Annotated in this window: 40 protein-coding genes and 5 pseudogenes (1 of these 45 cut by a window edge); 25 read left to right on the top strand and 20 right to left on the bottom strand. The window is 66.8% G+C overall.

Features of this window, described 5'->3' with window-relative positions; translation table 11 throughout:
- A pseudogene (locus ACWCP6_RS28885) lies at nucleotides 1-100 on the top strand (IS481 family transposase); the annotation flags it as partial.
- A 1,378-nt stretch (nucleotides 101-1,478) separates the two neighbouring features.
- Here the strand turns inward: ACWCP6_RS28885 and ACWCP6_RS28880 are convergent.
- From ACWCP6_RS28880 to ACWCP6_RS28870, 3 genes are all read right to left on the bottom strand, one after another.
- Nucleotides 1,479-1,913: a DUF2267 domain-containing protein gene (locus ACWCP6_RS28880; protein WP_450935505.1), complete on the bottom strand. Its 435-nt coding sequence runs from the start codon at nucleotides 1,911-1,913 to the stop codon at nucleotides 1,479-1,481.
- 68 nt (nucleotides 1,914-1,981) lie between these two features.
- Nucleotides 1,982-2,377 (bottom strand): DUF2267 domain-containing protein, encoded by a 396-nt coding sequence (locus tag ACWCP6_RS28875; RefSeq protein WP_450935504.1) that lies wholly within the window; start codon nucleotides 2,375-2,377, stop codon nucleotides 1,982-1,984.
- 106 nt (nucleotides 2,378-2,483) lie between these two features.
- On the bottom strand, nucleotides 2,484-2,915 hold the full coding sequence (locus tag ACWCP6_RS28870) for an Hsp20/alpha crystallin family protein (protein ID WP_450935503.1): 432 nt from the start codon (nucleotides 2,913-2,915) through the stop codon (nucleotides 2,484-2,486).
- 127 nt (nucleotides 2,916-3,042) lie between these two features.
- Between ACWCP6_RS28870 and ACWCP6_RS28865 the strand changes: the two genes are divergently transcribed.
- A complete protein-coding gene (locus ACWCP6_RS28865) occupies nucleotides 3,043-3,675 on the top strand; it encodes a type III effector protein (protein ID WP_450935502.1) in 633 nt (210 codons plus the stop codon).
- A 164-nt stretch (nucleotides 3,676-3,839) separates the two neighbouring features.
- On the opposite strand, the gene ACWCP6_RS28860 is transcribed toward ACWCP6_RS28865, so the two are convergent.
- Together ACWCP6_RS28860 and ACWCP6_RS28855 are read right to left on the bottom strand one after the other, a co-directional pair.
- Nucleotides 3,840-4,184 (bottom strand): MerR family transcriptional regulator, encoded by a 345-nt coding sequence (locus ACWCP6_RS28860; protein WP_450935501.1) that lies wholly within the window; start codon nucleotides 4,182-4,184, stop codon nucleotides 3,840-3,842.
- 1,267 nt (nucleotides 4,185-5,451) lie between these two features.
- Nucleotides 5,452-5,607, bottom strand: coding sequence for a DUF305 domain-containing protein (locus ACWCP6_RS28855; RefSeq protein ID WP_450935500.1), 156 nt, complete (start codon nucleotides 5,605-5,607; stop codon nucleotides 5,452-5,454).
- A gap of 191 nt (nucleotides 5,608-5,798) precedes the next feature.
- Between ACWCP6_RS28855 and ACWCP6_RS28850 the strand changes: the two genes are divergently transcribed.
- The 7 genes from ACWCP6_RS28850 to ACWCP6_RS28820 all read left to right on the top strand — a co-directional run bounded on the left by ACWCP6_RS28850 (nucleotide 5,799) and on the right by ACWCP6_RS28820 (nucleotide 10,183).
- Nucleotides 5,799-6,146: a hypothetical protein gene (locus ACWCP6_RS28850; protein ID WP_450935499.1), complete on the top strand. Its 348-nt coding sequence runs from the start codon at nucleotides 5,799-5,801 to the stop codon at nucleotides 6,144-6,146.
- 9 nt (nucleotides 6,147-6,155) lie between these two features.
- Nucleotides 6,156-7,286 (top strand): sigma-70 family RNA polymerase sigma factor, encoded by a 1,131-nt coding sequence (locus tag ACWCP6_RS28845; RefSeq protein WP_450935498.1) that lies wholly within the window; start codon nucleotides 6,156-6,158, stop codon nucleotides 7,284-7,286.
- Nucleotides 7,283-7,465, top strand: coding sequence for a hypothetical protein (locus ACWCP6_RS28840; RefSeq protein ID WP_450935497.1), 183 nt, complete (start codon nucleotides 7,283-7,285; stop codon nucleotides 7,463-7,465). Before ACWCP6_RS28845 ends, ACWCP6_RS28840 begins: the two co-directional genes overlap by 4 nt.
- 332 nt (nucleotides 7,466-7,797) lie before the next feature.
- The gene (locus tag ACWCP6_RS28835; protein ID WP_450935509.1) at nucleotides 7,798-8,487 is read left to right on the top strand and encodes an alpha/beta fold hydrolase; all 690 of its coding nucleotides are present in this window, start codon (nucleotides 7,798-7,800) and stop codon (nucleotides 8,485-8,487) included.
- A gap of 314 nt (nucleotides 8,488-8,801) precedes the next feature.
- On the top strand, nucleotides 8,802-8,963 hold the full coding sequence (locus ACWCP6_RS28830; RefSeq protein ID WP_450935496.1) for a hypothetical protein: 162 nt from the start codon (nucleotides 8,802-8,804) through the stop codon (nucleotides 8,961-8,963).
- Between the two features lie 170 nt (nucleotides 8,964-9,133).
- Nucleotides 9,134-9,733, top strand: coding sequence for a hypothetical protein (locus ACWCP6_RS28825; protein ID WP_450935495.1), 600 nt, complete (start codon nucleotides 9,134-9,136; stop codon nucleotides 9,731-9,733).
- 210 nt (nucleotides 9,734-9,943) lie between these two features.
- The gene (locus ACWCP6_RS28820; RefSeq protein WP_450935494.1) at nucleotides 9,944-10,183 is read left to right on the top strand and encodes a hypothetical protein; all 240 of its coding nucleotides are present in this window, start codon (nucleotides 9,944-9,946) and stop codon (nucleotides 10,181-10,183) included.
- A 174-nt stretch (nucleotides 10,184-10,357) separates the two neighbouring features.
- Here ACWCP6_RS28820 and ACWCP6_RS28815 read toward each other — a convergent pair whose 3' ends face one another.
- From ACWCP6_RS28815 to ACWCP6_RS28800, 4 genes are all read right to left on the bottom strand, one after another.
- Nucleotides 10,358-10,573 (bottom strand): hypothetical protein, encoded by a 216-nt coding sequence (locus tag ACWCP6_RS28815; protein ID WP_450935493.1) that lies wholly within the window; start codon nucleotides 10,571-10,573, stop codon nucleotides 10,358-10,360.
- A gap of 490 nt (nucleotides 10,574-11,063) precedes the next feature.
- A complete protein-coding gene (locus tag ACWCP6_RS28810; protein ID WP_450935492.1) occupies nucleotides 11,064-11,528 on the bottom strand; it encodes a DUF6228 family protein in 465 nt (154 codons plus the stop codon).
- 31 nt (nucleotides 11,529-11,559) lie between these two features.
- A complete protein-coding gene (locus ACWCP6_RS28805; protein WP_450935491.1) occupies nucleotides 11,560-12,189 on the bottom strand; it encodes a class I SAM-dependent methyltransferase in 630 nt (209 codons plus the stop codon).
- 430 nt (nucleotides 12,190-12,619) lie between these two features.
- The gene (locus ACWCP6_RS28800) at nucleotides 12,620-13,204 is read right to left on the bottom strand and encodes a hypothetical protein (protein WP_450935490.1); all 585 of its coding nucleotides are present in this window, start codon (nucleotides 13,202-13,204) and stop codon (nucleotides 12,620-12,622) included.
- A gap of 1,122 nt (nucleotides 13,205-14,326) precedes the next feature.
- Between ACWCP6_RS28800 and ACWCP6_RS28795 the strand changes: the two genes are divergently transcribed.
- Together ACWCP6_RS28795 and ACWCP6_RS28790 are read left to right on the top strand one after the other, a co-directional pair.
- Nucleotides 14,327-14,611, top strand: coding sequence for a hypothetical protein (locus ACWCP6_RS28795; protein WP_450935489.1), 285 nt, complete (start codon nucleotides 14,327-14,329; stop codon nucleotides 14,609-14,611).
- Nucleotides 14,612-15,051: 440 nt separating this feature from the next.
- Entirely contained in the window at nucleotides 15,052-15,522 is a 471-nt protein-coding gene (locus ACWCP6_RS28790) for a hypothetical protein (RefSeq protein WP_450935488.1), read from the top strand.
- Between the two features lie 213 nt (nucleotides 15,523-15,735).
- Here the strand turns inward: ACWCP6_RS28790 and ACWCP6_RS28785 are convergent, their stop codons facing one another.
- Complete coding sequence (locus ACWCP6_RS28785) at nucleotides 15,736-16,143, bottom strand: DUF6193 family natural product biosynthesis protein (protein WP_450935487.1); 408 nt, start codon at nucleotides 16,141-16,143, stop codon at nucleotides 15,736-15,738.
- A gap of 137 nt (nucleotides 16,144-16,280) precedes the next feature.
- Between ACWCP6_RS28785 and ACWCP6_RS28780 the strand changes: the two genes are divergently transcribed.
- Nucleotides 16,281-16,709 (top strand): DUF5959 family protein, encoded by a 429-nt coding sequence (locus tag ACWCP6_RS28780; protein WP_450935486.1) that lies wholly within the window; start codon nucleotides 16,281-16,283, stop codon nucleotides 16,707-16,709.
- 918 nt (nucleotides 16,710-17,627) lie between these two features.
- On the opposite strand, the pseudogene ACWCP6_RS28775 reads toward ACWCP6_RS28780, so the two are convergent.
- A pseudogene (locus ACWCP6_RS28775) lies at nucleotides 17,628-17,974 on the bottom strand (transcriptional regulator); the annotation flags it as partial.
- 591 nt (nucleotides 17,975-18,565) lie between these two features.
- Here ACWCP6_RS28775 and ACWCP6_RS28770 point away from each other — a divergent pair.
- On the top strand, nucleotides 18,566-19,270 hold the full coding sequence (locus ACWCP6_RS28770; RefSeq protein ID WP_450935485.1) for a nucleotidyltransferase domain-containing protein: 705 nt from the start codon (nucleotides 18,566-18,568) through the stop codon (nucleotides 19,268-19,270).
- Nucleotides 19,271-19,340: 70 nt separating this feature from the next.
- On the opposite strand, the gene ACWCP6_RS28765 is transcribed toward ACWCP6_RS28770, so the two are convergent.
- A complete protein-coding gene (locus ACWCP6_RS28765) occupies nucleotides 19,341-19,751 on the bottom strand; it encodes an NUDIX hydrolase (protein ID WP_450935484.1) in 411 nt (136 codons plus the stop codon).
- A 22-nt stretch (nucleotides 19,752-19,773) separates the two neighbouring features.
- Nucleotides 19,774-20,122: pseudogene (locus ACWCP6_RS28760) on the bottom strand (FAD-dependent oxidoreductase); the annotation flags it as partial.
- A gap of 471 nt (nucleotides 20,123-20,593) precedes the next feature.
- Here ACWCP6_RS28760 and ACWCP6_RS28755 point away from each other — a divergent pair.
- Nucleotides 20,594-20,983 (top strand): hypothetical protein, encoded by a 390-nt coding sequence (locus ACWCP6_RS28755; RefSeq protein ID WP_450935483.1) that lies wholly within the window; start codon nucleotides 20,594-20,596, stop codon nucleotides 20,981-20,983.
- A 275-nt stretch (nucleotides 20,984-21,258) separates the two neighbouring features.
- Here the strand turns inward: ACWCP6_RS28755 and ACWCP6_RS28750 are convergent, their stop codons facing one another.
- Nucleotides 21,259-21,501 (bottom strand): DUF6332 family protein, encoded by a 243-nt coding sequence (locus ACWCP6_RS28750; protein WP_450935482.1) that lies wholly within the window; start codon nucleotides 21,499-21,501, stop codon nucleotides 21,259-21,261.
- Between the two features lie 369 nt (nucleotides 21,502-21,870).
- Between ACWCP6_RS28750 and ACWCP6_RS28745 the strand changes: the two are divergent.
- Nucleotides 21,871-22,303, top strand: a pseudogene (locus ACWCP6_RS28745) (DnaB-like helicase C-terminal domain-containing protein); the annotation flags it as partial.
- On the opposite strand, the gene ACWCP6_RS28740 reads toward ACWCP6_RS28745, so the two are convergent.
- Nucleotides 22,248-22,583 carry a DUF6193 family natural product biosynthesis protein gene (locus ACWCP6_RS28740; protein WP_450935481.1) on the bottom strand — a complete coding sequence of 112 codons (336 nt, stop codon included), beginning with the start codon at nucleotides 22,581-22,583 and terminating at the stop codon, nucleotides 22,248-22,250. The pseudogene ACWCP6_RS28745 and the gene ACWCP6_RS28740 overlap by 56 nt on opposite strands.
- Nucleotides 22,584-23,140: 557 nt before the next feature.
- On the opposite strand from ACWCP6_RS28740, the gene ACWCP6_RS28735 reads away from it, so the two are divergent.
- The gene (locus ACWCP6_RS28735) at nucleotides 23,141-29,815 is read left to right on the top strand and encodes an IPT/TIG domain-containing protein (RefSeq protein WP_450935480.1); all 6,675 of its coding nucleotides are present in this window, start codon (nucleotides 23,141-23,143) and stop codon (nucleotides 29,813-29,815) included.
- Between the two features lie 7 nt (nucleotides 29,816-29,822).
- Entirely contained in the window at nucleotides 29,823-30,212 is a 390-nt protein-coding gene (locus tag ACWCP6_RS28730) for a hypothetical protein (RefSeq protein WP_450935479.1), read from the top strand.
- 243 nt (nucleotides 30,213-30,455) lie between these two features.
- Here ACWCP6_RS28730 and ACWCP6_RS28725 read toward each other — a convergent pair.
- Nucleotides 30,456-30,725, bottom strand: a pseudogene (locus ACWCP6_RS28725) (tyrosine-type recombinase/integrase); the annotation flags it as partial.
- Nucleotides 30,726-30,851: 126 nt separating this feature from the next.
- On the opposite strand from ACWCP6_RS28725, the gene ACWCP6_RS28720 reads away from it, so the two are divergent.
- The 8 genes from ACWCP6_RS28720 to ACWCP6_RS28685 all read left to right on the top strand — a co-directional run bounded on the left by ACWCP6_RS28720 (nucleotide 30,852) and on the right by ACWCP6_RS28685 (nucleotide 39,193).
- Nucleotides 30,852-31,013: a DUF4259 domain-containing protein gene (locus tag ACWCP6_RS28720; protein WP_450935478.1), complete on the top strand. Its 162-nt coding sequence runs from the start codon at nucleotides 30,852-30,854 to the stop codon at nucleotides 31,011-31,013.
- A 23-nt stretch (nucleotides 31,014-31,036) separates the two neighbouring features.
- On the top strand, nucleotides 31,037-32,131 hold the full coding sequence (locus ACWCP6_RS28715) for a Dyp-type peroxidase (protein ID WP_450935477.1): 1,095 nt from the start codon (nucleotides 31,037-31,039) through the stop codon (nucleotides 32,129-32,131).
- A gap of 545 nt (nucleotides 32,132-32,676) precedes the next feature.
- Nucleotides 32,677-32,889 (top strand): hypothetical protein, encoded by a 213-nt coding sequence (locus ACWCP6_RS28710; RefSeq protein WP_450935476.1) that lies wholly within the window; start codon nucleotides 32,677-32,679, stop codon nucleotides 32,887-32,889.
- Between the two features lie 592 nt (nucleotides 32,890-33,481).
- A complete protein-coding gene (locus ACWCP6_RS28705) occupies nucleotides 33,482-33,739 on the top strand; it encodes a hypothetical protein (RefSeq protein WP_450935475.1) in 258 nt (85 codons plus the stop codon).
- Entirely contained in the window at nucleotides 33,739-35,868 is a 2,130-nt protein-coding gene (locus tag ACWCP6_RS28700) for a hypothetical protein (RefSeq protein WP_450935474.1), read from the top strand. Before ACWCP6_RS28705 ends, ACWCP6_RS28700 begins: the two co-directional genes overlap by 1 nt.
- A gap of 695 nt (nucleotides 35,869-36,563) precedes the next feature.
- The gene (locus ACWCP6_RS28695; RefSeq protein ID WP_450935473.1) at nucleotides 36,564-37,553 is read left to right on the top strand and encodes a phosphotransferase; all 990 of its coding nucleotides are present in this window, start codon (nucleotides 36,564-36,566) and stop codon (nucleotides 37,551-37,553) included.
- Between the two features lie 358 nt (nucleotides 37,554-37,911).
- On the top strand, nucleotides 37,912-38,634 hold the full coding sequence (locus ACWCP6_RS28690) for a transposase family protein (protein ID WP_450935508.1): 723 nt from the start codon (nucleotides 37,912-37,914) through the stop codon (nucleotides 38,632-38,634).
- On the top strand, nucleotides 38,543-39,193 hold the full coding sequence (locus ACWCP6_RS28685; RefSeq protein ID WP_450935472.1) for a transposase: 651 nt from the start codon (nucleotides 38,543-38,545) through the stop codon (nucleotides 39,191-39,193). The genes ACWCP6_RS28690 and ACWCP6_RS28685 overlap by 92 nt, the downstream gene beginning before the upstream one ends.
- 9 nt (nucleotides 39,194-39,202) lie before the next feature.
- On the opposite strand, the gene ACWCP6_RS28680 is transcribed toward ACWCP6_RS28685, so the two are convergent.
- The 4 genes from ACWCP6_RS28680 to tap form a co-directional block, all read right to left on the bottom strand.
- Nucleotides 39,203-39,481: a hypothetical protein gene (locus ACWCP6_RS28680; RefSeq protein WP_450935471.1), complete on the bottom strand. Its 279-nt coding sequence runs from the start codon at nucleotides 39,479-39,481 to the stop codon at nucleotides 39,203-39,205.
- A 130-nt stretch (nucleotides 39,482-39,611) separates the two neighbouring features.
- On the bottom strand, nucleotides 39,612-39,884 hold the full coding sequence (locus ACWCP6_RS28675; protein WP_450935470.1) for a hypothetical protein: 273 nt from the start codon (nucleotides 39,882-39,884) through the stop codon (nucleotides 39,612-39,614).
- A 142-nt stretch (nucleotides 39,885-40,026) separates the two neighbouring features.
- Entirely contained in the window at nucleotides 40,027-40,584 is a 558-nt protein-coding gene (gene tpg / locus ACWCP6_RS28670; protein ID WP_450935469.1) for a telomere-protecting terminal protein Tpg, read from the bottom strand.
- A 3-nt stretch (nucleotides 40,585-40,587) separates the two neighbouring features.
- A protein-coding gene (gene tap, locus ACWCP6_RS28665; protein WP_450935468.1) for a telomere-associated protein Tap crosses the window boundary here: on the bottom strand, nucleotides 40,588-41,933 show its 3' portion. It continues 763 nt past the right edge of the window; only the last 1,346 of its 2,109 coding nucleotides appear in the window; its start codon lies beyond the right edge, outside the window — the gene reads right to left on this strand; the stop codon is at nucleotides 40,588-40,590.

Below are 41,933 nucleotides of genomic sequence, written 5' to 3'. Positions count from 1 at the left end.
CGACTGGCTGGACTGGTACAACTACCACCGACCCCACACCGGAATCAGCGGCCACACCCCAGCCAGCCGCGTCACCAACCTGTCCGGACAGCACACCTAGGCGCCCGGTGAACAGCCTCCTGGCCGACGTCTCGCCGTAACGCCAGCACCTTGCCAGCAGGCGTCGACAGCTCTTGCCAGGAGATCATCCGGTGAGGGACCGTGGGATTCTCGGACAATGCGGCCAGCCCGATGCCACTGGCGAGCGGCAAGCTCCAGTCCCCGGATCGGCAATCCGTCCGCCCCGCCGAAGAAACTCGCTGCGTCCTCGCACATCTCGGCTAGGTCGTCGAAGATCTCGGCAATAACTACGGCGCGTACGTTCATATGGCACCCTGCAGTGCCTGATCACCTTCGCCCTCGCCGACGGCGACATCACTGTTCAGGGTCATCCTCCCTACGCCCCGCCTCCCAGCGACTTCAACCTCGCGATCACCGGAGGCGCAGGGAGCTACGAGACGAGCCGCGGCTACGTGCATGGGCACGTCGTCGACGACACGACCACGGAACTCACGTTCCACATCGTCCCCTGAAGAAGGTCAAGACGAGCCCGCAAGGAGCGGCAGGGCCGCCCAGCGAAGAGAGGCTGGCAGGATGCTGGGCGGCGTGGGCGCCACGCCGCCGAGTGCGGCATCAACCGCTCGCCCGCCTGCGTCGGCCATACGCACGCGGTGCCACCGTGTCGACCTGCGTCAATGCGATCGCTCCGCGTGCACGCGGCTGCGGCTCTCGTGGAGGAGAGCCGCAGCCGGGGCGATTCCGACTCGGCGACTCACAGCAGCTCGTAGCGGTGGGGGCCGGCCGCCCTGCCACTTCACCCACGCCGAGTCGTCCAGCAGCTCCTCGGGGTGCGGCAGTCCGGCGTGGTGCAAGAGCTCGGCCAAGTCCCAATCACTGTGGGCCATGCCCAGGGTCTCGCCGTGTGCAGTGACCCGTCTGCCCCCGGTCGACGATGGGGCGTGGACGACTATGGGTACGGCCTCCATGCCTTCAGCATCCTCCCTGCCAGGCCGTGAGCGCGAGTGGCGAGCCGCAACGCGACGGCTTGCTGGCGCTGCGGGCGTGTCATAACCGACCGAGTGAGTGACGGTCCCGGTGTAGGCGCCGACGACCGCGGGTGCTGGGCACCCCTATCAGCAGTGTGGGAGTCCACGTAACACTCGTAGTAACTTCCTGCAGCAAGTGGGCGGGCACGGGCCGGAGTCGGATAGCTCCGCACCTGGGCCCTCGCTGAGGACTCGGCGAGCAATGTCCGCGGCGTTCATCAACCGATTCGGCTGTTGAACATAGCTCCTGGGCTTCGACGCGCCGGGCGCGAATCGAGTTCCGTTGTCCAACATGGGAGTTCAACAACTCGGGTCGTTCAACAACACGTCAGGACCCTTGCGGGGCAGTGACGCGGCGACGTGCGTGCCCGCCCCGAGCACGCACGTCGCCTTCTACGCGGCGGGGGTGAGTTCGGCGCGGCCGAACAGCAACGCGTAGCCGGAGGGGAGCTGGCGCAGGATGCGGGTCAGCAGGTCGGGGCCGGCGTAGGCCGCGACGGCGGAGAAGACGGATCCGGTATCCCAGCGGGTGGTGCCCAGGGAGGCGCCGGTGCGGGCGGCGAGGTCCTTGACGAAGGCCCAGCCACCCAGCGGCTGGGTGGCTGGGATCTGGGCGGTGAGGACGCTTGCCGCTTCGAAGGGGAGGCGGGCGGCCAGTTCGACGCGTTCGTCGCCGGTCAGCTGACGTCCCAGTCCCGCGAGGACGAGGCGGACGGCTTCCTCGGCCTTCTCACGGGTTGGGTAGGCGCCTTCATAGCGGACCTTCTCCAGCATGTGCTCGTACGCCCTCCCGTAGGGCTGCTGGAGCGGCGCGCTCTGGTCGGACATCACTGCGGTGGTTGCCTTTCTGTCACCAGGGTCGTGGTGGCCGGTGTGCGGCCACCGGGGGTGGGTGGTCAGGTGGGCTGGGGGCGGCCGAAGAGGAGGTCGTAGCCCACGGGGAGCTGGAGCAGGATCGCCTCGAGGAGGTCGTCTCCGGCGGCGTCGGCGACCGTGGACAGGACGGCGCTGACGTCCCAGGCCGCGGTCTGTTCGGTGGCCCCTTCGATCCAGGCCGCGGTCGCGCGCACGAACCGCTCCGGGGGTAGCGGCTCGGCGCTCTGCAGCGGGTTGAGAAGGATCAGGGCGAAGCCTTCCGGCAGACGCGCCGCCAGCTGGGCGCGTACTTCGCCGACCAGGTGTGCGCCCAGCAGGGCGAGCACCACGCGGGCCGCACGTTCGGCTTCCTGCAGGGTGTCGTATTCGCCGCGTTCCTTCACATGGTCGAGGAACGCTTCGCGTCGCACAGTCACGTCGGCCGTCACCTCTTCCTCAGGTCCGAGGGGCGCGGAGGACGGGCGAGGGGGAGATCAGATGGGTGCCCGTCCTCCGCCGCTGTTCAGCCCATGGCTGTCCGGCTCAGCCGGAGATCTCCTTGCGGCCGGTCCCGATGCCGATGGCGATCTTGCGGGGCTTGGCGCGCTCGGCGATCGGGATGCGCAGGGTGAGTACGCCTGCGTCGTAGTCGGCCTGGATGTGCTCGGTGTCGAGGGTGTCGGCGAGCACGATCTGGCGGGAGAAGACGCCCAGCGGCCGTTCCGACAGTTCCATCTGCACGTCGTCGGCCTTGGTCACGGGCCGGCGCTCGGCCTTGACGGTCAGCATGTTGCGTTCGACGTCGATGTCGATCGCGTCCGCGCTGACGCCGGGGATGTCGAAGGCCACCACGTACTGGTCGCCCTCGCGGTAGGCGTCCATCGGCATCGGGGACGGCCTGGACCAGGTACCCGGGCCCATCAGCTGCTGGGCCAGCCGGTCCAGCTCACGGAAGGGGTCGGTGCGCATCAACATGGGAAAACACCTCCAGGAAGGTTCGGGCAGTTGCTGCCAATGCGCTCACTGACACCGTTGTAACATGTCATCCAATGGATGACAAACATGGTGTCGTCCATAGGATGACTACCTGTGGGAGGTGCTCATGACCCCGGCCGACCAGCCGGCATCGTCCAGTGCCGACGCACACAGCCCGGCGTCGTTCCTCGCCGCCGCGGCAGCCCTTCACGCCATAGACGACGCCCTGCATGCCGCCCGGCACGAGGCTCCCGACGCTGCGGAGGCTCACGATGTCGGCCCGGAGCAGGCCCTGGCCTCGCTTCTGCTGCTGCGGCAGGTACGCGAGCAGCTCGCCGGATGGGAATCCGGCCTGATCGAGACCGCCCGGGACGCGGGTGCCAGCTGGGCGGACCTCGCCCACCCCCTCGGCGTCGCCAGCCGCCAGGCCGCCGAACGCCGCTACCTGCGCAACCGGCCCGGCCCGGCCGGAACCACCGGCGAACAACGCGTCCAGGCCACCCGCGAACGCCGAGCCGCCGACCGCACCCAGGCCGCCTGGGCCCGCCGCAACGCAGCCGACCTGCGCCGCATCGCAGGTCAGATCACCGCCCTCACCGACCTGCCTAGCGCGGCCCGTCTCCCGCTCAGCCGGCTCCACGCCGCCCTCGCCCACGACGACCCCGCCGAGCTCATCCACCCCCTCAACGCCACCCGCCCCCACCTGACCACCACCCACCCCGACCTCGCAGCGCAACTCGACACCCTCACATCCTCCTGAACCCACCCACTTCCGGCCCTGGGCCAACGAAGCAGCCATTAACGCTAGGCGACGCCGCCGTCTGCGCTTCCGTAGCCGAGGCCCTGGACGCGGAGGCTGAGCTGGCCGGCACGGACCTTGCCAGTGCCGGACAGCGACTCCAGCGGGCGGCCCGGCGTCCTGGTTCAGGCTGAGGTCTGCGATTGGGACTCGCTGCCCTGGGTGCGCAGTTGCTCGTTGATGCGCTGGGCTTCTTCGAGTTGGTCTTCGAGGATGACGATGCGGCAGGCGGCCTCGATGGGGGTGCCCTGGTCGACGAGTTCGCGGGCGCGGGCGGCGATGCGCAGTTGGTAGCGGGAGTAGCGGCGGTGACCGCCTTCGGAGCGCAGTGGGGTGATCAGGCGGTGTTCGCCGAGGGCGCGGAGGAAGGCGGGGGTGGTGCCGAGCATCTCGGTGGCCCGACCCATGGTGTAGGCGGGGTAGTCGTCGTCGTCGAGATTGTCGACGGGACGGGGACCGGCAGGGGGCATAGACCTCTTCTTCCAGGGGACGCGTCGGGGGGCCCGGGTGCCATACGGCACCCGGGCCCCGAGCTTTCAACACCATCTACCGGCACACCGTGCCGGCCTTCTTTGTCCGCAGGTTCCGCCTGGGAGGGCGGGGCTGCGGGGATCGCGGATGCGTGACCGGGGACCACCTTCCAATCCGGGGCCTGCGGTACCCAGGCGGATTTCTTCCTCGCCCGGGCGATCCTGATGGCGTTCCGCTCCTTACCTTCGGTTACTCGGTTGTACTGCTGGAACGCGGGTGCTGCTCGCGACCCCTGGGGGCCGCGTCCTACTTGACCTGCATGCACGGCAGTTCATCTCTGCCGTGCCCTCATCGACTTCCTGGGTACAACAGAAACAGTAACCCTGCAACGAGGCAATGTCTACTGTTGCCACGACAGATTTTCTTCAGGGCTGATGCGTGGAGTTCTACCGTAAACACACCTGGAAGAGTGACGTCCCGGGGAGAACCCTCGCCCGCCGGGCACACGCTGTACCCGGCGGCACAACCGATCCAGGGCGGGGTGGTAGCGCATGACCGACACGGAGACGACGCGCACGCAGGCCCCCAGAGCCCCTGTGGTTGTTGAGGGTGACAACCCCGCCGGAATCGCTCACGCTCGTGACGTCGCCCGCACCTGCGCCGAGGACCTCGAAACAGGTTCCGGCCCCCGGGACGGCGGAGACCCTTGCTCTCGTGGTCTCCGAGCTCACCACCAACGCCCTGCGCCACGGCGGCGGCCGATACACCCTCGAACTCGCGGCCACCGACGATGCGCTGAACGTTGCCGTCACCGACCTCAGTCCCGCACCCCCGCGGGAACGTGGCCCCGACCTCAATGCCCTGGCTGTCGGCGAGGTTGTGGTAGCGGGCGTTGTAGTACGCGAAGAGGCCGAACCCCGCCACATGCAGCACCGCTATGAAGCCGTACATCGCGACAAGACGGCGGATCTCGCCTCGGCCGAACCGGCGGCTCGGCCGGGTGGCCGCAGCCTTTGTGCTCATGGGGCAGCCTTTCCTTGCTACGACGCGACCACGCCATGCTGCGTATATGCTCCAGCTGCACACGACAGGCAAGAAAGCGTTGCTGTCTCTTGTCCCTGTTGGGAGCCCGTCCGATTGCGGATTGGTTGGCCGGCTGGGCGACGGCCGCCGGGGATGCCGGATGCGGTCGCCGCGCCGTGGCGCACGACCGCCCGGGCAAGCCGGCGAAGGCCTCCTTGCCCGGGCGGTCAGAGATGATGCCGCTCAGAGCCGGTCGAGGATGCCCTGGAGCTGCTTGACCTCGGCGGACTGACTCGTGACGATGTCGCCGGCCATCTTCGTGGCGTCTGGGCTCTTGCCCTTCTTCTGCTCGTCCTTGGCCATGGTGATCGCGCCCCTGTGGTGCTGGATGCCGCGCACTCCGGCCCCCGTCGCGACACCCTGTACTGGCGAGCAACGAGTGGCCCAAGGGGCTTGTGGGCCGCATCCAGCAACCGCAGGGCTGCTGGATGGGAGACGGATCGAGGATTTCCAGAAATTCGTGCGAACCGGACCGCCATCGGCGGTCTTACCGAGTTGAAAGGCAGACACGACGAGCCGATGGAGCGGGCATGGTGGTTCAGACGATCCGAGCGGCGCTGTCGCTCGCGGGAGGCATCCGGAAGGGACGGGAGGGCGGCATGTGGCACACGATCCGGATCTGGGTCGAGGGTAAGAACGCGGCCACGTTCGAGCGTGAGCGGCGTACGACGCTGCTCACGGCACCGGGGGCAATCCAACAAGGAGGCAGGATCTACGACCGGCGGGCCGACGGAAGCGTCCTGGAAATCGCCGTTCCCGCACAGGAGCGGCTCGACGTCATCGTCGGCGAGTCCGTCCGCCGCGATCGCGTGGTCTCGCAGCCCCCCGAAGTGCTTCCTGCCCGTCACACCGCTCTGCCCAGCGCCGAGGAGAAGTGATCAATAGGCATGCCTGTGTTTCTTCCGGCGGCAGTGCCGCTGACGGTTCACCCACGATCGCTTTCGAAGGACACCTCGCTGTACAGGGTCCACCGCACGCGCTTCCCCTCAACAGCGTTCAACCCCCGCCCTGCGGACATCCTGCTGGGCGGGCGCTTCGACGGCACTCCGGAAGACCCGTACCCCTACCTCTACGCCGCCCTGACTCCTCATGCGGCGGTCGCGGACACACTATTGAGGGCAACGGAGTTCACCCCTGAGGGGTCGCGGCTCGTGCCGCAGGCGGTGGTCGCGGACCGACAGCTCACCAAGTTGCAGACCACGAATTCGCTCGCGCTCATTGATCTCACGACAGCTGAGGCCCTCGCCGCCATCGGCGCTTCGTCCGAACTCGTTTTCTCTGACGACCTAGTCCGCACTCGGATCTGGTCATCGAGGCTGCGCCAGCACAATCCCTGGGCCCAGGGGATCCTGTGGCCGTCACGGTTCCGGCCCGGAGAACATCTGGTGGTCCTCTTCGGGGACCGCTGCGGTACCCGCCTCCTCATCGAGCACACCAGCTGGCCCCTGGCGGCGCGCGCCAACGAGCTCTTGGCCGACCTCAGAGCGGCAATCCTCCCTCCTCGCCCTCCGACCAGGAGCTTCGACGACTTCTTCAAGGCCCATTTCCTGCAGATCTGCCGCATCCTCAACGCGCGGCAGAACAACTGGGACATGGCTCAGGAGGCAGCAAGCCGGGCCTTCGAAATCGCCTATCGCAAGTGGGTGGAAGTGAGCGAACATCCCGATCCCGTGGCCTGGGTAGCTCTCACGGGGCGACGCATCCTTATGCGAGCCCACCGGAAGCTCGCAGCCCACCCCGAGTACTCATTGAATGACTCGGATACGGGCACGCCGTGCGACGCCCTGGATCCCGCATCCGCGACGGTGGACAAGATCGCACTGCACACCGCGATTGGGAACTTGACGCGGGACAAGCGCGAGTGCCTCGTCATGCACTACATGGACGGCTACTCCATCGACGACGTCGCCAAGTACCTGGACATTCCCCCAGGCACGGTGAAGAGCAGGCTTAGCGCAGCCCGCAAAGACCTCAAGAACTCACTCGGCTACGACTTCCGCGGGGGAGGCATTCGATGAAGCACGACGCCGAACTTCACGTTGACGGGTTCGACCAGAGGCTGTCCGAGGAAGAGGTACTCAACCACCTGGCCGAGCTCCGCCACCGCGTCACCTCGCGCACCCCGATCCTCGACGATGACGACTATGAGACGGCCGTCGACGAGGTGGCCGACGAGATCACCGAACTCTTCTCGTGAGGACGCAGGCCCTCCGCCCAGCGGCGAGTGCAAAAGGCCATGCAAAAGGCCTTCGCTCCCGCAGCGACAGCGCGGCCCGCGTCCCTGCCGCCGACGAGGACCATCCCCGCACCTGCGGGGATGGTCCTCGCTATGACCGCGTACGCCCGCAGGTGCCGAGGCGTGAGGTCTTCCGCGGCCGCCACCGGCAGCCACGACAGCCCCAGGTACGAGGCGATCGTCGCCGCCTTCGCCGCGTACGCAGAGCAGCGGCCGGCACGATCCGCTGCGGCTGAAGCAGGGCCCGTGCCTGAAACGGTGCTCGCCACGACTTCGGTGGTTCGGGCAGCCCTCTGTTCGCCCTGCACGGGCATTTTGCAGACGGCCGTACTTTCGCGCGCCTGGCTTGGGAGCTGGGCGACTCCTGGCGGATCATCGCGCTCGACCAGCGTGGACACGGGCTCTCCGACAGTTCTCCCGATTTCTCCCGCACCGGCTACGTCGAGGACGCCGCAGCAATGGTGGAACATCTGGGGATCCGCGGCGCGGTCGTACTTGGTCACTCCCTGGGCGGCGTCAACGCCTACCAGCTCGCGGCATGGTTCCCCGGACTTGTGGACGCACTAATCGTTGAGGACATCGGCGTCGAGGTCGATGGCAACCTGTCCTTCAGCCTGTCCTGGCCGCACCGGGCACCGACCCGGACCGAGCTGTTGGAAGAACTCGGGCCCTCGGCGACCTATCTCATAGACGCCGTCCGTGAATACCCCGACGGATGGGGACTTGCCTTCGACCCGAAGGACATGAATGCCTCACAGCAGCACCTCAACGGGGATCACTGGGACGACTGGCTCGCCAGCGACTGCCCAGCCTTGCTCGTCCGCGGCAGCCGCAGCTCGGTGCTCAGCGCGGAGCACGCGAAGGACATGGCGGCGCGGCGCCCCCACACTCGACTCATCGAACTTCCCGCCGGACACACCATCCACGAGACCGTCCCAGTGGAGTTCGCCGCAGCTGTCAGCGGGTTCCTCGGTTCGCTGTGAACCTACTCGAATGAGATCCCTAGCCTGTGACCCACCGTAACGGACCACAAAACCTGAGCCAGAACCGAAACTCAGCGACATCACTCTCCCGTGGAACCAGGCGTTCACACCGCTGAGCAACAGACGTTCCTGAAACTCGCGCCGCCGACCGCGAGGCGCACCCCACGCGGACGACGCCACCACAGGTGTCCGCCGTCTCTGCTCCTCCGCCTTCGAGGAGGATCCCGACATCTCGGGACCCGCGCTCCCTCGCATGCGAACACCCTGATCCACCAAGCACGCCCGGATCGGCCCCGGCCGGGAAGCCAGCGCTCTTGTCACAGCGCACCGCGCTGATCCTCTTCATAGCCGCTGGCGTCGGCATCGGCGTCGGCGTGCTCACCATCTTCGCCGAAAAGTCCTACCCTAAAGCCGTCATCGCCAGTGTCTTTGCTGCCGGGGGCTGCACGATGGAACTGCACAACCTGATCGACTGACCGGCGGCGGGGCCGAGCAGGCCAGCCCTGGTCGGCCCCGCCACCTCTCGGACATCAGGCTGCGCCGAACTCGTGGGCGGGGCGGCTGAAGGCCTCGCCGGTGGCGAGGACGCGGCGCCTCGGGGGCGCGTCCGGGGCAGCGTGGTGCATCGTATGGAAAGGGAAATCCGATGAGCCGTGCCACGAAGCGCCGCGTATCGTCCATGACAGTCGGCTCGCACGGGCCGGTGAAGGGGCATACGCCGAATGCCACCGAACCGAATGCGGCTGTTGCGGGGTTCCTGCAAGGCGTTTCGGATCTGGTCTTCCGGGCCGGGGCACGAGGGACTGAGCTGCGGCGGGTGGATGTGGCGAGCAGAACGTTCGAGTTCTGCCACACCGCGGCCAACGAGGTCCGGCGCGAGGTCCTCAGCGGGGGCCGGGTGGTCCCGGAGAACGACGCGGAGCGTGCCGAGTGGCACTGGACGCCGGACGCGGGCTCACCGGGATGGGCGCATCTTGCCTGGCTGGTGCAGGATCTGGCGTCCATGCCCACGTTCCGCGAGTACGGGCCTGAAGGCGGCCCGGAGCTGGTGGGGCTTCAGGTGCCGGGACCTGAGTACGTAGATGTGCTGGTGGCGCACCGGGGCTGTCGCTGGCGGGTGCGGATCGAACTGCAGGGGCGCAAGGAACCGCTGGAGTTTCCGGGCATGGCGATCGGTGAGCTCTTCGGAGAAGGAAGGCATCGGGAGCTGGCGACGGAGGACGAGCCGGACCTGGTGGTCGACTGAACGAGCGAAGCTCAGGACTTGTGGATCAGCTCCTCGGGAGGGCGCGAAGGGCGTACCTTCCCGGGTGATTGATCCACTGATGGCGGGTTGGTGTCTCACAATCGAGTGGCAGTGTGGTTGCTGTCTGGGCAACGGTCTGGGGGGTGCATGGCAGGGACAGCCGCATACGAGGTTTGGCATGGCGACTGCCTGGTCGGCTCCCTCTGGGACGTGGGCGTCGACCAACCGTGGTTCCTGTGCCGGTTCGTGCCAGGAGCGGGTTGGGATGAGCTCAGTCCGCTCTTCGCTGCGCAGGAGGAGGCGCGGCGCCAGCACTTCCCTGAGCACCTGATGGGAGCGATTGCCGCCGTGCGAAATCTCGGGGTGGAACTGCGGCCCGCGGCCGGTGGCGAGCCGATCCACCCGTGGATGATCTACCTCACCGAGGAGCGGGCCAGCTTTCGGTACTGACTCGCCTCCGGACGGATCATGACCAAACTGGGAATGCGTTAGGTCCGTGAGACCGTCGACTCCAGCGGCGGCCGACAAGTGCGGATCTACGAGCTGTCTGGGGACCCGTACGTCACAGCCACTCTTTGATGGCGCCGACGAGGACGGTGGCTCGCAGCGGCCCGCCAACTTCTCCTACCGGGTGGCCACAGCCCGGTGCCTCTTGAGGCGGTTGATGCCGCATTCGACCGCGTGGCGCTCGCGGTAGTCGACCGGATCGAACGTCGGCGGCCGACCTTCTCGGCATCCTTGCTTCTTGCGGTTGCCGGCCTGGTCGACCTTGCCCGGGATGGCGCAGCGGATACCGCGCCTGCGCAGGTAGGCACGGTTACGAAGGGACGCGTACGCCATGTCCGCCCGTACTCGCCCGGGCTCGGTTATGGAGCGTTGTCGGAACGATGCCCCTGCCAGACTCGCCTGAGGGCCTCGAGCTCGTCCCGGGGGAAGTGCTCACCCCACTTGCCTCGGTAACCGCTCTCACCGTAGACGTTCGCGATCTCGTCGAAGCACCGAACCACCGCACGGGCCAAAGCGTCGACGCTCAGCACCCCGGACCACAGTTCAGCCCCCCCCTGTTGTCGTGATCGCCGCTGCGGCTCAGTTCAAGCAGGCGGAGCCAGACGGTGTCCTCCTCGCGATAAAAGATCCATCGGAAGGCGGTCGGCTCCGCCTCTAACTGCGCGCGAGTCTCCGTCTCGCCGGCGACAAGCCGGGCCACAGCATCAGCAAGTCCTCCGGAGCACTGCTGACATACGAGGCGGTGAGGTCAATCTTCGCAGCGTGCGCCTCAACCCGGCAGTCCGCCCAGCCGTGCCCAGCCAGCGTCCAGATGATCCGGAAACTAGGCGGCATCGCGCCTCTCCCTAGCGAGGAACTCACCGATGTCGGAGGCGAAAGACGTCATTTGCTCCCCGGCTTCCAGCCACGTGGTCACCGAGGCGCTCCACCCGCCCGCGCTCTCCGGCCAGGGGCGCAGCGTCCAGGTCAGACCAATGTGCCCACCGGACCGGAACACTGCGGACACGGTCAGATCTCGGTCGTTGGTCTGCCAGCTCCGCACGCCGTTCCACCCTCGGAAGTCCGCAGCCAGCTCTTCCAGGAACGGCGCGAGATCGCTGTCCCAGACCCAGGCCACAACCTCACTGACGCGAGCGGTCAATCCCGGAGCCCACACCTCGATCGCGTAGTGCACGGAGTCTTCGTCGAAGCTGAACCGGTCACGGAACCTGACTCCGACGGACAAGTTGTCCTGGCAGCGGATGGTCACGCATGCCTGCTCGTCGATGTCGTCGTCTGGGGTGTTCATAAGCAAAACGTTAGGTCAGCCGCAGCACGCTCTAGTGGAGGCGGGCGAGCAAGTGGGCGTCGAGGAAGCCCCGCTCGGAGGCCGGGTCGTGGAGCAGCCGGGCGAATGTGACGAGCCCGGCTCCAGCCAGCAACTCGGCGTACCGGTCCACCGGCCAGCTATAGGCGGGCGTCACCTTGTGATCGAAGCGGACCGGCTCCGGTCCTTCGGTCGCGAAGAACGAGACCAGGAGCAGGCCCCCTGGTGCCAGGACACGTACTTGCTCGGCGAGCAGCGCGGGCAATTCCTCGGGCGGAGTATGGATCATCGAGTAGTGGGCCAGCACGCCGCCGAGCGCGCCGTCCTCGACCGGCAGGGCCTCCATCCGTGCCTCCTCGAACCGCAGCGCCGGATGTGCCCGCCGGGCGTGGTCGATCATGGCCGGGGAGAGGTCGAGCCCGAAGGCGTCCAGCCCCAAGTCGTGCAGCATGGCCGTCAGATGTCCGGGCCCGCACCCGACGTCGGCCGCCCGCAGGTTCCCCGTCCCGCGCACCAGCTCGGCGAAGGTGCCGACCATAGTCCGCGCGAACGGCCGCGTCTCCAGCCGATCAGCGAACATCGACGCATAGAGCTCGACGATCCCGTCGTAGGCCGCTCTGGTCTCGTCCAGGTGTTCCACCACGTGGAAGAAGCTAACACCCGCGCCGTTCACAGCCGTTCTCCGGCCCCGTACCGACCCACCCCCAGGTACTGCCCGTTCAGTCCGCGGTCAGTGCACTGCCACAAGAGCGACGCGAGCAGCACGAGGAAGCCCATGCGCGGTTCTGCAGGGCGCGCGCCGCGTTCGCGAACGGTCTTGAGGTCCCAGTGCACCCAGTATCTCCGGCAGGAGAGCGCCCCGCTGACTGGACATGGACCGCATCACCCGCGACGGTCACGCCCTGCGCCAGGCGCCCCCGCACAGAAGACTGTCCCGCAGTCACGGGATTGAGCATCGGTACAGGTCGGCTGACGCTCCTTTTCTACGCCCAGCTCATGCCGGGACTGTGTCTGGCAGCACGAAGCCCCCCTCATCTGCCTAGTGAAGTGGTGGTGGAGGGGGCTTGGCTGTGTCAGAACTTCCTCAGGATGTCGCGTTCTCGCGCGCTCTGTCCGCGTGGCTCATGGTTGAGGATGGGTGTGTCCGTTGGCTGAGGGGAACGGAGCTGGGTGCCACAACTATCGGTCGCACGGAAGGTGAGGGGTTCTGAGGGTGGAGCGGGCCAGCACTGGAGGAGGTACCACTCCGTGATCTCGTCGCGTGTGAGGTCGATTGCGGTGTCACGTCCGCGTGCATGGACACGGAGCCGGTAGTTTCCCGGTCCTGAGACGGCGAGGGAGGGGAGCTCCTCGTCGAGGTCGGCCATCAGCGCGCTGACCAAGAGCTCTCCTGAGGGAGAGTGGACAGAGACTTCCACGATCTCCTGCCAGTCGCCTGCATCTGGTGCGGCCTCGCTGCGGTAGGCGGCTGCCATGACCTCAACGTCACCGGTATGGATACCCGTACTGATCTCGATCTGGCCATCACTGATCGATACCAGGCCGGTGTCCGAAGGATCGGTCTCCTCGGGTGATACGGAACCTTCCGGATCGGTGACATGGAACTGGTGGTAGGCAACAGGCACCGGCCCGGATGCGCTGACAACAGGTTCGTTCACGAGGTGTCCCCTCACCATTACTTGATCCAGACGAGAAATCCGTCGCTTTCGATGATCCGGTTGCAGGTGTAGAAGTGGTTCAGCGCGATGCCGCCCTTCCGGCTCTGGCTGTCATCGATCATGGGCCAGCTGAACTGCCCGTTGCCCGTCGAAGCGCCCTGCCATCGACGCGAAAGGGTACTTAACGCAGCTCATTCCCGAGGACGGTGCCGGCTGGAGGGGCAGGCCTTATCTTCCAATACGACGAGTACGCCGATGAGGCGGCGAAGGCTGTCCTGCTGGAGGCATCACCCCCACTCGGCCGCGCCTTGGCATGCGCCCTTCCGCGCCTTGCTGCGCCAGGCACGGGCTCCCGGACGCGCCCGACAGATCACTGCCGCCCATGGTGGGAGCAGCACGGCGGAAGGGAAGGCTGCGCACCACACCTCGGCAGCGAGACCGGGTTCAGCAGCGCAATGCGGCCACGAGGGCAGATTGGCACGGGGCGCGCCTGGTCGGTCAGGTACCGAATCCCTTCCCCCTCCGGGCGCACCCCGTGTCCTTGCCGAACGGGTGTCGTCGGCTTGCCGATGTATGCCAGCCGAAACGCTCGTCCCACACCACCGCCGCCGCTTCCTGGCCCGGCACCAGGCGGACCACGGCCGCGAGAGCACAGCCGCCATTTGCACCACCTGCGGATCCGCTGCTCAGAGCGGGCTGCGGCCAGCGCGCTGCGGTGGGTGATGGGCGGGTAGCCCAGGCGTTCGGCCGCCTGCAGGAGGGACATCTGCGGCCGCTCCTCGAGAAGGTCGGCAATCCGTCGGCCCCGCCCCGCAGCGCCGCCAGAGCGGCCGTCGCTGTCGTCATGGCGACGCCGAGCTCCTCAACCAAAGCCGCCGCGGTGACGGCCGGCTCCGCGTCCAGCAACCGGGCGATGCTCTGATGCAGTTGCTCCCTGGGCACCCGGTCCCCGCTGCCCTTCGGCCGGCCTCCCGTCCGCGCCGAACCCCGGCCCGGACGCTCATCCCGGAACACGCGCACACCCGACGGGGCCAGTGTTCCGCCCCCGCCACCATCACCAGGTCAGCCAATCTGCGGAGATTGCGGAATGCTGGCGACACGTCATCGACCAAGGAGGAGAACATGGCCAGCAGGCGCGTTCTCAAGCTCACTTTCGAGTTTCACGTTCCAGAAGGGTTGAACGCCAACATCCGCAGCGCTCGCGTCGACAGTGCGACCGACGAGATGATCGGCGCCATCAAGGGCATGACCCCGCAGGTCTTCCCCTGGGCGAAGGACCTCGTCGTCCACCGGGAGTGGGCCTACCGCTGGCTGGAGATGGAGCCGCAGAGCCACTCGTTCCCCTCGACCGACAAGAACACCGCCCTGCCGGAGAGCGAAGCGGCCAAGGGCTCCGCTGTCGGCTGACAGCCGACAAGTCGGGGGCTGCCGCCCGGGCACTCGGGTGGCCGCCCTCGGCCATGCTCAACGGGCGCGGTTCCACCAGTCCACGGTCTCCAGCGCCAGCACTTGCAAGACGTGAGCTGAAGGCATCGCCACTGGCGAGGCCTTCAGCCGCCCCGCCCACCACAAGAAGGGCACCAAGCCCAGGCGAATCCGCACCGCGCTACCAGATGAGACACCTATGACGGTGACCGCCAGGGCTCAGCCTCGTAACTGCCGCCGAGTGACGAGGCTCTCAGGGACAGCGCCGCGGTCGTACTCCGCAGCCAGCGGGTTCGAGGAGGCTGACCGATGCTCCGGCGAGAACCCGCCGGGGGTGTGGTGGTTCTGGGCGGGAGTACCGCGCGAGTTCAGCTTCGCCGTGTGGGCCAAGATGGGGCCTTCGATCTGGAGGGGGCGTTGGAATGGGTTACGACCTGCAAGCGGTGATCGCTGACGGGGAAGCACTGAGTGCCGCGGTGAGAGACCTGCCCGCCGCCCGGCTGGCGTCGATCGGACAGGGCCTGTCGCTGATACCGATGACGGACGCTCTGTTCGATTCCGTCGCAGACAGCAGCGACGTAGGCGCGCTGGGGTTCTGGCGGTTGCCAAGAGGGGCCGAGAAGACCCTCGCTGCCTGGTCAGTCAGTGGGCCGGTGGCCTACGTGGAAGCTGAGTACTTCGGCGGCGTGGGCGAGCAGCGGGCTGCCGTGTGGGATGGCGGCACCCTCGTGCTGGGACCGCTCCACGTGGAGGAGGGCCAGCCCTTTCCGCCTGCCGGCAGTCCCATCTCTCAGGCACTGCGGCGGTTGGGCGTAGCGGCCGGCGCCGACGAGGACGAATTCTCAGCCGTGGGGTTGGACCGGCATCGACACGGCGAGGCGTGGATTGCTTGACGGGCGGCTTCTGGACTCCCGCACTCACGGGCAGGTTCCCGGCCCCGTTCGCGGAATCCGCCAGTGAGCGCGAGAACCTCGTGCGCCCCCACCGCGTCCAGGAGCTGGCCGGGGAGGTGGCGTGATGCATGAGGCTCGTCAACGGCCCAGGGGATGGGCGAAGCCGAGGCATCCCGCGCACTCGACGGCTCCTGCCGCACGTCCATCCTGCTCCTACGCGCTGCCTCGTGCCTTCTCGTATGCGGCCAGTTCCTCCGCATCGCCGACGAAGGACGGGCCACAGCCCGGCGGCAGCCGCTCAATGACCATCCTCACGGCAGCTTGCGCACTGTGCGTCTCGGCGATCCGCGGGCTACTTCGGCTCGGTCCGTCAACGCAGTACCGGTCGACTCCCAGAGTGCCGATGTAGGGGATGTCCCAGGTGGGGCGGCGCTCCGTGCACCTGCTGAAGTGCAGCTCCCACATGCCCGTCCACGGGTAAAGCTGACGCAGCAGCGGCTCGGCGTACGCCACTCGCACCATCTCGGCGAACGGCGTCAACAGCGGAGAGCTCCCCGGTCGGGTCGGCTCACCAGCGGTGGCCAGGATCTCGCGCCAGGCTGCTTCGACGATGTCAGTCATACTGCGATTCTCTCGCTCGATAGGAGGGCGCCCAAGCGCCCATGAACTGCGTGAACTGCAGTTCGTGGTGGTCCTGTTCCTCGGATGCCCTTTAACCAGGCGAGGCTCTCTCACTACTCGCCGACGAAAGGGCAGCCATGGGCGACAGCCCCCTGGGGGAGCTCATCTCCCTCGCTGATGACGAAGGGAACAGCGTCACGGTCAACGTTCTGGGACGTAACCCCAGGTGGACCGCCGGACTCGACGCCGAGATCGTCGTCAAGACGCCCTTCGTGTCCGGCCGTATCGACCTGGCGCTGTCCGTTTCGAGGCTGGAAAGCTGGGCCGACGCGCTGGACTGGCTCGACGCCGGCGAAGACGTGGCCTGGATGGAGATGAGCAGAGGGCCGTCCATCTTCATCCAGCTCACCGGCGAGCGTGATTGCCCGGAGGTGGCCGTGGAGGACGAGTCTGGGTCCATGGTCACCGTGCGGGTCCCGCTCGTCCCGCCGGACGACTGGATTGCCGACCACCGCCAGCGTCTGCGCCAGGTGATGGATCACTGGGTTCCGATGCTGTCAGGGTAGGGAGGCAAGCCGCCGCCAGCCGATGAGGAGCATACGGAGCCGTCAGTCCGATGCTGCCGAGACCGCCTTGGAGGACACCTGGCCCGCAGTGCGGCAGCGCACCGCGACCGCTTCAGGAATGCAGCGGATCGCTCAAGTTCGGGGTGGGCTGGCCCAGGCCGACAGGGTGGATTCCAAGCCGCCGTCGGCATTGAGGACGGCACGGCGCCCGGGGTAGGTGCGCTTCGCCGTCTGCAGGTCGCGGTTATCGAAGTGGCCCGTGAAGAGGGGGACGCCGCGGACAAGTTCTACCTGGCTGGCGCCGGTCGGCCAGCGGTTCAACAGCGCCTTCTCTCCTGGGCGATCAGTGAAACCGCGTCACCCAGCACAGGTCAGTATTGGAGGCTGGATGACGCCTGCCGGGACGCGTTGGTCCGTCGAGCTCTTCAAGTCCTGCGGTTGCCGGCAGCAACACATCACTGTGGCTCCTCAGAGAGCCCCCTGGGCGCCTTGGAGCGCTGGCCTGGCCGGCCGCCTTCTAACCATCCCCTTGGCTCATCCCCGCGGGCGCGGGGAGCAGACTCTGTGACCTGGCACTCCCCCTCCTCAGCGGCGCACTTTTGAGTACTTTCACCGAAACAGAAGAACCTCACACACCAGGCCTATCGCTACGACGGATGTATTCGGTCCGCCCCCGTCCACTCACCAATCAACTGACAAGGTAGAAGAGTCACGATGCTGAGGAGTAGCTGCCCCCGGGAGCGTTCGAAGACCGACTGGGTTGTGATCTCTTCCTTGACGTACGGGGAGCATCATCTGATCTGGCTCCGGGGAGCGCGGCCAGACAGGTCGTGTGAGTGATGCCGGGCTGTCGCTTGGGTGCCGGCGCTGCCGCTGGGGCCCCTGGCGTGGCGGCGGTACAGCCGCCGGGAGCCGGGCTCAGTGCAGCGCATCGATAGCCTTGATGATCAGCGCCCGGCGTCGGCGCCGTACACGGCCGTGCTCCGTAGCTGCTCGAACGCCTTCAGGTAGAGGGCGACCTCAGACTGTGCCTGATGTTCACCTGCGCCGTAAGAAGCTCGACCGACACCAGCGTGTCGTCGTACAAATGAAAGGCCTCCTGCGGCCACACCGCGCTCGCGTGTCCCCTTCAGGATGATGCCTAGCGACATAGACGGCAGAGCTCCAGCAGCGCCCTCCTCGACGAGGAAGACGAACCGGTGCCCGGGCTCATGGATGACCCGCGATCGTTCCACGCGGGCGGCAGCGGATTCCGCTCCGTCATCGCCCCTTGAGGAGGGGGAAGTGCGGGGATACGTGCTCAAGTCGCGGGTTCCAGTGCAGTCTGGGCCTCGGTGACGGCCCGGATCCGGTCGTCCAGGGCGGTGGGGCCGAGCGTCGCCAGAGCCCACAGGGCACTGATGCGGGGGGGGGCCGGAGGACCACGTGATCCTCGACTCCCAGGTGGCCGCCACCTCCGGGGCACCTGCAAGCGGGACTCGCTCGGTGAGGACAGATGGCCCACCAGCACCTACGTCCGGTACTGCGCGCTCCTGGACCGCTGAGCCCACGAGGAGAGCAGGCTGCTCGGTCGCCGCTTCGGCGTCGACGAGATCGAGCGCTGGCTGTTCAGACCCTGGTCCGCGAACCGAACACGCCGCGGCGACGCCTGTTCCGAAGCTCAAAGCCGTTGACGCCGGTCTCGAAGAAATGCCACGGGGCTGAGAAGCACGTACCGGATATGGACTGAGACACACCAGAGATCTGCTGGTCAGCGCTGTTCTCTATGTCGCGAGCCGCGAGATCCTACAGCGAGACATCGCGGTCGGACCAAGAAAGGGCCTGCGCACAACGGGGCCAGTGCTGATAGTTGGTGCATGGATGCGATCGAGGCCGCTCGTGCCGTCGTAGAGGAACGCCACCCCGATGCGCGCGCCGCGTTCCTGGGCGGCAGCGTCGTGACAGGCCGCCGCACGGCGACGTCGGACCTCGACATCGTGGTCCTGCTCCACGGAGCCCCAGCCCCGTACCGGGCGAGCCTCCAGTACGCCGACTGGCCGGTGGAGATGTTCGTGCACACCGAAGCGACGTGGCACGCCTACGTCGAACGGGAAGTACGCAAGCGCCGGTCACCGCTGCTGTGGATGTGTGCCGACGGGCTGCTGCTCTTCGACACCGACGGACTCGGAGCGCGTCTCGCCGCACAGGCCCGGAAGCTGACCGCCGCAGGACCACCCCCGGTGTCGGCGGAAGAGATCGACGACCGCCGCTACGCGATCACCGACCTCCTGGACGACCTCGCGGGAAGCGACGACCAGAGCGAGCGCCTGTTCATCGCGACCGAACTGGTCCGTCGGACCGGTGAGCTGGCGCTGGCAATTGCCGGATCTTGGAGTGGCGGCGGGAAGTGGCTGGCACGCCGTGTTGAGACAACCGCGCCAGGGCTCAGCACACGCCTCCACCACGGCCTACAGGAGGTACTGGGCGAGAGAGCAGAGCCCCTCATCACGGTCGTGGACGAGGTGCTCGGGCAGGCCGGCGGCCGATTGTGGGCCGGCTATAGGCGTGCTGGAGCTCCCTGAACGATCTCGCCTGCGGACGTGAAGCAGTTCCGCAGCGGAGGCCCGGGCCGCCTGTCGCGAACGCCAGCTGTCAGGAAGGGAGGGCCGCGTCGAGGTACGCCCGCACAGGCCCGAACACCCCATGCGGCACGTAGCGAGGCATCTCGCCATGAGTCACCCACGCAAGATCGGCCAGTTCGTCGGGGGCTGCGATATGCGCTGTGCCGCTCAGTACCTCACAAGCGATGTACGACATCAGCCGACCCGTTTCTGGGTGGACACGCTCACCGAGCCGCTTCACAGCCGCCACGGCCAAGCCCGTCTCCTCCCGTGTCTCACGGACGGCAGCGTCTTCACGTGTCTCACCAGGTTCGACCTTGCCGGCCGGGAACTGCCAGCACAGCGAACCCTCGCTGACACGGCGCCGCACCATCAGTACCCGTCTCTCGTGAACGATGATGGCCGCGGCTACGCCCGCCTGCTTCTCAGTAGTCTGCTGCAACGCCTGATCCTCCAGGTTCAGATCATTTGGCGGAAAGCAACGCGCGAGTCTCCTCGGCGCACCCCCACCGCAGTGTGACGCCGGCGCCTCCGTGGCCGTAGTTGTGTGTGCACGACCACGGTGCCGTACTCCCACACCTCTTCCTCCACACGGACCGTGGCGCGGGTCGGCAGAGCGCCGACCCGGTGATTCAGGACGCGAGCCTGGGCAAGGCGGGGCTCGACCTCGGCACAGCGGGCGAAGATGCCAGCCGCCGCCCTGTCGTCAGGGCCCAGATCGCCCTCGCCGTCGATCGCTGCGCCGCCCAGGACGACGGTGTCGCCGTGGGGGTAAAAGCACAGCAGGTCCGGCGAGAGGCCGGTGTCCTCGGCTGCCTTGCGGCATCACTTTGAGCAACAAGCGGCCACCGGCTGCGGAGATCCAGCCACTTTGCGCCTCGCAATGGCCACATGCCCTTACCCCGCCAGTCGGCGGGAGCCGCGATCGCCGGGGCTTCCACGCGAGCCGTCGGCGTGCACGCGCACCGCGCCAGTACGGGTGGAAGTGCAGCTGGGCGGACAGGCGGTACAGGCGCCGTCGCAGGAGGGCCGTGTCCCGGGGGCCGGCCGCCAGCCGCCGGTAGGTGGCGGCCGGCCCCCGGGACACGGATCCGGCAAGGTCCGACTCGCGCAGGAGCAAGCCGCCGGTGTGAGCGTCAGTCGCGCCAAGCACAATGCGGCCATGAGTTATGACCTGGCCGTTTGGGAAGGTGTTCGCCCACATCACAACCACGTTTGACTTCACCGTCACGTTGATCTGATACGCCCCGACACCGAGCAACCCTCACCGAAGAGGAAAATTACGTGTATCCATTGGAGGAACTTGCCGAGCGGGTCATCCGCGACCTATCGATCGGCATTACCGTCAAGCCTCTGATTACTTTTATTAATTCAGAGGAAGGGGACTTCGTCGACATTCTCGTCCGGGATGAAGCGGGTATAGGGATCGGCTTCAGGGTGGACTCCTCAGAAGCCGAGGAGCGCATTCTTTACGAAATGGCATACAGAATCCCAGACGCGTATGTCGAACTCTACGCCGTGGGGCTTCCTGTGGTGCCAGGAACAGAGCGACCCGCTGTTCCCAGAATTGCGGCAAATACGGTCCTATGGGAAGACCCCGGCGCCTCTGGATGGTCCTGCCAGGTTGGGGAGTACAGGCACACTTTGGAGAATCCGCACGACGGTCGTGAGTAGTTCGGTGAAATCACTCCGCTGTGCGCGTTCCCCCACTACACGGGCACCAGCACGAGTACCACGACATGACCTTCATGGGAGGGGATAGCCATCTGGCCGTTTCCTCCCTCCCGCTGTTTCAGACGCCGTCCTGGCTTCGCTCACTTCTCAGAGCAGCGATTGTCCATGTACTCGGGAGGCAGTGGGAGATGAGTCGGCTTGCGGATGTTCAAGAGAAATAACGGCGCCTGACACCCTCATGCGAACGGACGTCCGTCGCATGGGTCGGCGGAGTGTTAGCGGTGCTGTCCGTTTCGCCATAGGACATGAACAACACGGATCACCGCAAGAATTCCAGCAACCCAAGCCCCGGCGACCAGTAGGAACTTCTCAACCGCAGGAGGAAGGTGCCAGACAGTGGCCGGCCCGGCGATCGTCGCGAACACGACGGCGCCGAGGAAGCATGCGCTCAGCAGCGCATAACCGATCTCAACCGGGATCTCGTCCCGTTCGGCCTGGCTCCGCCGTCTCGTCGTCATAGCTGAAGAATCGCACTCGAGCCGGCCGGTATTCCTGAGGTCAGCCAGCCTTGGCTGGTGCTTCGGCTCGGGCCCTGGTCCTGGCGAGGCGGTAGGAGTCGGTTCAGGCAACTTTCCGTGGGTGGGGGTCGTCCAGCTCCTTCCTGCGTCATGACTCTCATCCGTCTGATTGGCGGGCGCCCCCGGCTGCGTAGGCGGCCCTGACGGCTCCTGGGGCCCGCCGTTCGGCCGCGAATGAGCTGACCCCGAGGAGGCGTCGGAGAGCCGCAGGGGCATCCGGGCACAGCGGTCGAGGAGAGCCGCGCCTCGGCCGGCTCCGGAGGGAAGCCCGATGTTGCGTAGCCGACGAGTGAGTTGTCGGCTTGTCATGAGTGCCGTCGCCTGAAGGGGCGGCTGTCGGCTCTTGCGCTGATCATCATCGACTATCTGCAGCTGGTGGCCGCTGGCGGCAGGCGCCGTTCCGATGTCCGTGAGCAGGAAGTCGCAGACATCTCCGGGAGTCCGAAGCTCCTGGCCAAGCAGCTGCACCTGCCGATCGTGGTTCTGTCACAGCTCAACCGAGGACCCGAGCAGCTCACGGACAAGAAGCCGCAGGTCTCCGACCTCCGCGAATCCGGATCCATCGAGCAGGACGCTGACATGGTCATCCTGCTGTATCGGGATGATGCATACGAGAAGGAGAGCCCTCATGCTGGGGAGGCTGACCTGATCGTCGGCAAGCAACGCAACGGGCCCCACAGCGACGATCACAGTGGCCGCACAACTGCACTATTCACGCTTCGTAGACATGGCGCAGACCTGAGGGGGGCGTTGCAGGGCCTCCGATTTCGTGGCGCAGTCTCAGCTGCGATGGCACAGCGGTGGCACTGATGCGCCGTTGAGAGACTCCCCTGGCAGCCACAGCCTCTACCAATTGTCAGCGGTGCCGGCGACCGCTGGTCCGCACCGGCTGGAAGCCCGGCAAGCACCAAGGCGATGGCTTCTTCTGCTCCGTCGGCTTCACCGATCACGATCCTGCGGGACGGTCCGCAGGCCCGGTATCGCCCATCGCTCAGCGGATCGATGAACGGCACACCCCACATCCGCCCCCATCAGTCGCCATCGCGTTCAAGTCATCAGTAGCGAACAGATGAGCGCCTCCTCAAGGGGGGTCGCCTTTCCGTGAATCGGCTTGTGACCAGCTCTGCTGGCGAGCGATGTGAGCGCCGAGGACGGGCGAGTTCACTCCTGTGGCAGGACGGGTCTCGGTCACGTCGTGGGATTGGTGTCACGTGCATGACGTGCGGTTCTTATGGTGTGACGGATCGTGAGTTGAGGGTGGGGTTCATGGGGGGCTCAGGCGTCCTGTGAAGTGCTCTGGGGAGGGCGCGTGGAATCGCGGGGCGGGTTACTTCGTGCAGCAAGAAACGGCCGACGCAGGCTGGTGACGGCAAGTGTGCTCGTCCTTGCGCTGGTCGCCGGGACGGTGTCGGCCCAGGCGGAGCCACCCAAGCCCGCATCTGCGAGGTCCGCCGCTGCGAAGCCAACGCCGCCGCACAAGGCGAGCGGGTCGACTGCGGCGAGAGCGGGCGCGGCTGCCGCTGGGCCCACAACCAACAATGCGGTCTATGCCTACGATGCGGCAGGGCGTCTCGTCGGTGTGACCGACCCCAGCGGTGAGACGGCCCGTTACCGCTACGACCGGGCCGGCAACCGGCTCGGCATCGACCGGTTCGCCTCCAGCACCCTGTCGGTGCTCTCGGTGGTACCTGTACGTGCGGCGCCTGGCGCCAAGGTCACCCTGTCCGGCACCGGCTTCAGCACTACGGCCGCGAATAACAAGGTGACCTTCGGCGGGAAGACGGCCACCGTCACATCGGCTTCCGCCACCCGCCTCGTGGTGACCGTCCCGACAGGCGCGAACAGCGGCAAGGTCGCGGTGACCGTGGGCGGTTCGACAGCCGAGGCGGGCGAGTCATTCACCGTCGCTTCTTCCGGCCCTGCCATCACGAAGATCGATCCGGTCTCGGGCGTGCCCGGTACCGAGGTCACCCTGACAGGCTCAGGGTTCGCCTCGGCCACCACCGACAACGTGGTGCGGTTCAACGGCCTCGTCGCCGAAGTCAAGGACCAGACCAGCACCTCGCTGACGGTTGCCGTGCCCCCCAAAGCCCGGACGGGACGCGTGGAGCTGGACACTCCCGACGGCTCGTCGGCCGCGCCCGACGACTTCACCGTGACGCAGGACGCGTCGGAGGCATTGTTCGATTCGACGATGCGTGCCTCGGTCACCGACTCGGACCCGTCGCAGGTAACGGTGGTGAACGCCCAGCACAAGGCGCGGATCCTCTTCGACGCCGACCAGGGGGATGCGATCGGGTTCGGCCTGCAGGGCGCGACGTTCTCCGGTCAGGTCGACATCAGCCTTGTCTCCCCGCAGGGAACGACTGTCGCCTCGAGTCATTTCGGCGGTGTGTCGGCGGACTGGGAGCTGGAGGATCTGCCGGAGTCGGGCACGTACCAGTTCGTCATCGCCCCACGGAATTCCGATACCGGATCGGTGGCGGTGATGGTGTCCCATCCCGCCGGCGGGTCGCTGGCCTTCGACGGGCCCACGGTGACCACCGGCCTGCCCCGCATAGGGCAGGACGGCCACTGGACGTTCACCGCCACCAAGGGCGACAGCCTGAGCCTGGCCGTCGACGCCAAGGCGATGACCAGCTATGTGCGCTGCTACGTGTATCTGCCGGACGGCTCGCAGTTGGACTACGTGCCCGTCCCGAACGGCGACAGCAATTCGCTGGATCTCGATGCGCTGTCGCAGACGGGGCAGTACACGCTGCGCTGCGACCCCGATGCCGGCGGGACGGGCACCGTGAAGGTGACCGTTTCCCACTATGCCCAGGGCGTCACCCTCGACCCCACGGCCGCGTCGACCACATTGAACCTGGCCCGGCCCGGTCAGGACGGGGTGGCCGCCTTCACTGCCAAGGCCGGCGACTACCTGAGCCTTGGAGCCAGTGGGACCACCATCCCGTCGTATGCGGCCGTTACGGTCAACGGGCCTGACGGCAAATACCTCACCAGCTTCACCACGGCCCCGGGGCGCGATGACGGCTGGGACAGTCCGGCCCTGACCGCGGCCGGCACCTACACCGTCCGCGTCGCCGGCCAGAAGCTGGACACCGGCAAAGTCGTCCTGACCCTGTCCAAGCCCACCGACATCGGAACGCTGTCCCGGGGCGGATCCGCCGTCAAGGCAACCGTGGCGCGGGCCGGGCAGAACGTCCATGCCTCGTTCACCGCGCAGAAGGGCGACAGTCTCTCCCTGGGGCTGGCCTCCAACACGTTCACCAAGAGCCTGTCCGTGAGCGTGCTGGCCCCCTCCGGCACGACCGTCGTCGACGACCGCTTCGTCTCTGCCGGGGCCTCCGGCACGATCGCGCTGGCGAATCTTCCCGAAGCCGGGACCTACAAGGTGCTGATCGACCCCAGCAACGCGGGCACCGGCAGCGTTTCTCTCACCCTGAAGACAGCAGCGGCGGCCGCCAAGGCCCATGCGCCTGCACTCACCGCCGATGTGCCGCGCTACTCGCTGAACGGCGTGTGCCTGCTCCTTCGCTTCGCCCTGCCGATTCCAGACTCGGTGAAGGTCCGCGCCGACAAGTGCAGCGCCCTGGAAAAGCAGGAGAAGGCGAAGGCAGAGAAGGCCAAGAAAGCCGCGGGCATCGTGCCCACGGGACCGGACGCCTGGCAGCCGAGCACGGCGAACCTGAAGGGCAGGGACTGGATCACCGGCCGCGGCGCGGCCCCGAAGGCCCCGGCCAGCCTGCGCGCCCCGCCCGGCAGCACTGCCGTGACCGGCCACGTTCTCAAACTGGACGGCACACCACTGGCCAAGGTCACCATCCGCGTCGGCGCCAAGAGCGTCCGCACCGACAGCCACGGCCGCTTCGTCCTGGCAGGCATCAGCGCCCGCGCCAAGACCCTCGTCGTGGACGGGGCGAGCGCGAACACGAAGAAGCGCACCTACGGCCGCTACAACATCCGCGTCCACCCGGTGAAGGACCGCAGTACCGACCTGGGCTTCCCCGTGTGGATGACACCGCTGGACACCAGGCACACCGTCACCTTCGACGCCCCCGCGAAGAGCGACATCACCCTCACCACCCCGCAGATCCCCGGCCTCGAGGTACGCATTCCCAAGGGCTCGGTCGTGCGCGACGAACACGGCAGGACCGTGACCGAGCTGGGCATCACGGCCATCCCCGTCGACCGGCCCCCGTTCCCGCTGCCCAAGAACAGCGCCGTGCCCGTCTTCTTCACCGTGCAGCCGGGCGGCACCTATATCTTCCCCAAGGGCGCTCAGGTCATCTATCCGAACTACACCCACGAAGCCCCGGGCACCCGGGTGGACTTCCTCGCCTACGACCCGGCAGGCAAGGGCTGGCACACCTACGGGCACGGAACCGTCACCCGTGACGGCAAGCAGGTCGTCCCCGACAAGAAGACGCGGATCTGGGCCTTCAACGGGGCCATGCTGAGCATCTCCGACGTCATCCCGTTCGACGTCTCCGCCATCGCCGACCTGTTCGACTGGCTTTCCGGGGACCCGGTCGATCTGCAGACCGGTCTGCTCACCGATTCCCGCACCGACCTGGCGGTGGCCGACCCGCTCGGGTCGGCCGAGGTCACCCGCTCCTACTGGCAGGGCGACAGCCGCTCCCGCGCCTTCGGTGTCGGACGGGACCTGTCGTACAACCTGTACCTGCACTCCAAGCATCTCTACACCGAGGTCGACCTGTACTTGCCGGGCGGCAAGAAGATCCACTTCGTGCGCACGTCGGCCGGTTCGAGCTACAGCGACGCGGTCTTCGAACCCGACGGCACTCCGACCGCCCTGAACGGCTCCAAGATCACCGAGGAGTCAGGCGCCTGGCACCTGCGCCTGCGGGACGGCACCGACTACATCTTCCCCTGGTACGGGCCCCTGCAGGAGATCCGTGACCGGCACGGCAACGCGCTGCGCCTGACCCGCTCCAACGGCACCAAGGGCGACATCACCACCATCACCAGCCCCGGCGGCCGCTGGATCTCCCTCAGCTACGACGACCAGCACCGCGTGACCAAGGCACGGGACAACACCGGCCGCAGCACCTCCTACACCTACGACAGTGCGGGGCGGCTGGAGAAGGTCACCGATCCGGCCGGGAAGGTGAGCTCCTACACCTACGACGGCGCCTCCAACCGCATCGCCACGGCCACAGACGCCCGCGGCATCGTCTACATGACCAACAGCTACGACGCAGGCAGCCGGGTCAAGAAGCAGACGCTGACCGAGGGCCAGGAGTTCTCCTTCGCCTACACCCAGACCGGAACCGGGCAGATCACCGCCACGGACGTGACCCAGCCCGGCGGAGCGGTCCGCCGTGTGGAGTTCGACCTCTCCGGCTTCGGCATCAACGACACCCAGGCCTACGGAACATCGCTGGCCCGCAAGACCGTCTACGAACGCGGCACGAACCACCGCGTCTCCGCTGTCGTGGACCCCTACGGGCGCCGCACCGAGCTCTCCTACGACGCAGGCGGGCACGTCACATCCGCCACGGAACTGGCCGGCACGGCCAAGGCCCGTCAGACCGGGACCACGGCCTTCGACGGACCCTACGACCAGCCCTCCAAGTCCACCGACGCCCTGGGCAACCTCACCAGCTTCACCTACGACGGACGCGACCTGCAGACGGCCACCGACCCCGAGGGCCGCAAGACCGCCTTCGCCTACGAGCCGGACGGCCAGGTCAAGACCGTCACCGACAACGCCAACGCCGTCACCGAGTACTCCTACCGCCACGGCGACCTGGCAGCGGTCAAGGACAGCGAAGGCCGCACCACCACGCAGTTCACCGACGCCGCCGGACGCATCAGCGCCCTGACGGACGAAGCGGGCTCACGGACAACCGTCTCCTACGACAAGCTCAACCAGAGCCGTGAGGTCACCGACCCGCTGGGCAGCACCACCGCGCTCGACTACGACGCCAACGGCAACCTCACCACCCTCACCGACGCCCGCGACAACACCACCACCTGGACCTACGACGCCGCCGACCGCGCGAAAACGGCAACCGACCCGCTCGGCGCACAGGCGTCCTTCGAGTACGACGCCGCCGGCCATCTGAAGAAGGCCACCAGCAGATCGGATCAAGCCGCCACAGCCGAGTACGACCTGCTCGGCCGCCCCACGGCCGCCAAGTACGGCGTCAATGCCGTTGGCCAGGCCGAATCCACCGTCACCTACGGCTACGACGGCAACGACCGGCTCAAACAGATCACCGACAGCCAGGCCGGCAACCAGAGCTTCACCTACGACGACTACGACCGCCTGACCACCACCACTGGCCCCACCGGCGCCGTCGGCTACACCTACGACAACGCCGACCGCCGCACAACGATGACCGCGGCCGCAACGACCACGTCCTACGGCTACGACAAATCCAGCATCCTCACCTCGGTCAAGACCGGCACCCAGGACGTCGCCTTCAAGCTGGACGCCGCCGGCCGGGAAAAGACCGCCTCCCTGCCCGGAGGGATCACCCGCACCACGGGCTACGACACCACGGGCATGACCAAGTCCATCGCCTACGCCCAAGGCACCAAAACCATCGGCGACCTGAGCTACACGAGGGACGACCGCACCCTGCAGACAGGCCTGACCGGCTCCCTGGCCAAGGTGGCGCTCCCTGCCGCCGAGAGCGGGACGCAGTTCGGCAAAGACAACCGCATCACCACCTACGGCGGCCGCGACTTCACTTATGACGCCGACGGCCAGCTCAAGAACGACGGACTGCGCACCTACACCTGGAACGCACGCGGAGAACTCACCGGCCTGACCAAGGCAGGCACCGCCTCGACGTTCGGCTACGACCCCCTCGGCGAGCGGCTTTCCAAAACAACCGGTGGCGCCACGAACCGTTTCCTGACCGACGGCACCAACCCGCTGGTCGAACAGGACGCATCGGGAACGGCGAAGGCAACAGTGGCCACCTCAGGGCTGGACGAGTTCCTGACCCGCACCGAAGGCGGCAAGACCCAGGTCTATCTCACCGATGCGCTCGGCACCGTCGTCGGACTCGCCAACAGCGACGGCACCGTCGCCACCACGTACACCTACGACCCCAACGGCACCCCCACCGCCTCCGGCACCGCCTCCTCCAACCCATACACCTTCACCGGACGCGAAAACGACGGCACCGGCCTGCTGTACTACCGCAACCGCTACTACGACACCCAGACCGGCCGCTTCATCTCCCAAGACCCCGTCGGCCAGGCCGGCGGAACCAACCTCTACCAGTACGCCCTGTCCTCCCCCACGACATACACCGACCCCACGGGCAACAACCCCATGATCGCCGCCTGCGTCGTCGGCGGACTCATGGACGGCGGCCTGGACTGGCTCACCCAACGCCTCTCCGGCCGCAAGGTCAACTGGGGCCAGGTCGGCACAGCAGCCGCCACCGGCTGCCTGTCCGGCATGCTCGGCGAAGGCCTCGGCGCCTTCCTCGACGCACGAGCAGGCACCAAACTCGGCCGGTGCGCCCTGCCCAACAGCTTCACCGCCGACACCCCCGTCCTGATGGCCGACGGCACCCGCAAACCCATCAAGGATGTCGAGATCGGTGACGAGGTCACCGCCACCGACCCCTCAAGCGGCGAAACCGGGCCCCGCACAGTCACTGCCCTGATCAAGGGCAGCGGAGACAAACAACTCGTCGACATAACCCTCGACACCGACGACCCCAGCAGCACCAAGACCGATACCGTCACCGCCACCGACGGCCACCCCTTCTGGGTACCCAAACTGCACCAGTGGGTCGACGCAGGCCACCTCCAAACCGGGCAATGGCTACAGACCAGCAGCGGCACCTGGATCCAGATCGCCGCTGTCCGGCACTACCGCGCTCGGACCACGGTCTACAACCTCACCGTCAACGACCAGCACACGTACTATGTGCTGGCAGGGGCCACGCCGGTACTCGTCCACAATTCCGGAGGGTGCGGATGGGCGACACGTCAAGAGACGGCTGGTGATGTTGCCCAGAAATACACGCCGGGCGAGTCAACTCGGGATCCTGCATCGCAGTGGTATCACGAGGAATTGAGCGACCAGGAGCTTCTGGACTCGATCAATAAGGCCGCGGAAGGGGATGGGATAGCCGTCTCACGCGGGGGAATCATCCTTGGAGGGCATCATCGGTGGGATGAACTCCAAAGGAGAATACAGGACGGGCGTATCGACCCAGACACGCCAATCCGTATCGACGTTTTGGGTGAGGACTGATGCTCCGATGTCTGTGATTCGTGCGACTGACTCAGACTTCCGTGTGTGTCAGATCAGCTTCGATACGCTGCTCGATATCCAACTGGAGGCGGAGGAGCGAGGCTGGGCGACTCGGTGGACCTCGGTGGATGCACTCCGCAGCCAGGTCAAGGAAGGAAGCGTCGTCCTTCAGTCGCTGATGCGTGAAGAGAGAGGGAGAGTTGTGCGCGCCTACCGATGCCTTCTCCTGTTCTCGACCGTGGATGACGGAGTTGCTGGGGGAGTTGCCACGATCGATATTGATCCGGCGAGGTACGAATCGTTGGAGCGGCTTGATCGAGACCCGGATGTCCGGAAGGCTCTGGTTCGAATGTTCTCCCTTGCAATGGGAGGGATTTCAATGGTCTCGAAGAAGTAGTGGACTCTCCTGATCTGTGGGTAGATTTGCGGTAGCGGCGATTGGAATGACGGCTTCTTGGTGACTGCTCAGGAGGCCGTCGTTCAGAGAGGGAATTCGCACCCTGCCGAGGCGTACAGAATCGGGCTAATTCGCGCATCGACGAGATCAGTAATCGCAGAACAATGAACGAAGAGGGGTCTGCCGGAGAGATACTTCCGGCAGACCCCTCTGAGTTGGTTGACGGCAACGCTGACGGCAACGTCAGCGGACGACGGCCGCGCTGGGTGGGTCGTGGAGGCGTCGTCGGTCAGGCCGAGTGCATCGCCCAGGGTGTCGATGGCTTGGCGTTGCAGGCGGAGTGGACGTGAGCGTAAACGCCGGCGGTGACGCCGATGTGGGCGTGGCCGAGGAGTTCCTTGATGACGACGAGGTCGATGCCCTGTTCCAGAGCAGGGTGGCGGTCGAGTGCCGGAGATCGTGGAAGCGGATCGTCCGGAGTCCCGCGCTGTGGAGGAGGCGGCGGAAGCAGCGGAATTGAATGGTACGGAAGGAATCTCTACAATGATCGAACCTTCCGTACCACTCAACTGGAAGTCGCATTCGACCAGTGAGGTTCCCGTGTCTTCGTCGATGGAATCCGGAACCCGTAGTAGGTAGATGGGTAAGTGGGGCTACAAACCGTTCGAGAATGAAACGGCCACTGACTTTTCTGGCGATCTTGACGAGGCGCCCGGGTCGGAGCGCCTTGAGCTACTGCGGGCTGGCGCGCAAGCAGCCAGGAAACTTGTACAGGCGACAGCTGGCGGGGCGGAACGATGAGCGTCAGGCAGGGAGAGCAATAAATGGATGCCGTCTTGAACAACCCGTTGACGAAGTGGAGCAGGCGCAGAGTCCTGCGCACGTCCGCTGTGGCCGCGGCAGGGGCCGGCGGACTGGCAGCGGTCGGTGCCGTTGCCCTGCATACCAAGTCTCATGACCACGATGAAACTCCTGCCCATCTGCGAGGAGCAGCTCCGTGGCCCTACGCGCAGGTCATCTCCCTTGACCTTGCAGCAGGCAGCGAGCACCGCGATGCTGCATTACGCACGGCACATCGCGCTGTCGCCGCCATCGACGGAGGCAACATATCTGCCTGGCTTGCGCTGGGCGCAGGCTGCCTTGCCGCAGGGGCCGAGGCTCCGCGGTACCTTAAGGTGATGCCGTCCTACACGGGCGACGTACTGGATCCCTCGCAGTCGCACGGAAATCTCCTGGTTCAGGTAACCGGCACCTCGGCCGAAGCTGTCCAAAAGGCAGCCATGCAAGCGCTGCGCTCGCTGCCGCATTGGAAGATGCGCTGGCGTCTTTCGGGTGACCGTCCGGACAACCGAACCGAAGCCGGTAGAGGACTCGCCCGCAACCCATTCCACTTCACCGAGGGGTACGGAAACCCCGCTACTCCAGAAGAGGTCGCCGAGCGTGCAACGGTCAAGCCTGGACAAGGCGAGCCGGCATGGGCAGTCGGAGGAAGCTATCAGGTGATACGGATCATCAGGCTCGCAACAGACTTCTGGGACCGTGACACCGTCTCTGAACAGGAGCGCATCATCGGCCGTCGCACAGATGGGCGTTGGCTGGACGGCACCCCCAGCAGCGAGCGGGCAGTCTTTGCCGCCGATCCGCACGGCAAGACCACACCGTTGGATTCCCACGTACGCATGGCAGCGCCCGACCGCCGCATCCCGCCTCCCCTGGTCCGACGCAGCTACAACTACCACCACACCGCTGACGATCAGGGGCTGATCTTCTCCTGCTTCCAGCGCGACCTGAAGCAAGGGTTCGAGACGGTCCAGAAGAGGCTGCAGGGCGAAGCCATGGCCAAGTACACCCTCACAACCGGCGGCGGATACTTCTTCGTCCCTCCATCCGGCGATGCCTGGCTCCACGCGATGACGTGAGCACGCTCTGGACCAAAGTCCTCACGCACCAGCCGCGACCGGCCTCTCGAGCCGCGGCACCTCACGGTGGCTGTCAGAAGCAGGCACCCTCGCGGGGGCTGGGGTTCACGTCGGCGTGAGCGCCAGGTGCGCACTTCCAGGTGGCTGGTCTGAGCATCGGCGCGGATACGGCTGGTCCCGACCAGCCATTAGTGCAGCGCTGTGGTGACGTCTCCGCCGGCGGCGTCGACGCGGCGGGCGCCGATCGCTCGTCTGCGGAAACACAGACCAGCCGGTTGAGCGGAAGACCGGAGACGTCGCGGGCCCGCCCAATCGGCGACCGGGGGCGGACAGCGCCACTCCGGCAAGCAGACTGACGGAGCGCAACGAACTGGCGCGCACGTGACCTCCCGGAAGGATGACGAAGCGGGCTGTCCCGCTCATGTGACGCGGCTGACCCATGAAGGGTTCACCGGTTGCGGCCGCTGGACGGGGCGCGCAGTCAATAGGCGTGCACGCCGCGCTGGTTCAGCACCGTCTACACCCTCGTGAAGTAGTTCCGGTAGGTGCCACGGGAGGAGGAGCTGCACGTCGTCGTCGCTGCCGCCGGAGAGAAGACCCAGGGCCGTCTTTCCGTGGAGCAACGGCCCTCCGCTGCCGCCGCCCAGAGCGCAGAGTTCGACTCGTACATGCCGTACAGCGTCTTGCTGGCGATGTTGACGGTCGCCCAGGGCGGTTGCGGCGACCGTGACCAAGACCGCGGCGGAGACGACCGGTAAGCCCGCAACGCAGCCGTCCTCGACATCGGAATGTGTTCAAGGGGACCGGAATAGCCGTGTTTGCGTTGCGAAGGCGGATACGGCGAGGGGACTCCAGCCGGTAACAGGAGTCCCCTCTTCACCCCAGTCATGGATTGCCGCGCCCAGGAAGGAGAGGACGGCGATTTCGAGTGACGGGGTTCCGCTTGCCAGCTCACCACCGACCGACCTCCCTGCGCAAGATCCTCCACGCTTCGGAAGCATTCCGAACACCGAATGAGCAGCTCACAGAGGGTCAACGGAACGGACAGACGGGCTCGACGATGCCGGCCGACCGTCCTCCGCAGCCCGTTCCCGGTCTCGTCCTGATGGCATCCGAAGCCCGACAGCCGAAGCAATCCGCGCGCTCGGGCGAGATCGCAAATCGAACGGAAAGCGAGATCGACCGTTCTTTATCTGACGGCCTGTTCGGGTTTCTTTCAATCACGGTGAAGGGGTTGCCGCGAGCCCGAGCGACGCCGTTATCTGGGTGACGACCGCATCACGGCCGGTAACCGGATGTGGAGCCAACATCCCTGGCGGATCCCCGCCGCGCCCAGGAAGGCAGAACCCCATGTCAGTACGCGCTACGCGATGGCGGCGCCGGCAGGCGACGTCACCGGAACATGCCCTGTGCGGAGCGAGTCTCACGCCCGGGAACCGGATCACCATCTTCACGGTGATCGTGGTGGTGGTGCTTGTCTTCGTGAGCATCGGGCACTCCGTCAGCGACGCCCTCGGGCTGGTCATGGCGGCAGGAGCCGCAGCCACACAGATCGGCTTCTTGCTGAGCAGGCAGAGCCCGGCCGCCGACGCCCCGGGAGGCATGTGATGACGCAGCCGGAGGACGGGCAGGCCACGCGAAGAGGTCACGGAATGTGGCCCGACCTGCGAGAGGTACGCACGCAGAAGCAGTTCCGCGACGCACTGGGCGAGTTACGCCTGAGCCGGGGCAGCTCGCTCAAGAAGCTGGAGGAGGCCAGTGACGACGGCTCCGGTCGGAGGTTGGCGTCCGCCACTGTCTCCACCACGCTGAACAAGGACGCGCTGCCGAGCAGAGAGTTCGTGATCAGGTTCCTGCGTGCCTGTGGTCTGGGCGATACGGAACTTCAACCGTGGCTGACGTGCTGGGAAGCACTGAAGCGGGACGAGACGGCACCCGCCAAGGTGACGCCGCCGGACGACGCGGGCCCACCCAGTTCCCCAGATGGAGAAGCACCTGAAGACCTGGTCCCGCACGGGAACACGGAGATTGGCACGCCGACAGGATCAGTCCCGGACAGACACACGGAGACGAGCGCGCCCAGGGACCCCGTCCCGGACGGACACACCAAGACAGACACGCCCGAAGACGCGGTGCCGGACGAGGCCGGCCAGGCCGTGCCTCCCGCCGGGCCCGGCACCCGGCAGGTGCGCCCTGCGGGCGGGCGCCGAAGGCTGCGCACAGGTGTGGTCGCCGGCATCGTCGTTGCCGCTCTCGCCATCGGCGCGGGGGCGTGGCAGCTGCATCAGCAGCGCGTGCACGACCAGCGCGTGCACCGTCAGGTGCAGGCCAGGGAACGGTTCAAGAAGCAGCACTGCGGCACCATGAACCCGCACCTGCTCACCAGGGCCGGCGGCGAGTGCACGGGCATCACCGACGGCAGTGACGGCACGGCCGTCTTCGGCAGGAATCTGAAGCCGGTCATGACGGCCATCGCCGCGGAGAACCACGCCGTGACCGAGGGCGGTGACTATGTGACGGTGGCGTTCCTGACCCCGCTGACATCAACCAGCGCTAACAACCTGACGGTCGGCCAGTACGTCGCCGAGCTCGAAGGCGCCTACACCGCCGTCGAGGAGGAGAACGACAAGAACAGCCGCCCCAAGATCCGGCTGGTCGTGGGCAATCTCGGGAGTGCCGAGACCCAGTGGGATCACGCTGTCGGCGAGCTCACCGCAATGAAGAAGAGCGGTCGGTTGGTGGCGGTCGCCGGCCTGGGACTGAGCCAGCAGGAGACCGTCGACGCCGCCCGGGAGCTGAGCAAGGCCGATCTGCCGATGGTGGGTGACCTGATCACCGCCGACGGGCTCGACGCCACCGGCGCGGTCGACGCAAAGGGCCCGATCAACGGTCTGGCCCGCGTCGCCCTCACCAACACCGACCAGCTCGAAGCCATCAGCAAGGAACTCGGCCCCGCCCAGCGCACCGCGGCCCTGGTCAGCACGTCAGTGACGCCCAACGGAACCAAGGACCTCTACACCGAGTCCCTCAACCGCGGCTTCCATACCGTCAAAGGCCTGAAGAAGTACCTCGACAGCACCTCCGACTTCGCCTTCGACCCCCGCGGCGGGCCCGGCGCCATCCTGCCCACCATCAGCCAGAACCTCTGCAACACCGGCAAGACGGTCGACACCGTCTACTACGCCGCCCGGGTCAAGTATCTGCCCGACTTCCTCGACGCCCTGGCCAGCAGGAGCTGCCACACCCAGCCCATCACCGTCATCACCGGCTCCGACGCGGCAGCCCTCGACCCCAACACGGAAGCCCTCCACGACAACGACGCACCGATCACGGTCCTGTACGCGTCCTTCCCCAGCCCCGCCCAGTTCCACAGTCACGACAACCTCGACCACGGCCTCTACGACGCCTTCGCGAAGGACTTCACAGCACCCCACCATGGCCAGCGGTTCCCGCAGGAACACCTCACCGGCAGCTACTGGTCCCTCGTCGCCCACGACGCCGTCCTCACCGCCTCAACGGCCCTGCACAACGCCGCCGCCAACAGCGACGGGCCGCCCAGCCTGCCGAACCGGTACGCCGTCAGGAACGAGCTCTACGCACTGCGCAACAACGCCATAGCCGGAGCAAGCGGCCACTTCGGGATCGACAGCAGAGGAGACCGCACCAACACCGGCACCATCACCACCGTCCACGGCTTCGGCCAGCCCCAGCCCACACCCACCCGCCACGCCAACTGAACAGCTCGATGAACCGGTGGGGCAGACCCCATACAGGCCTGCCCCACCGGCGGCTGCCTGGCGTTCCGGCAGGCGCGGAGCGGCGACCGGGCATACGACGAGGCGGCGAGGCGCGCGCAGCGTGCCGCTCCGCAGACTTGCGGACGGCGGCGCACCCCGGCCGGGCAGAGTCCCGGAGAACAGTTCCCGGACCAGGACACCGCCGACACTCTGGCCGCGCTGCCGTGGTTCAGCGCCGCCCGGCCCGCCGTTGCGCTGCTGGCTGTGCCCTGCGGGTACTGGGTCGCGGAGCATCATCACTGCCTACTGGACCGAGGGCCAGAGGGGCCTGGAAGGACGCGACTGGTGTCTGAATCAGAGGGACTGAGCGGTGCTTCCGACGCACGACGCTTCGAACCCGGCGACCGCGTGAGACCGCGTGAGGAGACAGATCACCCGGAGGACCCGGTAGGCACTGTCATCGCTCGGGCATCCACCGGAGAGCTGTTGGTCGACTTTCCGCTCGCTGGGGGCGAGATGTATCTCGACGAGGAACTGGAACTCGTGCAGCCTGCGCCGCCCGGTGGGAAGCCGCCACCTTCGTAATGGCCCCGGGGCAGGTGTGAGCACGAGCCGAAGATCCTGCCAAGGCCGGCTGACTCGCTGGAAGGCGGACTCGGACCAACGGCACGCCGGGCCGAGGATAAGGTCGGCGGATGCGCCAGTTCACACATGCTGAAGCCTTGTCGAGGGTCGTGCATGAGGCACTGGGGGCGGGAGTCCACGTTGTCGCAGTGGACCGGTTGCGAGGCGGGAGCAAGAAGGGGGTCTACCGGGTTCACGTGGACGGATCACGTGCAGCAAGTGTGATCGTCTACAGCTGGGCCGAGGGCGAGAACTTCTGGCCGACTGCGGAAGGCATCGACGCGGCCAACCCGTTCTCTCCCGCCTCCGGGCTGGCCCCATTTCTGGCCGCTCAGCGAAGGCTGGACCGCCTCGGAGTCCGGGTTCCAGGGGTACTCCTGGCTGACGACAGCCGACAGCGCTACCCGGCGGATGTGGCGGTGGTTGAGGACGTTGTCGGCGGCACTCTGGAAGCGCTCCTGAGTTCGGATCCTGCACGCGCATCAGATGCCTTGAGCGAGCTGGCAGCAATGCTCGAAGTGATGCACGAGCAGCACAGTCGGCAGTACGGCAGAGTGGACGTGCTTGAACGGGGCGACAAAGCAAGTGGCGTTTCGTGCGAGCAGCTTGTGCTTGAGCGTGCCTTCGGGGATCTCGCCGAGGCGGCCGAACGCGACCCCAGGATCGGATCAGCCGCGGCCCCCTTGCACGATCGCCTGCAGGAACTGGCCACACGGGTGTCTCCGCGCGCGGAACACGGGCTGATCCACGGCGAACTCGGGCCCGACCACGTCCTGGTCGATGGTTCCGGACACCCCGTGCTCATCGACATCGAGGGTCTGATGTTTTTCGATGTGGAGTGGGAGCACGTGTTCCTGCAGCTTCGTTTCGGCGAGCAATACCCGGCTTTGTCACGCCCCGGACTCGATCCAGCACGGCTCGACCTCTTCATGCTCGCGATGCGTCTCTCCCTGGTGGCCGGCCCCCTGCGCCTCCTGGACGGCGACTTTCCACACCGCACAGTGATGCAGGAAATCGCCGACCACAATGCGAAGGAGGCGCTGGCCCTGCTGGTCCCGTAGCACCGGCGCCAGCCACATACGTCCCGCTCCTGCCGCTACCTGCCTCGACGGCCGGCCGCCCTGACACGCGTCTAGCCGTCCCACGTTCCCGAACTCGGCCATGCCGTCATCTCGCTTCGACATTCACCAACCGGCTGATCGACAACTGACCCCAGAACCTGTCGACAGTCGCTGTTCCTCGAGAGGCTCTGGTCCACTTCTTGTGGTCGCGTACACAGCGTGACGGTTGGTCGTCGTTCGATGGCGGTTGAGGTCGCCCGAAAATCGATCTGCCGGAGGGTGATGGCGTCGACAGTTCTGCGCCGTGAACAACGTGCGGCCGAAGCTGGAAGAGCTGCTGTTCGGGTCGGTGGAGAACATGTCAGTGGAGTCGGTCGACGTGGCTGACGCTGTCGTAAGCGTGGAGGCCCGGTCCACGGCCAGGCGGGCGGCCTGTCCGGGCTGCGGGTGCTGGTCGAGTCAAATACACGGCTCTTACCTGCGGTTTCCCCGTGATCTACCCACGTCGGGCAAGCTCGTCGTCATGTCGTTGCGGGTGCGCCGGTTCGTATGCGCGGAGGGCTCCTGCCCGCGTAAGACGTTTGCCGAGCAGGTGCCCGGCCTCACTCGTCGATTCGCTCGGCGGACGGAGCGGCTGCGATCGACGCTCGTCTCGGTCGGCCTCGCGCTCGCGGGTCGGGCCGACGCCCGAATGTCGGACGCCTTCGGAGTGCGTGTCAGCCGGAACACCCTGCTGAGGCTGATCACGTCGCTGCCGGATCCGCCCACCGCCACTCCCCGCGTGCTCGGCGTCGACGAATACGCTCAGCGCAAGGGCCGGATCTACGGAACCGTGCTCGTCGACGTCGAAACAGGCGCCGGAGTCGCCTGCGTCCTCGCCGTGGCCAACGGGCCACCGGTTCGCCGAACGCACTCGCGCCAAGCACGCCACCGTCCACGCCCTGCTGGCCGCCGGTCACAGCAAGCGGTCCATCGCCCGGCAGCTCGGCATGGGCCTCAACACCGTTCTCCGATTCTCCCGCGCCACCGAGCCGGAGCAGCTGTTCACCGGCCAGTGGCAAAGTCGCGCCACCAAGCTTGACGCCTACAAGCCCTACCTGGACCAGCGATGGCAGCAAGGCTGCACCAACGCCTGGAAACTGTGGGAGGAGATTAAGGCGCAGGGCTACCCAGACGGCTACGGCAACGTCCGCGCCTACGTCAGCCGGAACCTACGCGGCAAGCCCCAGCCGGTCAGCCCCCGGCCGCCATCCGCCCGCGCCGTCACCCGCTGGATCCTCACCCACTCCGACGCCCTGGCCGAGAGCGAACGGCTCCATCTCAAGGCCGTGCTGGCTAACTGCCCCGAACTGGACGCACTCGCCGAGCATGTGCGCTCCTTCGCACACATGCTCACCCAGCTGCAAGGCCACCAACTGCCGGCATGGATCGAAGCGGTAACCGCCGCCGACCTGCCCAGCCTCCAGCGATTCGCCCGGCATCTGGAGCGCGACTTCGACGCCGTCACTGCCGGACTCTCGCAGCCGTGGAACTCCGGAGTCGTCGAAGGCCATGTCAACCGGATCAAGATGCTGAAGCGCCAGATGTTCGGCCGCGCCGGCTTCGAACTCCTACGCAAGCGCGTCCTGCTCTACTCCTGAATGGGCTGCTCAGGACTCATCGTCGATCAGCCCGAAGTCTTCCGGGAACTCTTCCAGGAACTCGCGACGAGCCGGGTCGTTCTCGGCGGCTGCCATCTCCCCGACCAGCTCAATCAGTTCCCGTCGCTGATCATTAGGCAGCGTACTGACCACGTGAGCGACGCCCTCCATCACCTTGACCGCATCGTCCTGATCCATCTGCTCGTCTTCGCTGCCGTCGATGAACCACAGGACATCGACCAAAGCCTCGGCCAAAGCACGAGTCAGGGACGGGTATGAAGACGTCACGATGGTCTCCCAGCAGATCAACGGCAGAGTCCGGCCATCCCACCACACACCACTGACATCACATTCCGTGAGCCTCCACGGAAAGTGGACCAGAGCCCCTCGAGATGCACGAAGCCACTGCTCGCCTCCGTCAGGCACGCGTCTTCTCGTATCCCGTACTGCTGAACTCCTCAAGCGCCGAGTCGACCCGTCCGAATTGGCGGGTGAACGCCTCGGCGTCGAGGTCGCACAGCCGGCCGGCACGGCCACGGTTCCGCAGATGCAGCTCAAACTGTGCCGTCGCTGCTGCCCTGATCGCCTCGTACAGCTCTTCGGCTGCTGAGATCACCAGCGGGGAGGCGAGCATCTGCAACACCCGGCGCTGGTTGCGGCGATTCGTGACCCCGGCATCCGCGGTGTCCACGGCGACCGGCACCGGGGCGTCGAGTGACGCGACTGGGGATTCGATTCAGCTGCGTGACAGATCCGCCTGAATGATTTGCGTGGCCCGCAGAAAAGAACGGCAGAAACTCAGCGCCTCCCCTCGTCCCCCATCCGGCTCCGTGTCAGTAATCGAGATCCAGGTAGTCGATGTCGGTCATAGCGACATCTGAGAGTCCCATCGCGCGGGCTCCGCCGTCCTGGAAGTAGATCTCTTTGAATCCGTCGGCGATGATCTGGCGCATCTGCTGGTCACTGACACCCGCGTCGCGGGCGTCGAACAGGCGCTGCGCGTACTCCGGAGGGAGGTGCACGGTGAGGCGCCGAAAGCGTCCGTCGTCGGTCGTGCCGACCGGCGCGGTGTAGCCGAACCGAGCCCTCGTCTCCACTGTGATGCCGCCCGTAGTGGCGGCCTGCTTGCGCCGACGCTTGCGCACCTGCGGCTGCCAGCGGGCCCGCACCGCCGCCTCAATCTTCTGCTGGATGTCCTTGGGCGGGTGCTTGCGGGCACCACGCCGGTAGCGGTTGACCGAGTCGGCGGTGACGCCGAGCTCCTGAGCGACAGCCTTCGCGGACTTCAACTGCTTGAGCAGGAACCCGATCTGGCCCTTGAGCGTCTTGGGCGGCTCCCGGGTGAACGCCTCCCGGTCGGCCCGCTCAATCGCGTCCTCGATCTCTCCCACGGCTCACTCCCCTTCGTCGAGGACGGCGTCTCCGCCCTTGATGTGGCGCGCTGGATTGAGGCCCTTCTCCATGAGGTCGACCGCCCAGGCCATCTCCTGGACGCCTTCCAGCTTCGCCAGGCCCGGCGCGGGTCCGAGGCGGAAGCCGCCGGGCTGCGGCTTGCCGGAGGCCGCGTAGGGCAGGAAGTCCAGCGGCGAGGAGCCGGGGCTCGGGTAGACGACGCAGTCGGACAGTACGGCGAGCGGGTACAGGCCCGTCATCCGGGACATGTTGAGCAGCTTGCGGTGCATGTTGACTCGGGCCTTGCTGATGACCGCGGCGCGGATGTCGGGTCGCCAGGTGGGCCGCTCCAGGGCGGGCCAGCGGTCTCCGTCCTTGTAGTGACGGCCCTGCGGGCGTTCGCGCAGCTTGCCGATGCCTCCCTTGACCGTGGACTTGATGGCGGAGAGCACCGCGGCCAGCGCCGGGTCGGCCTCCTTGTAGCGCTCCATCGCCGCGAGGAACGCGTGCTCGTCCAGGTCCCGGGTGATGCCGAGTTCGGTGAGGGTGTCGACGTAAGCGTTCCTCAGGCGGTCATGCCAGGGGTCCAGGTACGCGCCGGTGTCCCGGCGCAGGTACGCCTCGATCGGCTGGACGTTGTAGCCGAGTTCCTGGGCGTAGGCGACGGTGTGCGTCTGGTACCAGGCCGGGCCGGTCGGCCGGACACCCGAGGGGGTGAACGGCGACGGGAGCCGCGGGTCGAGCTCGATGAGGGAGAGGTCCACGAACCAGCTCCCGGGGATCTTGGGATTGAATCGCGGGTTCACGAAGTGCTCGGGGCCGGACAGGCCCACGGTGAGCCGGGCGGCCGCAGCGAGGAACGCCGTGTTCAGGTCCAGGCCCACCGCGTAGGGAAGCATGCACTCTGCATCGGTGAGCAGGTCGACGTCGCGCACCCACTGGTACGCCTCCTCGTCCAGGAACCCGCCGGTCCAACCGGAGTTGACGACCACGGGGTGCTCCTGGGTGGCTTCCGGAGGTGCCGGATCCATCGGCGCTGTCCCCAGCGAGCCGGGGTTGTGGCCGGAGACCCAGTTGCCGGTCGCCTCGTCCCTAACGGCTCGGGTCGGCGGGCGCAGCGCCGTCATCAGCTCCAGGCCCGACACGGCCGTGCTGCCGCGCGGGGTGATGACCCGGGTTGCGTAGACGCCGAGGACGCGGGCGATGTCGGCCGGCGCCATCTCTGCTACGCCGGGCCAGGAGCGGGTGTCGAGTGCGTCCCAGGTCAGGACGGCAAGCTGCACGCACTGCCGCTGACTGCCGGTGGCCTTGCGGTAGATGCGCGCCCACGGGCCGAAGCCGCGCTGTG

It is taken from the genome of Streptomyces sp. NPDC002004, assembly GCF_053593975.1.
The sequence above is the reverse complement of the archived record's forward strand: the minus strand, read 5'-3'. Positions and strand labels throughout refer to the sequence as shown.

Bases quoted from the DNA above. Each gene is read 5' to 3' on its own strand.
- ACWCP6_RS28770 (WP_450935485.1), top strand. From the start codon at position 18,566: ATGGATGCGATCGAGGCCGCTCGTGCCGTCGTAGAGGAACGCCACCCC.
- ACWCP6_RS28780 (WP_450935486.1), top strand. From the start codon at position 16,281: ATGGGCGACAGCCCCCTGGGGGAGCTCATCTCCCTCGCTGATGACGAA.
- ACWCP6_RS28690 (WP_450935508.1), top strand. From the start codon at position 37,912: ATGTCAGTGGAGTCGGTCGACGTGGCTGACGCTGTCGTAAGCGTGGAG.
- ACWCP6_RS28785 (WP_450935487.1), bottom strand. From the start codon at position 16,143: ATGACTGACATCGTCGAAGCAGCCTGGCGCGAGATCCTGGCCACCGCT.
- ACWCP6_RS28750 (WP_450935482.1), bottom strand. From the start codon at position 21,501: ATGACGACGAGACGGCGGAGCCAGGCCGAACGGGACGAGATCCCGGTT.
- ACWCP6_RS28850 (WP_450935499.1), top strand. From the start codon at position 5,799: ATGGTGGTTCAGACGATCCGAGCGGCGCTGTCGCTCGCGGGAGGCATC.
- ACWCP6_RS28795 (WP_450935489.1), top strand. From the start codon at position 14,327: ATGGCCAGCAGGCGCGTTCTCAAGCTCACTTTCGAGTTTCACGTTCCA.
- ACWCP6_RS28685 (WP_450935472.1), top strand. From the start codon at position 38,543: ATGGGCCTCAACACCGTTCTCCGATTCTCCCGCGCCACCGAGCCGGAG.
- ACWCP6_RS28715 (WP_450935477.1), top strand. From the start codon at position 31,037: ATGGATGCCGTCTTGAACAACCCGTTGACGAAGTGGAGCAGGCGCAGA.
- ACWCP6_RS28705 (WP_450935475.1), top strand. From the start codon at position 33,482: ATGTCAGTACGCGCTACGCGATGGCGGCGCCGGCAGGCGACGTCACCG.
- ACWCP6_RS28845 (WP_450935498.1), top strand. From the start codon at position 6,156: ATGCCTGTGTTTCTTCCGGCGGCAGTGCCGCTGACGGTTCACCCACGA.
- ACWCP6_RS28840 (WP_450935497.1), top strand. From the start codon at position 7,283: ATGAAGCACGACGCCGAACTTCACGTTGACGGGTTCGACCAGAGGCTG.
- ACWCP6_RS28720 (WP_450935478.1), top strand. From the start codon at position 30,852: ATGGGTAAGTGGGGCTACAAACCGTTCGAGAATGAAACGGCCACTGAC.
- ACWCP6_RS28810 (WP_450935492.1), bottom strand. From the start codon at position 11,528: ATGAACACCCCAGACGACGACATCGACGAGCAGGCATGCGTGACCATC.
- ACWCP6_RS28870 (WP_450935503.1), bottom strand. From the start codon at position 2,915: ATGTTGATGCGCACCGACCCCTTCCGTGAGCTGGACCGGCTGGCCCAG.
- ACWCP6_RS28695 (WP_450935473.1), top strand. From the start codon at position 36,564: ATGCGCCAGTTCACACATGCTGAAGCCTTGTCGAGGGTCGTGCATGAG.
- ACWCP6_RS28730 (WP_450935479.1), top strand. From the start codon at position 29,823: ATGTCTGTGATTCGTGCGACTGACTCAGACTTCCGTGTGTGTCAGATC.
- ACWCP6_RS28860 (WP_450935501.1), bottom strand. From the start codon at position 4,184: ATGCCCCCTGCCGGTCCCCGTCCCGTCGACAATCTCGACGACGACGAC.
- ACWCP6_RS28825 (WP_450935495.1), top strand. From the start codon at position 9,134: ATGAGCCGTGCCACGAAGCGCCGCGTATCGTCCATGACAGTCGGCTCG.
- ACWCP6_RS28700 (WP_450935474.1), top strand. From the start codon at position 33,739: ATGACGCAGCCGGAGGACGGGCAGGCCACGCGAAGAGGTCACGGAATG.
- ACWCP6_RS28790 (WP_450935488.1), top strand. From the start codon at position 15,052: ATGGGTTACGACCTGCAAGCGGTGATCGCTGACGGGGAAGCACTGAGT.
- ACWCP6_RS28815 (WP_450935493.1), bottom strand. From the start codon at position 10,573: ATGGCGTACGCGTCCCTTCGTAACCGTGCCTACCTGCGCAGGCGCGGT.
- ACWCP6_RS28865 (WP_450935502.1), top strand. From the start codon at position 3,043: ATGACCCCGGCCGACCAGCCGGCATCGTCCAGTGCCGACGCACACAGC.
- ACWCP6_RS28880 (WP_450935505.1), bottom strand. From the start codon at position 1,913: ATGTCCGACCAGAGCGCGCCGCTCCAGCAGCCCTACGGGAGGGCGTAC.
- ACWCP6_RS28740 (WP_450935481.1), bottom strand. From the start codon at position 22,583: ATGTGGGGTGTGCCGTTCATCGATCCGCTGAGCGATGGGCGATACCGG.